This window comes from Thalassobaculum fulvum, from assembly GCF_014652915.1.
GTDB lineage: Bacteria > Pseudomonadota > Alphaproteobacteria > Thalassobaculales > Thalassobaculaceae > Thalassobaculum_A > Thalassobaculum_A fulvum.
In genome coordinates this window covers 169816-226683 of sequence record NZ_BMZS01000005.1, presented here as the reverse complement: position 1 = coordinate 226683, position 56868 = coordinate 169816, and the positions used below count along the sequence as shown (strand labels likewise).

Sequence of the window (56868 nt, the reverse complement as noted above, 5' to 3'; positions counted from 1 at the left end):
CGCCGACCCGCCGCTCCAGATCGTCGAGGTCCATGACGTACGTGGCCGGATCGATGTCCACCCACACCGGCCGGGCACCGCAGGCGCGAATGGCGGCAACGGTGGCGACTGCCGTATGGGACACCGTGGCGACCGCGTCGCCCGGGCCGATGCCCAGGGCGCGCAGGGCGAGGGTGATGGCGTCGGTGCCGCTGGCCACGCCGACGGCATGCTCCGGTCCGACGTAGCGCGCGAACGCCGCCTCGAAGGCATCCACTTCGGGGCCCAGGATATACATGCCCGATGACAGGACCCGATCGATCGCGGCATCGATGGCGGCCCGGTCCTCGTCGACCGAGGCCTTCGGGGACGTCTGCGGGATCGTCGTCCTGGGGGGAGTGATGATCGGTCCCCTTCTTCGGGAAGATCTGAACCGCGAGGTCCGGTCGGCCGGCCGTGCCGACGATTTTAGGGGCCGCTCCCCCGATTGCCAGGGAAAACCCCACCGGTTGGAACCCCGGCGTCTCCGTCGCGCGTGCCCCTCCGTCGCGCGTGCCCCGGGGCGGTGGCCTCGACGCCGGCCCAGATTGTCCGCCCCGCTCTGCCATGCTATCAACGGCGCGCCGAAAGATCGCAATACCAGATGGAACTCTGAAAGTGTCAGACCAAACCGTTTTGTTCCAGGATGGGGCGAGTTCTGCAGAAACCGGCGGCACAGAACTGGGAAAGGCCCTTCATTCTCTAACAGGACTGACTGAAGAAACTTGGTCGACCATAACACACACCGCAAGACAAGTTAATTTTACTTCCGGCCAAGTAATTTTCGACGAAGGAGACGTCTCCGACCTCCTCTATGTCATCGAACAGGGAACGGTCCTGGTGTTCCGGCCCGCCACCGGCGCTCAGGCGGAATACCGCGTCGCGGAGATCGGTCCCGGGCAGACGCTCGGCGAAATGGCGATGATCGACGGCGCCCCGCGTTCGTTGTCGGCGCGAGCCGAGACGGATTGCCGGCTCTCGGTCGTCGATCCCGACGATGTCCGCGCCCTGCCCGACGGCGATCGTCGACTTGCCGAGCTCAAGGGCAGCCTGAGCACCACCGTCGTTCGACGCATGCGCGAAAGCAACGACCGGTATGTGCAGGCGCTCGAAAGCGATCTCCGTCGCGCCCGCGAGCAGCAGCAGTTCGGCCGCTTCTTCATCTACATCCTGGCGATGATGACCATCGGCACCGTGGTCAACGACGTGATCGCCAGGCAGATCGTCGAGATCGACATCTACACCGTCAGCTTTGCCTGGCAGTACCTCGCGATCCTGCTGGTCCCCAGTTTCGCGATTATCCACCACATGGGCATCCCGTTTCGGGAACTGGGGGTGACCACGAGCGGCATCCGCCGGTCCCTGACCGAGGGGGCCGTGATGTCCCTGATCGGCCTGGCTCTGGTGCTTGGGCTCGGCGCGAGCCTGCGCGCGATGGACATTCTGCCGGGACGGCCGATGACGATCACGCTCGCCGACCTGACGGGCATCATTCCGTACGTCGTGCATTCCTTCCTGCAGGAACTCGTCGGGCGCGGCTTGCTGCTCTCGTCGTTCCGCCGGTTTCTCAACGATTCCCGTGGCATCTTCTCGAATGTCCTAGCCGCGGGGGGCTTCGCCATGTTCCATCTGCACTTCGGATTCGCGGCGGTGGGGCTGACCTTCGTGAGCAGTATCGTGTTCGGCGCCATCTATCTGCGGCACCGGAACCTGGCCGGCGTCAGCCTGCTGCACGCGGTTCTCGGGGTCGGCGCCTTCTATGCGGGACTGATGTGACGCCGGCTCGGCAGGACGCCTTCGACGTCGCGGTCGTCACCTCGGCAACCCTGCCGTGGCGCACCGGGCCGGCATTCCTCACCTTGTGGTACGCCTGCGGCCTCGCCGAGATGGGGTTGCGGACGTGCCTCGTGGTGCCGTGGCTCCCCCCCGCCCAGCAGGCCCTGATCTGGGAAGGCGAGCGCTTCGCCGAGCCGGCCGACCAGGCGCGCTGGCTGGCCGAGGAGGCGGACCGTCTCGGCTGTCCGCCGCTGCCCGAGGTGCGGTTCTATCCCGGCCGCTACTATCCCTCGCTGCGCAGCATCCTGCCGTTGCAGGACGTCTTCGGCTCGGTCCCGCCGGCCCGGGTGCTGGTGCTGGGCGAACCCGAGCACCTGTGTTGGAACGTCCGGACGCGGCGGCGCGCGCAGATCATGGCGGAGAAGGTGGTCGGCGTCGTGATGACCAACTACGACGCCTATGCCCGCAACAGCGGTTGGCCGGCAGCGCGCGCCTGGGCGTCGCTCCTGAACCGCATCAACCGCCATGCGATGCGTACGCGGACCGACCTGCTGGTTCCGCTGTCTCCCGCCATCGACCTGAGCGATCTCGGCCACCCCGTGGCCGCCGGCGCCCGCGTCACCGGTGTGCTTCCGGCCTACGCCGCGGTGCCGCCGGTGGCCGAGGGTTGCCGCGGCATCTATTTCCTCGGCCGTCTGGTGTGGGACAAGGGCTTGGCCTCGGTCATCGAGATCGCCTGTCGCACCGGATACCCCATCGACGTGTACGGCTACGGCCAGGACTCCGCCGCCATCGAAGCCGAGGCCGTGCGGCGCAACGCCCCGATCCGCTTCATGGGGCCGACCGCCAGTCCCTGGGAGTGGCTGCCCGACTACCGGGTCTACCTCAACCCGGCGGTCAGCGAGGTGCTGACCACCGCGGCGGCCGACGCCCTGGTCGCCGGCCGTCATGCGGTTCTGCCGCGCTGTCCGGCCAATCAGCCGTTTCTGCGCTACCGGAACGTTCACGCTTATGACACTCTCGACAGTGCCATCGCGGCGCTGAAGACGGCTATGATGACGAAACCTGCTTTGCCGCAGGACATTCGCCATGATTTCGACTGGCGCAATGCCTGCCGCAACTTGGCGGCATTGTGGGAACAGGCCGAAGGTCCTGGCCGACCGGTTTCACCTGTCCCGGCGAAACCATCGCATGACGACGGCGGCGGCTACGGGCGCGCGCCCAGTTGAAACGAGCCGACCGGGGGAGACGCATGGACCAGCCGAGCCAGCACTCCATAGTCTTCGTCAACCCGCCCTACGAGCGTATCGCGCCGGGTTACGAGTTCGTGCGGCACATCGCCGACAACTCGCCGTCGCTCGGCTTGCTCCATCTGGCCGCACAGGTCCGCCAGGACGGCTATCGGGCGAGCATCATCGAGTGCACCATCCAGGGCCTCGACGTGGCGGACACGATCGAGCGGATCGTGTCGATGCGGCCCGCCTATGTCGGTTTCACGCTGTTCACGGTGGGAGTCAGCAACGCGGCGGCGATTGCCCGGGGCGTCAAGCGGCGGTTACCGGAAACCAGGATCCTGGTCGGCGGTCCGCACGTCTCCTCGATGGGCCCCGAAACCATGTCGCGGTTCCCGGAGTTCGACCTGGCGGTCGTCGGCGAAGGCGAACTGACCCTGTCGCAGGTGCTCGCCTGTTACAGTTCCGGCGGCGACATCGGCAGCGTCAACGGCATCATCTACCGGGACGAAGACGGCAGGCCCCGGGGCACGGCGCCGGGCCCCGTCGAGAAGGACCTGGACCGGCTGCCGTTTCCGGCCTGGGACCTGCTGCCGGATTTCCCCCGTGCCTACCTGCCCATGGTCTACGAGTTTCCGCACGGCCCGGTCGCCTCGATCGCGGCCTCGCGCGGATGCCCCTTCAAGTGCCGGTTCTGCGACACGTCGACGTTCGGCGGCCGGATGAGACACTACTCTCCCGGCAAGGTCGTCGAGATGATGAGGCATCTGAAGGAACAGTACGGCGTCCGCCACATCATCTTCGTCGACGACCTGTTCCTGGCCAGCCGCAAACGGGCCACCGAGTTCTGCAATCTCCTGATCGAGGAGCGGCTGGGACTGACCTGGACCTGCCTGGCCCGGGCCGATTCCGTGCGCCCCGAACTGCTCGCCCTGATGAAGCGGGCCGGTTGCTGGGAGGTCATGTACGGGTTGGAATCCGGCTCGGACGAGATCCTGCAGAAAATGGAGAAATCGCTCGGGGTCGCGAAATCCAGGCAGGCGGTGGCCTGGTCGGCCGAAGCGGGAATACGCGTCAAGGGGCTGTTCATTCTGGGCTACCCCGGCGAAACGGAAGAGACGATCGCGCAGACCGAGGCGTTCATCTCCAGCATTCCCATGCAGGAGATGCAGTTGACCAAGTTCACCCCCTATCCCGGCTCGCCGATCTATATGGACCTATTCGGCACGCGCATCCGCGACGAGCACTGGGACAAGATGAACGGCATGGTCTTCATCTGGACGCCGGAGGGGATGACGGTCCGACAGCTGGATCGTCACTACAACCGGATATTGTTGTCGTTCTATCTGAAGCCGGCGTCTCTCAAGATGTTCGTACAGATGACGCTGCATTACCCGAACCACCTGGTTCGCGCCTCGAAGTTCGTCGCAGGCTGGATCCACGCCGAACTGCGGAGGCGATTTGCCGGCCTGGGTCGGCCTCGCGTATCGACCGTACAATAGCGGTTGCCGCCGGCTCCGGGGCCGCAACTCCGTCCGTCGGGGTTCTGAGCACACCGCGATGAAGGGGGCATCGCCGATGACCGTGGTATCCGCCGTGCCGGGACCTGGGCGGCTTTCCGGCAGGAAGCGGCTCGGCCTGCTGTTGATCAAGCCGTCGCACTACGACGACGACGGGTACGTGATCCAGTGGTGGCGGTCCTACGTGGTCAACAACGCCCTGGCGGTAATGGGCAGCGTCATCACCGATGCCGCGGAACGCCGCGCGGCCGGGCCGGACGTCGACATCGAACGACGGCTGATCGACGAGGTCTCCGAGGTCGTGCGCCCGGACAGGCTGATGCGCTGGCTCGCCGGCTTCGACCATGCGGCGGTCATGCTGGTGGCCGTCCAGACCAGCCAGTTTCCCCGCGCCCTCGACATCGCCCGCCCGTTCACCGCCGCCGGCTATCCGGTCGTCATCGGCGGCGTGCACGTCAGCGGCTCGCGGGCCATGGTGCCCGACTGGCAGCCGGCCTTCGCGGGCGCGGCCGAGGCCGGCGTCAGCCTGTTCGCCGGCGAGTTCGAGCCGCATGTGGACGAGCTGCTGACCGACGTCGTCGCAGGCACCGTCAAGCCGTTCTACGACCGTCTGGCCCGGCCCGCAGACCTCGGCACCGCGCCGCGACCGCGCGCCGAGCACGGCCTGGCGGCGCGGACCGTGGAGCGGCATTTCGGCCTCGAGACCGGACGGGGCTGCCCGTTCATCTGCAGCTTCTGCACGATCATCAACTTCCACGGCCGCGCCATGCGGCACCGCGACCCGTCGGCGATCGAAGCGTATCTGCGCGAGTGCCACGCCGGCGGCGGACGGCATTTCCTCGTGACCGACGACAACTTCGCGCGCAGCCCGGTCTGGCGCGAGATCACGGCGACGATGGAGCGCCTGCAACGCGAGTTGAACGTCGAGTGGGACATCGCCATCCAGGTGGACGCGCTCGCCTACCGCATCGACGGCTTCGTCGACGCCTGCAGGGCGGCGGGGATCAAGCGGGTGTTCATCGGCATCGAGTCGGTTCGCCCCGACAACCTGAAGGCGGCGGCCAAGGGGCAGAACAAGATGCACCTGATGCGCGACATGGCGATGGCCTGGCGGCGCGCCGGCATGCTGATCTACGGGGCGATGATCGTCGGCCTGCCGAACGACACGCCCGAGCGGGTCGCCGAGGATGTCCGCATCATCCAGGAGGAGATCCCGGTCGACATCCTGTCGGCGTTCCTGCTGACGCCGCATCCGGGTTCGGCCGACCACAAGAAGGCGGTCGCGGACGGCGTCGAGATGGACGAAGACCTGAACCGCTACGACACGGTGCACCCGGTCGTCGCCCACCCGCTGATGTCACGGGACCAGTGGGAGGCGCTGTACTGGGACACGTGGAAGCGCTTCTACACCATGCGCTACCTGAAGACCGTGATCGCCCGCGCCCTGCGCTACGGCGTGAACGTCGACGTGGTCCGCGGCACCTTCGTCTGCGCCTACTCCGCGTCCTGCCACGAGCGCGTGCATCCGCTCGACAGCGGCGGATTGCGGCTCCGCGACCGACGGTCCCGCCGTCCCGGCCTGCCCAAACCGGCCGCAATCCCGCACGCGATCAGGCAGATCGCCTGGAATACGGTCAACCTCTCCCGGATCGCCGGCCTGCTGGCCTATGGCTACGCGCTCGAGCTGTACCTGCGGTGGGAGCGCGCCCGCGGCCGGCTCGACCGTCACACCCACATCGAGCCGCTGCCTTCGGCCGCGGCGACGGCGCGGTTCCCCGACGCCCCGGTGGCCGCAGCGGAGTAGCACCCTGCGGGCGGCCGTCACTCCCGGTACAGATGCGCCCGGGTGAGCGGTAGCGTGTTGTTGTTGGTGCCGTTCGCGCCCTTCGAGACGAGGATCTGGAACAGCCGGTTGCCGCCCCATTCGAACGACGAGATCGCCAGGTTCCAGTACAGCCGCCACTGTCGGACGAAGACCTCGTCGAACATCGCGCGGATCTGGTCGACGTTGCGCTCGTAATTGTCCCGCCAGGCGCGCGTCGTCAGGATGTAGTGCTGGCGCAGGTTCTCGATGTCGCGGATCTCCAGGTCCCGCATCGACAGCGCCTGGATCACGTTGGACAGCACCGGGATGTGGCTGCCCGGGAACATGTACTTCATCGACCAGGGGTCGTCCGGCCACGGCCGGTCATTGCCGATGAAATGCAGCAGCGCCAGGCCTTGCGGCGCCAACAGTTCCTCGATCTTGCCGGCGCAGGTCGGGATGAACCGTTTGCCCACATGCTCCAGCATGCCGAGCGTCGCCACCCTGTCGAACTCGCCGTCGAGATCGCGGTAGTCCTGGTAGCGCACCTCGATGCGGTCCTGCAGTCCGTACTCGGCGATGCGCCGATTGGCGAAGTCGCACTGCTCCTGCGACCGGGTCACGCCGACGCCGGTGACGCCGTACGTCCGGGCGGCATGGATCAGGAAGCCGCCCCAGCCGCAGCCGAGATCGGCAACCCGCATGCCCTTTTCCAGCAGGAGCTTCCGGCAGACGAGCTCGTGCTTGTTGCGCTGCGCCGTGGCCAGGTCGTCATCGGGTGTCCTGTAATAGGCACAGGTGTACGTCATGCTTTCGTCGAGGCACAAGGCGTAGAAGTCGTTACCGACATCGTAATGGTGCGAAATATTGAGCTTGGATTGCCGCTTGGTGTTCTGGTGCAGAAGATAGAGCCCGAGAAACCGGACGGCTTCCTTCACCGACAGTTTCTGGTCGCCGAAGCCGGCGAGGTGGCCGAGGCGCAGCAGCTCCAGAAGGTCTCCGCCCACCTCGATTTCGCCGGCCATGTAGGACTCGCCGAAGCCCAGAAAGCCGTCGCCGAATGTCCGGCCGAGCGCGGCGCGGGTCCGAAAGGACACGACGAAGTCCGTCCCGTCCCCCACCTGGAAACCGTCGCCGTCCCAGAACTGTACCGCGAAGCTGGCACCGGGGTCGGCCTGGAGCATCTTCGCCGCGATGTCCTTCGCAGCCTGCTTCATGTCTTGTCGTCCCTCAGTTCGAATGGCTTCGGGCCACGCAGGGCGTCCCAGAAGGAAACGATGGTTCTGCGATAGTCGCTGTCCTTGGCCTTCAGCTCGGCGTGCAGGGCGGGGAGATTGTAGTAGGGAACCCCGGGATACATGTGGTGGGCGGTGTGGAAGCGCAGGCCGAGGGGCTGCAGCACCGCGTCGAGCGGCGTCTCGATCGTGAAGGTGTCCGTGATCTGGTCGCGGCTGTCGGATGCCTCGACATGGCAGCGCATGCTGTGTTCCAGGGGGATCCGCCAGGTCGTCAGGGCCCAGCCCCCCACCTGCACCGCATACATCAGCGGCAGGATCTCCGGCACCAGCACCGCGTACGTGGCGAACAGCAGCAGGGCGAAGCGGCTGTACCACCGGACCTCCGGCTTGTAGCGCTCGTCGATATCGGCGCCGATCGTGTAGCCGTAGCGTTGCAGATACCGGTCGAGGCGTTCCTCGATGGCCGTGCCGAAACTCGCGGCCACGGTATCGAAGAGGTTCAGCAGCGGCATCAGGAACGGGATGAAGCCCAGCACGAAGACCGCCAGCTTCCGGTTGCTGCGCAGCAGCAGGTATTGCGGATCGTTCCTGGTGCCGAACAGGCCGGTGCTGTGATGGGTCAGGTGCGGCTTGTAGAACCGGGCGGACGGCGAAAGGATGATGGCCCCGATGGTCAGGTTCCAGAAGACGTTGAAGATCTTCATCCTGGGGTCGCGCTGGCGGTGCGCGATGTCGTGCATGAAGGCACCGGCCCGGTAGATCGCGGCGCTGCAGATGACGAACGCCACGGCGAGGAGCGCGCCGCGCGCCTGCAGGCACCAGAGGAAGCTGGCGACGAACACCGCGGTCGACAGGAGGAGATCGCCGAAATAGATCGTCAGCCGGGTCTCGTAATAGGCCTTGTCGATCATCCGCCCTTCCCGGCCGCCCATTCGGCGAGCTGGTTCTCGATGAAGGACACGACGTGGCGGTGCGCCTCGTTGCCGTTCGCCTCGACCGGTGTCGGCAGGCCGATGGCGAAGCGCGCGGGCCGGGCCGGCACGATCCATCCGATGTCGCGGATCAGCCCGCCGGGTGTCCACGCGGTCGTCTCGAGGGCGATCGGCACCAGCGGCACCCCGGCTCGCCGCGCCAGCCGCATGCCCAGGGAATTGAAGCCGCGCGGATCGAACCGCGGTGCCCGATGCGCTTGCGGGAAGACGATCACCGAAATGCCGCGCTTCAGGCGTGCCGTGCCTTCGCGCAGCACCAGGTCGAGATCGGCGCGCGGGTCGGTGCGGCCGACGATGATCGGGTCGAAGGCGCGCAGCACCGGGCCGAGAATGGGATAGCGCGTCAGCCCTTCCTTGACGATGAAGGTGCAGGGCGCCGCGGCCTCCAGGATCGCCGGCAGGACCTGGGTTTCGAGCGGACTGACGTGGTTGGCCGCGAACACGAACGGACCCTGCCGCAAGCCGAGGCTTTCGGTGCCGGAGACGTCGAAGGTGACGCCGACCCGCTTCAGCGCCCGCAGCAGCGCATGGCTGCCGGCAACCAGGTCGGCGTTGTCAAGCCGGCCCCGCCGCGCCTTGCCGGCGGCCTTCGCCATGATCACGACAGCCTGGGTGTAGAACGCGGTGGAGGAAAGAATGCGCCGCAGTGCCGCCTCCGCTCAGGTCATGGCCGGCTGCGCGGGCACCATTCCGGCAGCGCGGGTGGTCCTGCTGAGGTGGCGGCCCCCCAGATACAGGCCTGCGACCGCCGGCATCAGCAGGATGTGATAGGTCGCGAACAGCCCCAGGCCCGGCAGGCCCTCGCTCTCGAGCACGACCATGACCGAAGCGCCGAGGATCAGCAGGATGGCGGCGCACATCCACAGCGACCCGCTGCCGTTCCGCAGCCCGACCAGGTGGAAGCAGAGCGTCAGCACCAGAACCGCGGAATAGGCGGCTACCACGATCAGGAAGTTGTCGGCGCCCCAGAGCTGCCAGAGCGTTACCGCCAAGCCGGCCGCACCCAGTGCCGTGACGATGCGGCACCAGCCCCCGTCGAGGAAGTGCCGGGCGGTCGATACCAGCATGGTGAAGCTGGCGACCGCGACAACCGCCCGCGTCGCGAACATGGCGACGGCATGTGCGTCGGGAACGACCCCCTCGAAAAAGCCGTGGTCGATCGCGCCCAGCATCGTCGATAGGCCGGTCAGGCCGAGCGTGACGCTCCACCACCAGGCCGCCGACCAGGGCGCCGTGTCGGACCGCACCGAGAGACCGGTGAGGAAGAAGATCTCGCAGGCGAGGATGACGTCGGTCAGTGCCGAGAGGGCGAGCGGGGTCAATGAATTTCTCCGGCGATCGTGCTCAGCCAGGCACCCGACGGACCACCGCACGATTTGCGCCGGAAAGCCGGTGCGACGATAGCACTCTACGGAAATAAACCTGGTCGTCGAGGGTCTTGTATCGACGTCAGAACTGGCGGATTCGCCACCCCGGCCGCAGCGGGACCTCGTCCTTCGCGAAAGGCTGTCAGTCGCAACCGAGAACCGCGCCAACCTGCGGACCCGGGGTGACGGGCCCACGTCGACGTGCGCGGCATGACCCGCTGCGTCCCCCCTGAACGAGACGTCTCTCGGCACGGCCGGCGTGCGGCGCGCGCCCGGTCGGGAGCGCGCCGTGCCGCTCCGGTGGAAATTCGGTTCACCATCGCGGAACCGGTGCGCTACTTCGGAGACAGCCGGGCCGAGTACCATGGTGCCCGCGAACCGAGGGATGCGCCCGTGGCCGACCGGAACGTTCATGTGGTAATCGTCTTCACCGACGCGGGCGGCGGCCACCGCGCCGTCGCCGAGGCCCTGGCCGAGATACTGGAGGGCGCCGGCGGCTATCGGGTTTCCCTGGTCAACGCATACCAGGAGGTCTTGCCGCATCTCGATCTGTTTGCCCGTTTCACACCCCTCAGCGTAGAGCAGGTCTACAACGAGCTGATCATGCGACGGGGCTGGACGGGCCTGTTCTGCCTCGGCTTCTATGCCCTGGCGGTGATGAACGTGCGCCTGCTGGCGGCGGCCGGTCGCCGCGCCTTCGCGGCCCTGTGGGAGCGCCGGCGTCCGGACCTGGTGATCTCGGTATTGCCGCTGATCAATCCGCTGATGATCGACAGCCTGAAGTCCTATCGCGACGGCGACGTACCCTTCGCGGTGCTGATGACCGACTGGGCCGAGCTGACGCGCTCGGTCTGGCTGCCCAGACGGCCGGACTATCACGTTATCTGCGGCACGGCGCCCGGCTATCGCCAGGCGGTGGCCAAGGGACATCCGCCGGAGCGCCTGCACCGCACCGCGGGCCTGCCGGTGCGCCCTGCCTTCGTCGACGGCGGGCCGGGGGACATTGCCGCGGCGCGCCGCCGCCTCGGCCTCCACCCGGATCGTCCGGTCGTCTGCGTGCTGTATGGCGGCCAGGGCAGCCGGCGGATGCTCGCGCTCGCCGAAGCGCTTCGTGGCAGCGACGTCCAAGCCATCTTCCTGTGCGGCCGCGACGAAGCGCTGGCGGACGCGCTGCGGGCGGCGAACCTGTCCTATCCCGCGGTGATCCGGGGATACACCCGCGAGGTAGCGGCGTATTTCGGGGTGAGCGACGTGTTCGTCGGCAAGCCCGGGCCGCAATCGATCAGCGAGGCGCTGGCGATGGGGCTGCCCCTCCTGGTCGACCGCTCCAAGGTCCTGCCGCAGGAGCGCGCGGTGCTGCGCTGGTTGGCGGAGAGCGGGGCCGGGCAGACCTTCGCAACGCCCCGACAGTTCCGCGATGCCTTGGCGACCTGCCTGGCCGCCGGCCCCCGCCCCCGGGCTGGCGCCCCCAATCCGTCCCCCAACGCCACCCCGAGCGAAATACCGTCCGTCGTCCGGGCGATTCTGGCGCGGGCCGGGTCCGCCGTCCCGACCGGATAGCCGTCTTCGTGCCGGTGTCGGCGGGGCTTCCGGTCCGGCGCGTCCCGGACTCCGGTCGTCGTTGCCGGAGAACCGGCATCTCACCGCCGCGACCACGGTGCCGTGGGGATCGGCGGCACCCCGCCCGCCCCGGCGCGCCGGACGCGCTGGTCGGCCCTCCGCGCCGATGCCGGAAGAGATCCTGCCTGCAAGTCGGTCGATTTGAATGGTGGGCGCGGCTGGGATTGAACCAGCGACCCCTACGATGTCAACGTAGTGCTCTCCCGCTGAGCTACGCGCCCGCCGGCGGCGCCTATCGGGAAATCCCGGGAAGTTGCCCGGGGACTGCGGCGCCGCAAGGACGCTCCTCATAATGCCCCCGGCGGCGCAATGCAAGCCCATGTCGCCGCGTCGCCGACGGTTTTTCGACGCGACCGCCGCGACCGCCGCGGCGGCCACCGGAACCGGTGACAGAACCGCGGGTTTGCTCTAAGTCAGAAGCCATGGACGAGGTTCTCGACCCTGGGCGAGAGACCGCCGGCGGCCTCCCAGATCCGGGGCCGTCCGTGCCGCCCGAGCCATTCGCCTGGATCGCCGGCCGGACGTCCAACCGCCAGCCGGTGGCGGCGCGCACCGATCCGCAGCCCCCGGCATTCGAGAGCCCGGTGACCGTCGTCAGGCCGCCGCGCCAGACCCTGCCGGTGGTGGTGTCGTCGCCGCACAGCGGCCAGCGCTACCCCGAGGACCTGCTGGCCCGGACCGGGCTCGACCGGCTCACCCTGCGCTCCAGCGAGGACACCTTCGTCGACGAGCTGTTCGGCGCCGCGCCGGAACTCGGGGCACCGCTGGTCAAGGCCGAGTTCCCGCGGGTCTACGTCGACGCCAACCGCGAGCCGTTCGAGCTCGACCCGGCGATGTTCCACGACCCGCTGCCGGACTACGTCACCACCCAGAACGCCCGGATCGCCGCCGGCCTCGGCACGATCGCCCGGGTCGTCTCGAACTCGGCCCCGGTCTACCGCGGCAAGCTCAGTTTCGCCGAGGCGCTCGGCCGCATCGAGACCTGCTGGAGGCCGTTCCACGCCGCCCTCGCCGAGACCATCGAGGCAACCCTCGACCGGTTCGGCTACTGCGTGCTGCTCGACGCCCACTCGATGCCCTCGAACGTGCTCACGCTGGGCGCCGATGGCCGCGCCCATCCGGTCGCCGACATGGTGCTGGGCGACTGCCACGGCGGCTCCTGCTCGACCGTGCTGGTGCAGCGCTGCGAGCGGGTGATGGCCCGCCAGGGCTACCGCGTGCACCGCAACACCCCCTATGCCGGCGGCTTCGTGACCCGGCACTATGGCCGCCCCGAGGCCGGGGTGCACGCCCTGCAGATCGAGGTCAAGCGCGGGCTGTACATGAACGAGCGCCGGTTCCAGCGCACCCCCGGCTTCGCCCGGGTCGCCGCCGACATGCGCCGGCTGATCGCCGTCGTCGGCGGCTTCGACCCGCACCGCCCGTGGGGCGACGCCGACTGACCGCCCGCCCTCGCCCCCTCGCCCGCGCCCCCTCGCCTGCGCCCGCGCAATGCGCGTCCGCTCGAAGAGTGGCACGCCGGTTGCTTCCCTTCGCGCAGGAGGTGACGCATGACCGCTCGCATACTGCCCCGCATCTTGCCCCGCATCCTGATGCTGCTGGCCCTGGCGGCCACCGGCATGCCCGTCGAGGCCGCCGCGGCGCGGGCCGATTCGACACCGACGCCTGCCGCCCACGAAGCCTGCATCGAGGCGACCCGGGCGGCCGAGCGCCGGCACCACATCGCGCCGCACCTGCTCGGCGCCATCTCGCTGGCCGAGACCGGCCGCTGGGACCAGGCGCACCGGGCAAGCTTTGCCTGGCCGTGGACGGTGATGGCCGAGGGCCGGGGGCGATACCTGCCGAGCAAGGCGGCGGCGATTGCCGAGGTCATGAAGCTGCAGGCGCGCGGCGTGAAGAACATCGACGTCGGCTGCATGCAGGTGAACCTGTACTACCACGCCGACGCGTTCGACGACCTGAACCAGGCCTTCGACCCGGAGACCAATGCCAACTACGCCGCCGCCTTCCTGCGCGACCTGAAGGACGAGGTCGGAACCTGGAAGGACGCGGTCGCGTACTACCACAGCCGCGACGACCGGCGCGGCGACGCCTATCAGGGCCGGGTCTACGACCTGTGGTACGGCCAGCGCACCAACCTGGTCACCGCCGCCGCCGGCTCCATCGTGCCGGTGACCCCGCAGGCCCGCGCCGCCGACCAGCACCGCGCCGAACTCGCCCGGGAACGGTCCAGGCGCGCCCAGCAGTACGAGATGATCAAGGCGGCCCGCGCCGCCAACACCGAATTCCTGCGCCGGCAGCGCGAGATCGTCAACGCCCGCACCGCCGCCGCCTTCGAGGCCCGCAAGGCCGAGGTCATGGCCGAGTGGGAGGAGCTGAAGCGCAAGCGCGCCGCCGCCCGGGCGGGCGGCTGACCCACCGAGCCGACGCGGCCGCTCAGGTGAACGGCGTCGCCACGTCGCCGAGCTGGACGAACACCGACTTGCGCTGGGTGTAGTGCTCGATCGCGGCGAGGCCGTTCTCGCGCCCCAGACCCGAGTGCTTGACGCCGCCGAACGGCATCTCGATCGGCGTCAGGTTGTAGTCGTTGATCCACACCGTGCCGGCCTCCAGCCGCGCCGCCACCCGGTGGGCGCGCGCCAGGTCGCGGGTGAACAGCCCGGCCGCCAGCCCGAACGGGGTGGCGTTGGCGCGGGCGACGGCCTCGTCCTCGTCGTCGAACACCATCAGGGTCATGACTGGGCCGAAGATCTCCTCGCGTGCGATGGCGAGTGTGTCATCCGGTGCCTCGAACACGGTCGGCGCCACGAACCAGCCGTCGGCACAGGCGCCGTCGGTGACCCGGGCGCCGCCGCACAGCAGGGTCGCGCCTTCCCTGATCCCGCTCTCGACGTAGCCGAGCACCTTCTCCATGTGCGGCTTCGAGATAAGCGAGCCGATCGTGGTCGCCGGGTCCATCGGATCACCGATCCGCATGCGCCCGATGCGCGGCATCATCGCGTCGACGAAGGCGTCTCGGATCCGCCGGTGCAGGAACACCCGGGTGCCGTTCGAGCAGATCTCGCCCTGGGTGTAGAAGTTGGCGTTCAGCGCCGCAGACACCGCGTTCTCGATGTCGGCATCCTCGAACACCAGCAGCGGCGACTTGCCGCCGAGCTCCATGGTGACGTGCTTGAGGGTAGCGGCGGCCGCAGCCATCGCCCGCTTGCCGGTCGGCACCGAGCCGGTCAGCGACACCTTGGCGACGTCCGGGTGTCCGACCAGCGCCGCCCCGGTCTCGGCCGCACCCTGGACGATGTTGAACACGCCCGCCGGCGCGCCGGCCTCGGCCAGCGCCTTCGCCAGCTCGAGCGCGGTCACCGGGGTCATCTCCGACGGCTTGAACACCATGGTGTTGCCGCAGGCCAGCGCCGGCGCGGCCTTCCAGCAGGCGATCTGGATCGGGTAGTTCCAGGCGCCGATGCCGGCGCACACGCCGAGTGGCTCGCGCCGCGTGTAGGCGAACGCGCCGCCGCCGGCACTGCCCCCACCGCCGCCACCCAAGTCGATGTGCTCGCCGGCGATCGCCGGCGCCAGGCCGGCGAAGAACTCCAGGCAGTCGGCGCCGGACGCCACGTCGACGGCCATCGCCTCGGAGACCGGCTTGCCGGTATCCAGCACCTCGAGATGCGCGATCGAGTCGTTGCGCTCGCGCAGGATCTGCGCCGCCCGGTGCAGGATCCGGCCGCGCTCGGTGCCGGTCATGCGCGACCAAGCCGGGAACGCAGCCCTGGCCGCCGCCACGGCGGCGTCGACGTCCTCCGGCCCGGCCTCCTGGACGGCCGCCAGCGGCTTGCCGGTCGCCGGGTTCTCGGTGGCGAAGGTACGGCCGGAACGGGCGTCGACCGGGCGGCCGTCGATCCACAGCGGGATGGGGTCGAGTGTCGTCATGACGGCGGTTCTACCGTTCGTGACGCATGGGGGAAAGGCCGACGGTTCCCTCGAGGCCAGGATGCGGTCAGGGTGGCACGCCCCCGACCACGAGCGGATGTGACCGGATTGACCCCGATCGAGCCTCCTCCCGTCTTCGACGGCGCGTTCCGCGACGGCCTGGAGACGCTGCTGCGCTGGCGCCGGGACGTCCGGCGGTTCCGGACCGACCCGGTCGCCCCCGGAACCGTCGACCGGCTGCTCGGTCTCGCCGATCTCGCGCCCTCGGTCGGCAACAGCCAGCCCTGGCGCTTCGTGGCGGTGGAATCGACCGCCGCCCGCGCCGCGGTCCGGGCCAACTTCACCGAGGCCAACGCCGACGCCCTGGGCGCGCAACCCGAGGAACGGCGGCATCTCTATGCGTCGCTGAAGCTGGCCGGCCTCGACCGGGCGCCGGTGCAGCTCGCGGTGTTCACCGACACCGGCACCGCCCAGGGCCACGGTCTCGGCCGCCGCACCATGCCGCAGACCCTGGAGCATTCCACGGTGATGGCGGTGCACACCCTGTGGCTGGCGGCCCGCGCAGACGGGATCGGCGTCGGCTGGGTGTCGATCCTCGACCCGGACCGGCTGCGCCGCGACCTCGCCGTACCCGAGGACTGGTCGCTCACCGCCTATCTGTGCCTCGGCCGGCCCGAGCAGGAGCACGTCGTACCGGAGCTCGAACGGGCCGGCTGGCAGGCCCGAACCGGGCATGGACGCGACCCGATCCGCCGCTGACGGAACAGCCCGCCTTGCCTTTCCGGTTTCAAACTGCATGCTCTAGCACAATCAAAAGAACATCGGAGAGGCTTCGAACATGCGCAACTCGCTCGGCGCGGCGCTGGCCGCCGCTATCCTCGCCGCCGGACCGGCAATGGCCGCGGATCCGGAATCCTGCGAGGACGTGACGTTCTCCGACGTCGGCTGGACCGACATCACCGCCACCACGGCCGCCGCCTCGGTGGTGCTGGACGCGCTCGACTACGATCCGGAGACCCAGATCCTGTCGGTGCCGGTGACCTATGCCAGCCTGAAGAACAAGGACGTCGACGTGTTCCTCGGGAACTGGATGCCGTCGATGGCCGCCGACCTGAAGCCGTATCTCGACGACGGCTCGGTCGAGAGCCTGCGGGCCAACCTGGAGGGCGCGAAGTACACCCTGGCGGTGCCGAGCTACGTGGCCGCGGCCGGCGTGAAGAGCTTCGCCGACCTGGCCGCCCACAAGGACAAGTTCGCCGGCAAACTGTACGGCATCGAGCCGGGCAACGACGGCAACCGGCTGATCCAGGACATGATCGACAAGGACGCCTTCGGCCTGAAGGGCTGGGAGGTCGTCGAGTCGTCCGAGCAGGGCATGCTGAGCCAGGTCGCCCGCGCGGTCCGCGCCAAGGAATGGATCGTGTTCCTGGGCTGGGCCCCGCATCCGATGAACAGCAACTTCGACATCGCCTACCTGGCCGGCGGCGACGACTACTTCGGCCCGGACTTCGGCGGCGCCACCGTCTACACCAACGTCCGCGCCGGCCTCACCAAGGAGTGCCCGAACCTCGGCAGGTTCCTGTCCAACCTGGTGTTCACCCTCGACATGGAGAACACCATCATGGGCTACATCCTGGACGACGGGATGAAGCCGGAGAAGGCGGCCGAGAAGTACCTGAAGGCCCACCCCGAGATGGTGATGTCCTGGATCGAGGGCGTGACCACCCAGGAGGGCGGCGACGCCAGGAAGGCGGTGAAGAAGGAGCTCGGCCTCTGAGGCTGGGCTCGAGCCGCCTGGGTCCCGGCTCTTCGCGGCGCCGCCGCTGCGGCCGGGACGAGGACGAGTGATACGATATCCTCTTCCCCTCATCCCGGACGGCCGCGCCCCGGCGCGGCCGATCCGGGACCCAAGCGCGGCTGACGGTGGGGGCTAGGGCATGGACCCGATCTCGGCGTTCTTCGAGGACAACAAGCTGGCGCTCGGGCGCGGCGTGAAGGTCTTCGTCGAGTGGCTGACCGACAATTTCTACAACCAGTTCCGGGCGTTCTCGGACGGGCTCGGCTGGGCCATCGAGGGCGTCATCTGGCTGCTGTCGGCGGTGCCGCCGGTGCTGCTGATCGCGCTGATCGCCGCACTCGCCTGGCGACTGCACCGGTCCAAGGCGCTGGTGGCGCTGGTGGTGGTCGGGCTGCTGCTGATCCTCAACCTCGGCTACTGGGAAGCCACGGTCGAGACCCTCGCCCTGGTGCTGTCCGCCACCCTGGTCTGCGTCGTGATCGGCGTGCCGATCGGCATCTACGCCGCCCACAACCGCTGGTTCTATTCCGCGATCCGGCCGGTGCTCGACCTGATGCAGACGATCCCGACATTCGTCTACCTGATCCCGACCCTGATGCTGTTCGGCCTCGGCGTGGTACCGGGCCTGATCTCGACGGTGGTGTTCGCGATCCCGGCGCCGATCCGGCTGACCGAGCTCGGCGTGCGCAACGTCCCGAAGCCGCTGATCGAGGCCGGCGAGGCGTTCGGCGCCACCCGCCGGCAGCTGCTGCTCAAGGTCGAGCTGCCGCACGCCATGCCGACCATCATGGCCGGCGTCACCCAGTGCATCATGCTGTCGCTGTCGATGGTGGTGATCGCCGCCCTGGTCGGCGCCAACGGCCTCGGCAAGCCGGTGGTGCGGGCGCTGAACACCGTGAACATCGCCCAGGGCTTCGAGGCGGGCCTCGCGATCGTGATCGTGGCGATCCTGATGGACCGGATCATGCGGCAGACCGAGCCCCCGGGCTCGGGAGGCGGGCACTGACCATGGACGCCATCACCTTCGACCACGTCGACGTGGTGTTCGGCACGCCGGCGACCCAGAAGTCGGCGCTTGCCCTGATCGACCAGGGTGCCGACCGCGCCCGGGTGCTGGCGGAGACCGGCGCGGTGGTCGGCGTGCGCGACGCCACGCTCGGCATCGAGCAGGGCGAGATCTGCGTGCTGATGGGGCTGTCCGGTTCCGGCAAGTCGTCGCTGCTGCGCTGCGTGAACGGCCTCAACAAGGTCAGCCGCGGCAAGGTGCTGATCGCCGATCGCGGCGATCAGGTCGACGTGGCGAGTTGCGACGCCGCCACCCTGCGCCGGCTGCGCACCGACCGGATCGCCATGGTGTTCCAGCAGTTCGCGCTGATGCCGTGGCGCACGATCCGCGAGAACGTCGGCCTCGGGCTGGAGCTGCGCGGCCTGGCGCGGGCCGAGCGGGAGCGGCTGGTCGACGAGAAGCTGGCGCTGGTCCGGCTCGACCAGTGGGCCGACAAACGCCCGCACGAGCTGTCGGGCGGCATGCAGCAGCGCGTCGGGCTGGCGCGGGCGCTGGCGACCGACGCCGACATCCTGCTGATGGACGAGCCGTTCTCGGCCCTCGATCCGCTGATCCGCGAGCACCTGCAGGACGAGCTGCTGGACCTGCAGCGGAGCCTGAAGAAGACCATCGTGTTCGTCAGCCACGACCTGGACGAGGCGCTGAAGATCGGCACCCACATCGCCATCATGGAGGGCGGCCGGATCGTCCAGTACGGGCGCCCGGAGGAGATCGTCACCCGGCCGGCCAACGACTACGTCCGGGCGTTCGTGGCCAACGTGAACCCGCTGAACGTGCTGTGCGCGGCGTCGCTGATGCGGCCGGCGGGCGACGGCGAGGCGGTCGAGCGCGACCGGGCGGTCGCCCCCGACACCCCGATGCGGGAGCTGGTGGCGCTGGCCCGCCGGCACGGCGGCCCGTTCCCGGTCCTGGGGGACGACGGCGCCCTGCTCGGCGTGGTAGGCGAGGCCGAGATCTACGACGGCCTGCTGCGCAGGCGCCAAGGGGACACGGTTCGGGACCAGCAGGCATGACCGCCGGTATCAGGGGTATCGTCTTCGACAAGGACGGCACCCTCATCCATTTCGAGCAGAGCTGGACGCCGGTCTATGTCGAGAGCGCCGAGGCCCTGGCGCGCCGGATCGGCCGGCCCGGAATGGCGGCCGCCTGGCTGCAGGCGACCGGCCGGGACCCGGTGAGCGGTCGCGTACTGCCCGGCACGGTCCTCGCCTCCGCCACCGTCGACGTGATCGCCGCGCGGTGGCGCGACCTCAGTCCGGAGCTTCCGGAGCTCGACGTACTGATCCCCTGGCTCGACGAGTTCTGGGAGCGCCGGGGGCTGGAACTGCTGGCCCCGGTCGGCGACCTGCCCGTCCTGTTCGACCGACTGCGCGGCGGCGGCCTGCGCCTCGGCGTGGCCACCAACGACGCCGAGAAGGCGGCGCACGCGACCGTCGGCCGCCTGGGCATCGCCGGGCATCTCGACTTCGTCGCCGGGTACGATTCCGGACACGGTGCCAAGCCGGAGCCGGGCATGATCCTGGCGTTCTGCGCCGCCATGGGCCTGGCGCCGGCGGACGTCGCGATGGTCGGCGACTCGCCGGCCGACCTGACCGCCGGGCGTGCCGCCGGCTGCGGCCGCGTGGTCGGCGTGCTGACGGGGACCTCGCCGGAGCAGGTCCTGGTGCCGCTGGCCGACGTCGTGCTGGCCGACGTGCACGCGCTACCCGCGTTGCTGGGCACCGACCCGGCCTGACCGGCTCCCCGCCCCTGCCCCTTGACGAAACCGGCCGTCCGGGTGCCATTGGCCGAAACCGACCGCCCCTGCCCCAACCCAGCCGATGTATGTCGACCGCAAACCTCACCTCGTGAACCGCGCAGCGCGGCCGGACCTGGCGCGCAGCGACCGCCGGGTGCACTACCTGCATGTCCCGAAATGCGGCGGCACGACCCTGCGCTACGTGCTGGAGGGATATGCGGCGATCCGCGGCCTGACCTCGGCCAACGAGGCCCGGCGGATCGGCGGCAAGTCGCCGGATCTCTCCGCTGCGCAGGTCGCGATGGGCCACGAGCGCCCGGCCGAAGGGCTGGCCCGCGGCGACACCTGTTATTTCACGGTATTGCGGGACCCGGTGCAGCGCCTGCGCAGCCTGGTGGCGATGATCGTCCGTCTGCAAAAGCGGCCACCCGAGACGGTGGTGGAAGAGCTCACGTGGACCCAGGCGAACTGGGCGGTGCATCTGCTGACCGGCGCCACCGGGCCGGACGGCGACCCGGTCTCGGAGGCCAAGCGACAGCTCGAGACCCGCATCCACCTGTTCGGTTTCCAGGAGCGGCTCGACGAGTTCATGGCGCTGCTGGCGGCGATGCTGGAGATCGACGGGGTGATCTACCCGGCCTTCCAGTTCACCCCCGAGAAGCGCCGCATCGACCAGCGGTTCGACGCCGAGCTCGAGGCCCGGTCCGAGGCCGACAGGGACTTGTTCGGGTTTGCCCAGGAACTGTACCGGGACCGCTTCGCGCCGCCGGCAGAAGCCGAGCAGCGCGACCGCCGGATCCCCGGGCGCTCCTACCTGCAGGTCCGGGCCGAGCCCGGCAGCCGCAACATCGACGTGTCGGAGGTGCGGTTCACCGCATGACGGCCGATCGCCGACAGCGAGCAGAGCCATGAGCGACCGATCTTCCGGACGGCCGGCCGACGGCGTGATCCTGGTCCTGCCGACCCTGGAATCGAATCTCGATCCGCACCGGTTGCACGAGGTCCACTACGACTGCTCGTACCGCGCCCTCGCCCCGTCCGGTCGGAAGGTCGCGGTCGTCGACCCCAGGAACGTCTCCGAATTCCAGTCGCTGCTGTCGTCGGACGATTACGGATTCGTGGTGACCGAACGCAGCCAGGCGCCGTCCTGGCCGATACCGGCGGAAGGCTCGCCGGCGTACGTGAGGGCGATCCGGAAGGTGTTCATCACCTTCGCCGGCAATCCGCCCTTCTACGAGGGGTCGTTCGGCTTCCATCAGGCCGCGTTCGAGCGGAAGGTCGCGGTCCTCCACGATCACGACTCGCTGCCCTATGCCGAGGCCATCAACGTCTCCGGTGCCCGGCTGGTCCCCGGGCGGCCGATGTATCACGACGTCGGGCTCAACGACGAAGCGAGCTGGCTCGCGCCGTCCCGCCGACTGCTGCCGATCCTGTTCGTCGGCAGCTACACCGATCCGGAGAGCTTCCGGGCTGCCTGGCGACACGGGTTCGCGACGTTTCCGAAACCGCTCGAGGCTATCGAGGCCGCGGCCGAGCTGCTGGCCGGCAGTCCGAGACTGCCGGTATGGCGGGCGCTGGAGCAGGCCGTCGCGTCGCTGGACATCCGGTTCGATCTCCGCAGCCGGGCCGGGCGGACCGCGCTGGAGATGCTCTCGCGATTCGCCAACCACCGGTCCCGGCAGGCCCTGCTCGACCGGGTCTCGCGCTATCCGTCACGGATCATCGCGACCGACCTGCCGCCGCTTCCGTCCCGCCACCCGGACTGCATCCTGTCGCCGGTCGTGAGTTTCCCCGACTTCCTGAACATGCTGAAGCAGACCGCGTGCCTGGTCACGACCAACCCGAACGGCATGACCGGGTCGGTCAGCGAGCGTGTTCCCAATGCCATGCGGCGCGGCGCGGTCGTCCTGCATGCCCCGAACAACAACCTTCGCCGCCTGGACGACGCCGGCATCGTCGTCCTCGGCGACAGCCTCGACGACCTCGACGCGTGCCTCGACTCCGCTGCCGCGCGTGACACCCGCTGGAACGCCCTCGGGGAGGCAGCCCGGAACTACGCCGAGCGGCATTTCCGCATGGACGACATGTACGATGCCCTGCTCGAGACCGCCGCCGACCCGGGCCGATGGCGCGATCGCAACCCGGACGCCCCGCCGGGAACGGACTGGCGATAGACCCGAGATCTCGCTATAGGAATCGCTCCAGACAACGGGCCATCCGCCGACGAGGAAGCATGTCCAAAGTCCTTCGCAACGGCCGATTGGACGCAACCTTCCGCGACGCCTTCCGATACCCGGCCGCCGCATGACCTCGGATCGTCTCCCGGTCTGCCGGCCGCTGCTGCCGGACCAGGCGGCCATCGCGCCGTACATCGCGGAAATCGATCGGACGCGGTGGTACTCGAACTACGGCCCGCTGTACGGCCGGTTCGCCGCCCGGCTCGGCCAGGAACGAGGAGTCTCGGCGGATCGGGTGGCGCTGGTCGCCAACGCGACGGTCGGCCTGACCCTGTCGCTGCGGGCGACCGGTGCGGCCGACGGCTACTGCCTGATCCCGGCCTGGACGTTCCCGGCGTCGCCGATGGCCGCCGCCGCCGCCGGCCTGGTTCCCTGGTTCGTCGACATCGATCCCGACACCTGGTCGCTGACCCCGGAGATCGCCGAGCGGGCGCTCGCCGGCGCACCGGGCCCGGTGGCGGCGGTGATGCCGGTCGCACCGTTCGGCGCGCCGCTCCCGACCGCGGCCTGGGACGCGTTCACGACCCGTACCGGAATCCCCGCCGTCATCGACGCGGCGGCCGGATTCGACTCGCTGGAGGTCGGCCGCACGCCGTGCGTGGTGAGCCTGCACGCCACCAAGGCGCTCGGCATCGGCGAAGGTGGTGCGGTGTTCAGCGCCGACGCCGGCCATATCGAGGCGATCCAGGGCCTCGCCAATTTCGGGCTGCGCGGGTCCCGGCTCGCGTCGGTGGTCGGAATGAACGGCAAGATAAGCGAATACGCCTGCGCCGTCGGCCTCGCCGCCCTCGACCAGTGGCCGCAGCGGCGCCGGCAGTACATCGAGCGCGCCGAGCGCTATCGCCGAGCGCTGGCCGACGAGGTGCGGTTCCAGCCGGCCTTCGGCAGCTTCGCCTCGGCGACCTGCGTCGTGTCCGCGGCCGAGACCGGCGCCGACACGCTGCAGCAGGCGCTGGCCGGCGACGGCATCGAGAGTCTGCGCTGGTGGCCGGCCGCCTGCCCGGATCACCCGGCGTTCGGCGACGCCGAGGCGGCCGAGATCCCGGCCGCCCGCTGGGCCGCCGACCACACGCTCGGGCTGCCGATGTCGGTAACCCTGTCGCTCGACGACGTCGACCGGGTGGCCGACGCGGTCAAACGTCATCTCCGCCGCAACGACCGGCGCTGAGCGCCAGCTCTCCCCGCAGGGCCTCGACCGGCTCGAGCGCGAGTCTCTCGAGCATGCTCGCGTAGGAGCCCGGCCAGTCGGGCAGGAACGACAGTTCGATCCCGGCCGCCGCGAATCGCGCCGGGTCGTACAGCGCCCGTCCGCCGGGAGCGTTCAGGTAGCGGTTCGCCCCGAGGCGCCGGCAGATCTCGGCGATGCGCGCCTCGCCGCGCAGTTCGGCCGGCAGGGCGAAGTCGCGGGACCGCAGTACCGTCGCCCCGAGCCCGAGCAGATCCCGCATCCGCAGCACCTGTTCCACGAGATGGTCGGCCACCCGCCCGCCCGGCCGGACCTCGCCGGCCAGCTCCATGGCTGCCGGCGCAGCCGGCGACCGCAGGGCCGGGAAGCGGCGGACCGCGGCATCCCACCAACCCTCCGCCCGGCCGTCGAACACCAGTTCGTCGATCGCGATGCTGCGGGGGCCCGGCCGGATCGGCAGCGTCAGCCAGGCGAACTCTCCGTTCGCACCATGCAGGCGGTTGCGGTGGACCCAGCCGCGCCGCGGGAACTGCACGCAATCGAAGGCGACGAAGACGTCGGCCTGCTGCAGCAGCCGGTAGTAGCCGAGATACGGCATGAAGTAGGGCTGCATCACGGCGACGGTGGTCATGGTCCGTCCCCGGCTCGATCCGCCGGGGCCGGCCCGAACCGGTAGGGCGGGAACCGCCCGTCCTCGCGCGAGACGCCGGCCCTGGCGCACAACGATGCGAACGCAGGCTCGTCGTAGATCTGGCGGACCGCACCCAACGGGACCGCGCGCGCCCCGAACCGCCGCTTGAAGACCGCCAGCCCGTCGTCGCGCCGGACGCCGCCGCCGAGGTTGAGGGTCTGCGCACCGAGTTCCGGCAACCGGGCGAAGGCGCTCTCCAGCAGGAGCGCCGCCATCCCCCGCCCCGCCTCGGTCGAAACGTTCAGGTGATACTCGGCCATCCCGGCATGGACCAGAAACAGCGACACGGCCTCGATCCGCCCGCCGACGGCGGCGCCGACCAGCATGGCACCGGGCATGGTCGCCCAGGTCTCGAGCGTTCGGGGGGTGAACAGGGCCGGCGCACCGACCCGCGCCATCGTCTCCGGGTAGAGGTCGACGAGCGCCGGCACGAGATCCCGGGGGTCGTGGCGCAACGCCGCGCCCCGGGCCAACGCGGCATCGATCTTGTCGCGCAGGTTGCGGGAGTGCGCCGACGGCGCGCCCTGTCCCAGGCGGGCCAGGAACACCTCGTTGTGGGCCGGCGCCTCCAGCTCCGGCATCGCCTCGACGAGCCCCGGCGCCAGCTGCAGGTAACCCGCGACGTATCCCCGCGCCGTGGCATGGCGGTGCCAGGTCGCGAGCAGCCCGGTATCCGGCTCGGACATCCACGCCCCGGTAAGCCCGTAGCCGGTCGCGATGTCGCGGGTGCCCTGCCACTCGCGTTCGATCGCGCAGAACACCAGGCGGGCCCCGGGACGGCCGACCTCGACCAGCATCGGCGCCGGGCCGGACTGCGCCAGTCCGAGCGCATATCCCGGCGTGAGGCCCGGCCCGCCGATCCCGGCGACGATCTGCGCCCACCGGTCGGGTTGGTCGAGGGTCACGGTGCTGACGCCGGTCGCACTCACGACAGCAGCGCCCCCGGCACCAGCGGAATGTCAGTCCGCAGCGCGACGACGCCGTCGCCGCAGGCGACCGCGTGCCACCCGCCCCCCATCGTCTCGACGACCGTTCCGGCGGGCAGGTCGGAACCGTTCCCCCCCGGCCGACGGGAATCGAGTATCTCGACCCTGCCGCCGTCCGCCGTGAAGGCGAAGGCCGGGGGCAGCGGCGGCCGCAGGGCGCGGCAGAGATCGTGCACGCCCCGGGCCGACACCGCCCAGTCGATCCTGCCGTCCTCCGGCCGCCGGCGGGGAGCGGACGATGCCTCTCCGGTCTGCGGGCGGGCCGGTGGCAGGCTGCCGGTCCGCACGACCGCCTCGAGCACCTCGTCGACGACGTCGGCCGAGACGGCGTCGAGCTTGGCGGTGAGGCCCCAGATGTCGTCCTCGGCGGCGATCGGCACCTCGATCTGGGCCAGGATCGGACCGGTATCGATCTTGGCGTCGATCCGATGCACCGTCACCCCGGTGACCCGCTCGCCGCGGATCAGGGCCCAGGCAACCGGGTGGACACCGCGATAGCGCGGCAGCAACGAGGAATGCACGTTGACGGCCCCGAGGCGGGGTGCCTCGAACACCCGCGGCTTGAGCAGGCCGAACCGGCAGGTCACCAGCAGGTCGACGCTGGACAGATCGCCGACGCGATCCTCCAGGTTCGCCGACGAGGCGGTCGGAATCCCGGCGCTATCCGCCAGGCCGGTCAGCTCCGTCAGGTCGGCTGCCGGCAGATCCGGCGGCCAGACGATCAGCACCGGCGGCCGGCCGCGTTCGATCGCGCGCCGCAGCACGCGGATGCCCTGCGGCTTTCCGCCGGCGAACACCCACCGGATCAATTGCCCTTCAGCCAAGCCAGGTCCCATTCGTTGTCGATCTCGAAGACGCCCTTCTTCGGATCGACGCCGACCCGTCGGTCGGGGTGCATCTTGCCACCCAGGTGAACCTGCGGGGCGGGCGGATTGAGATCCTCGACATGATACTCGAGCCAGAAGAAGAACCGGCCCATTTCCGGCCGGTACGGAACCGGCTGCTCCGCCTCGGCGACCCACTGCAGCAGCGACCAGCGGATCCGTCCGTCCAGGATCGCCGCCCAGACCGCCTCCGAGACGTGCAGGATCTGGTCGACCGGGCCGTCGTCGCCCCAGACGATCCGGAATCCGCTCTCGGGGTCGGCGACCAGGCAGAACGCGAACGGGCTGGCGCCTTCGACCGAGATCCGGAACCGTCCCGAAAAGTCGATCGCGTCGCGGACGATGTAGCGTTCGACCCGCTCGGTCAGCGCCCGCGTCCTTGCCTCGATGTCGTGGCGGGGCGCTGCCTCGATGAACGATCGGATGGCGTCGACCCGCGGCGCCATCACCCGGCCGACCCGGCGGATCTCGTCGAGGTAGTTGTCCCAGTCGATCGGCGGATGCCGCCGGTCGTGGCCGCTACGCGGCGACCAGGTGTCGGACGGCAGCATCGCGATCAGTTCCGGCGCGCGGCCGGCGTACTCGCGCGCCAGCAGGTCCTCGAACAGCTTCGGCGTCGCGCGGTTCGCCCAGTTCTTGTGGAAATGGGCCTCGTCGAGCCAGCAGAAGTCGCCGGCGAACGGCACGATGCGCTTCGGCTTGATCCAGTCCAGCATCCGCCGCTGGTCGGCCATGCCGACCTGCCGCTCGGCCGCGGCCGCGCGCATCTCCGCCTCGCTCATGCGGAAGCAGCCGGGGAACATCGTGACGCCCAGCGACTGGATGAACGCGATGTCGACCTTCGGCCAGCGCGCCGCGATCTGCCGGCACATCGGCAGGTCGGTCAGGTTGTCGTTCATGTTCAGGAGGATGCAGTCGTGATGCTCGATCACGAAGCCGGCATTCTCCCAGTCGTGCCAGCGGGTGTCGGCGGAAGGGACGTAGACCAGCGGCGTGTTGCCGCCGAGCAGGAAGGTCTGCCACGGATCCAGCCGCCGGATGTTGTAGAAGCCCATTTCGCGCAGCGCCCGCTCCGACGAATGGGCACGCAGCCGGGCCATGTTGGCGTAGCTCGGCAGCAGAATGGTGACGTCCCGCGGGAAGTGGTCCAGCGACGGGATGTGGAAATGGTCCTCGTGGGTGTGCGTGATGAACAGGTAGTCGACGTCGCGGACGACCTCTTCCGGGGGCACCACCGCCGCCGGGAACTTCCAGGTCGACATGTTGAAGACCGGCTGGTTCAGCATCCACGGATCGCACACCAGGGTGCCGAACTCGCCGGTGATCTTCAGGCAGGCGTGCGAGATGAACTGTACGACGAGGTCCCTGGGCATCGGACGATCGACTCCGTAGGCAGTTGGGTCAGGCGGTGTTCGGGGCACGAAAGACGTAGGTCGTGAACTCGTAGAGGCCATAGTCGGCCCGGAACCGGTAGTGGCGTGACAGCCGCCGTCCGACGAACTCGGCCATCCGGTCGTACGAGACATGGAACAGGTCGGCGCGCTCCCAGTCCACGTGCTTCGACATGACGTTGAAGGCGATGCCCAGCCGGCACCGATCGAAGGCACGCTCGACCAGCCGCGTGAAGAAATCCCACATCTCGGCATCCGCCAGGCCGACGCGTTCGGTGAACACGCCGTTCATCACGACGTAGTCGAACGTCGTGTCGAGCCCGTCGTCGGCCAGCAGGTCGAGGCACAGGAACCGCTGCTCCGGGAACTTGCGCCGGCAGAGCTCGACGAACGCCGGCGAGATGTCCAGCCCGGTGTACGCGATCCGGCGATCGTGGCGGCGGATGTGCTCGAGCAGGTGCCCGGCCCCGCAGCCCACGTCCAGAAGCGACGCGTCGTCCGGCCCGCCTGCGAGCAGGTCCAGCATGACCGCGTAGCGGGTCTCGGCATCCTGCGGGTTCGGCCAGTCGACGCCACGGTGCGAGTCGCCGTGCCGGTCCAGGCACGCCTCGTAGTGGCGCATGAGCTCGAGATATGCTGGACCGGCCGACACCGAATTCTCGCTCCGAAGACGTGCCGGCCCCTTGTAGGGCGGCGCCCGCGCGGCCGCAACACCGCCCCCGGCCGGCGCGAATCCCGGAACTGCGCCGGTCGGGCCGTCCGGAGGGCCGGCGTCCTATGCCCTGAGCGCCTCGTTCTCCGGGTCGTACGGGCTCTCCGGCACGATCCGCGCCGGCCGCAACTCACCCATCAGCCGCACCTGGCACTCGCGGCCGATTTCGGCGAACTCGGTCTTCACGTAGCCCAGCATCAGCGACTTCTTCACGAAATGGCCGTAGCCGCCGGCGGTGCCGCGGCCGACCACCTGGCCGTCCATGAACACCGGCTCGTTGCCGAAGCTGTCGGCGTCGGCGGCGTCGATCTCGATCGTGCAGTAGGTGTTCGGCACCCCGTCGGCCTGCTGGCGGACCAGCGCGTCGCGGCCGGTGAACTCGCCCTTGTTGAGCCGCACGAAGCGGTTCAGCCCGGCCTCCAGCACCGAGTTCTCGGCGTTCAGGTCGGTGCCCCACAGCCGGTAGCTCTTCTCCAGCCGCATCGAGTCCATCGCCCGCATGCCGACCAGGCCGATGTCGAACTCCCGACCGGCCGCCATCAGCGCCTCGTAGAGGTGCACCTGGTACTCGATCGGGTGGTGCAGTTCCCAGCCGAGCGAGCCGACGAAGTTGACGCGCAGGGCCCGGACGTTCGGGCAGTAGCCGACCGGGATCTCCTGCATGGTCAGCCACTTGAAGGCCTCGTTCGAGACGTCGGCGTCGGCCAGCTTCTGCAGCACCTTGCGGGCGTCCGGCCCGGCCAGCACCAGCACGCCGTACTGGTTGGTGACGTCCTTCAGGTACACCGAGCCGTCGCGCGGCAGGGTCTTCTGCAGGAAGTCGTAGTCGTAGTCGTGGCCGGCGCCGGGACCGACCAGGTAGAAGCGCTCGCCGTACAGGCCGTCGGCCATGCGGGTGATGGTGAACTCGGAGCGCACCGAGCCCGACGGGTTGAGCGCGTGGCTCAGGCTCATGCGGCCGACGCCCTTGGGGATGGCGTTGGCGACCATGCGGTCGAGCCACTCGCGCGCGCCAGGCCCCTCGACCTCGTACTTGGCGAACGACGACAGCTCGATCAGCCCGACCCGCTCGCGCATGGTCCGGACCTCGTTGCCGACGGGCTCGAACCAGTTCGAGCGGCGGAACGAGTAGACGTCCTGGCGCTCGACCCCGGCCGGCGCGAACCAGTTCGGCCGCTCCCAGCCGAAGCGCGCACCCCAGACCGCGCCCGCCTTGTCGAGCCGGTCGTAGATCGGCGGCGTCTTGGCCGGCCGGCCGGCCGGCCGCTCCTCCATCGGGAAGTGATTGACGAAGACGTGCTCGTACGCCTCCTCGTTCTTGATCTTCGCGAAATGCTTGGCGACCACGCCGAAGCGCCGCGGGTCGACGCCGATCATGTCGACCGACGGCTCGCCGTCGACGATCCAGTTGGCGAGCTGCCAGCCCGCGCCGCCGGCGGCGGTGACCCCGAAGCTGTGGCCCTCGGACAGCCACAGGTTCGGCAGCCCGTAGGCCGGCCCGACCATCGGGTTGCCGTCCGGGGTGTAGGAGATCGGGCCGTTGACGATGTCCTTGATGCCGGCGGTCTCGAACGACGGCACCCGGTTCATGCAGGCCTCGACATGCGGCATCAGCCGCTCCAGCTCGCCCGGGAACAGGTCCTTCTCGAAGGTCGGCGGCACGCCGTCGACGAAGCAGGCCGGCGCGTGCTTCTCGTACGGGCCGAGGATCCAGCCCATCCGCTCCTCGCGGAAATAGTACTGGTTGTCGGATTCGCGCAGTACCGGCAGCTCGGGATTGCCGGCCTCGCGGTAGGCCTTCAGCGTCGGGTCGACGTCGGTGACGATGTACTGGTGCTCGACCGGGATCGCCGGGATCTGCAGGCCGACCATCCGAGCGGTCTGGCGAGCGTAGTTGCCGGTCGCCGACACCACGTGCTCGCAGCGGATCGAGCCCTTGTCGGTGTGCACGACCCATTCGTTGTTGTCGCGCTCGATACCGGTCACGACGGTGTGCTGGTGAATGGTGCCGCCGTTCATGCGCGCGCCCTTGGCCAGCGCCATGGTCACGTCGACCGGCGCGATGTGGCCGTCGGTCGGGTGCCAGAGTGCGCCGATCAGCCCGTCGGCGTTGATCAGTGGCCACAGCTTCTTGATCTCGTCGACGCCGACCAGATGGCACTCGACGCCGATGGTCTCGGCGGTGCACTGGTAGTTGCGGTACTCGTCCATGCGGTCGCGGTTGGTCGCGAGGCGGAGGTTGCCGACGCCGTGGAAGCTCACGTCCTGGCCGGTCTCGGCCTCCAGCGTCTTGTACAATTCAACCGAGTACTGGTGCAGCTGGCCGACCGAGTAGCTCATGTTGAACAGCGGCAGAAGCCCGGCCGCGTGCCAGGTCGAGCCGGCGGTCAGTTCGGTGCGCTCCAGCAGCATCACGTCCGACCAGCCGCGCTTCGCGAGATGGTAGAGGGTGCTGACGCCGACGACGCCGCCACCGATCACCACGACCCGAGCCGTATCCTTCATTTTCCGTCTCCCCGACGCCGATGGCGGCGCGGCCCCGCGGCCGTCCGCGGACAGATTGACGAATTCGCGCGATGCCCCGTGCCGAAAGACGACGGCGGCGTGTCGCATTCAGCGCAAAGGCAATGGTTCGGCGGTGCCAAGCTTGTTGTGCGCCGCAACAGCCTGGGTTTACACCGCCAGTTGGGATGATCTAGGCTTTGCCAAAATCCTGGTCGGGCAATTGCCCGGCTGAACGAGGGTGGCCAGCGTCAGGGAGCGCGGAGCCACCGACAGAGGATGGTAATGGGGGACTATGGCGGACAATAAAACGCCGTTCGTCCAATTCTCGGAGGTCCAGAAGACCTACGACGGCGAGATCCTCGTCGTGAAGGACCTCAATCTCGACATCGAGGCCGGCGAATTCGTCACGATGCTCGGGCCGTCGGGATCCGGCAAGACCACCTGCCTGATGATGCTCGCCGGCTTCGAGACGCCCACCGAAGGGCGGATCATGCTGGGCAACCGCGAGCTCAACAACGTGCCGCCGCACAAGCGCGGGATCGGCATGGTGTTCCAGAACTACGCGCTGTTCCCGCACATGACCGTGGCCGAGAACCTCGCGTTCCCGCTCGAGGTCCGCAAGCTGTCGAAGTCCGAGATCGAGGGCAAGGTCCAACGGGCCCTCGACATGGTCGAGCTGACGAGCTTCGGGGGCCGGCGGCCGGGCCAGCTGTCCGGCGGCCAGCAGCAGCGCGTGGCACTGGCCCGGGCGCTGGTGTTCGAGCCCGATCTGGTGCTGATGGACGAGCCGCTGGGCGCGCTCGACAAGAATCTGCGCGAGCAGATGCAGTACGAGATCAAGCACATCCACGAGAAGCTCGGGATGACCGTGGTGTACGTCACCCACGACCAGTCCGAGGCGCTCACCATGTCGGACCGGATCGCGGTGTTCAACGACGGCCGGATCCAGCAGCTCGCGCCGCCGGCCGACCTCTACGAAAGGCCGGAGAATGCGTTCGTCGCCCAGTTCATCGGCGAGAACAACCGGCTGCTCGGCACGGTCGAGGAGGACGACGGCCGGAACTGCGCCGTCCGCGTCGACGGGCGAATGATCAGGGCGGTGAGCGTCAATCACGCCGGCCGCGGCTCGCCGACGACGCTGTCGCTGCGGCCGGAGCGCGTCACGCTCAATCCCGAAGACGGTTCGCTGCCGAACATCTTCGACGCGAAGGTCGAGGAGCTGATCTACCTGGGCGACCACATCCGCGCCCGCGTCAGCACCTGCGGCGACGACGAGTTCATCGTCAAGGTTCCGAACGCCCACGGGCACCAGACCCTCGCCGAGGGCGCGGAAGTCAGGGTCGGCTGGGCCATGGAAGACTGTCGAGCGCTCGACGCCTGACGCATCGAACGCCGGTCGCGCGCGCCCGGCGGCGTGGTGCGGCCTGCCGAGGGGCCCGGGACTGTCGCATCCCCCGATCGACGCCCGGGACCGCATGCAAGGGGGAACCGCCGGTTCGGCCGGCACAGATCAGGGAGACAAGACGCAATGAAACATCTGCTGAAGAGCGCGGGGGTCGCGGCTGTCGGCGTGGCCGCGCTCGGCTTCGCCGGGGCGGCGTCGGCCGACACCTTGACGGTCGTGTCGTGGGGCGGTGCCTACACCAAGAGCCAGATCGAGGCCTACCACAAGCCGTGGATGGCCAAGACCGGCGATACCATCAACTCGGAGGACTACAACGGCGGTCTGGCCGAGATCCGCGCCCAGGTCGAGGCCGGCAACGTGACCTGGGACCTGGTGGACGTCGAGCTGTCCGACGCGGTGCGCGGTTGCGACGAGGGCATCCTCGAGGTGCTGGACGCGGCCGACCTGCCGAAGGGCGATGACGGCACCGCGGCCGCCGACGACTTCATCCAGGGCGCGGTGAACGAGTGCGCCGTCGCCACCATCGTGTGGTCGACGGTCTATGCCTACGACAAGACCAAGTTCAAGGAAGGCCCGAAGACCATCGCCGACTTCTTCGACACGAAGAAGTTCCCCGGCAAGCGCGGCATGCGGAAGGTCCCCAAGGCGAACCTGGAATTCGCGCTGATGGCGGACGGCGTGCCGGCCAATCAGGTCTACGAGGTCCTGGCGACCCCGAAGGGCGTCGAGCGCGCCTTCAAGAAGCTCGACACCATCAAGAACGAGACGATCTGGTGGGAAGCCGGCGCCCAGCCGCCGCAGCTCCTGGCCGACGGTGAGGTCGTGATGACCACCGCCTACAACGGCCGCCTGTTCAACGCCATCGCCAACGAGAAGAAGCCGTTCGAGATCGTCTGGGACGGCCAGGTCTGGGACCTCGACCTGTGGGTGATCCCGCGCGGCGCCCCGAACAAGGACCGGGCGTGGGAGTTCATCAAGTTCTCGACCGACACCCAGCGCCTCGCCGATCAGGCCAAGTGGATCTCCTACGGCCCGGTGCGCCGGTCGTCGTTCCCGAAGGTGCAGCCGGACATGCAGCCGCACATGCCGACGGCGCCGAACAACTTCAAGAACCCGCTCCAGAACGACTTCGAGTTCTGGGCCGACTACGGTGACGAGTTGAACGAGCGTTTCAACGCCTGGCTCGCCAGCTGACGGATCGGGGCGGAGCGCGGTTGCGCGCTCCGCCCCACCTTCCTTTCGACCCATTGGTTCGTTCCTTTTTCGCTTCCGGAGCCCTGGACCAGTCATGGCGCAGATGACGGACACCGCCGGCCCGGTCATGACGACCGCGGACGGGACCCCGCTAAAGCAGGCCCTGGCCCGCGCCACCCGCCGCAGCAAGATCCGCGCCTTCCTGCTGGTCGCCCCGCTGCTGCTGTTCATCCTGGTCACCTTCATCATCCCGATCTTCGACATGCTGAGCCGCAGCGTGTCGAACCCGGAGGTCCAGGAGGCGATTCCCGAGACCGCGGCCCTGCTCGCCGATTGGGACGGCCAGGGGCTGCCGTCGGAGGACGTGTTCGCCAGCATGGCGAAGGAACTGTCCAAGAAGGAGAACCGCCGCGAGATCGGCCGGATGGCGGCGCGGCTGAACTTCGAGGACAGCGGCTTCCGGTCCCTGCTCAACAAGACCCAGCGCCGGATCGACCGGGTGAAGGAGGGGCCCTACAAGGACGCCCTGATCGCGATCGACAAGGACTGGGGCGAGACCAGGGTCTGGAAGATCATCCAGCTGATGTCGCCGCCGACCACGCTGAGCTATTATCTCAATGCCCTGGACCGCACCTACGACCAGGACGGCAACGTGGTCATGCAGCCGGACTGGAAGCAGATCTACGTCCAGCTGTTCCTCAAGACCATCTACGTCTCGCTCGGGGTCACGGTCGCCTGCCTGATCCTGGCCTATCCGATCTCGTACCTGCTGGCGACGCTGCCGCCCAGCAGGGGCAACCTGCTGCTGATCCTGGTGCTGCTGCCGTTCTGGACCTCGCTGCTGGTGCGCACGACCTCGTGGATCGTGCTGCTGCAGACCAACGGCGTGATCAACGACACCCTGGTCTGGCTCGGCGTGATCAGCGACGAGAACCGGATCACCATGATCTACAACATGACCGGCACGGTCATCGCCATGACGCACATCCTGATGCCGTTCATGGTGCTGCCGCTGTACTCGGTCATGAAGACGATCTCGCCGAGCTACCTGCGGGCGGCCCGGTCGCTCGGCGCCAACCCGCTGGTCGCGTTCGTGCGGGTGTACATGCCGCAGACCGTCCCGGGGGTCGGGGCCGGCTCGATCCTCGTGTTCATCCTGGCGATCGGCTACTACATCACCCCGGCCCTGGTCGGCGGCCAGGACGGCCAGCTGATCTCCAACTTCATCGCCTACCACATGCAGAAGTCGCTGAACTGGGGCCTCGCGGCCGCGCTCGGCACCATCCTGCTGGCCGGCGTGCTGGCCATGTACTGGCTGTACGACCGCATCGTCGGCATCGACAACATGAAGCTCGGGTGAGGGAAAGATGGCGCTGCCCAGCTACGCGGGACCGATCGAGCGGGTCTGGTACTACGCGTACCGCCTGATCTGCGCGGCGATCTTCTTCTTCCTGATCGTGCCGATCCTGGTGATCATCCCGCTCTCGTTCAACGCCGAGCCGTACTTCACCTTCACGCCGGAGATGCTGAGCTTCAAGGCGTCGGGCTACTCGCTGCGCTGGTACCAGGACATCGTCAACAACGAGCAGTGGCTGCACTCGATCAAGAACAGCTTCATCATCGGCATCGCCGCGACCCTGCTGGCGACCGCCTTCGGCACCGTCGCCGCGCTCGGGCTGTCGCGCGCCGACCTGCCGTTCAAGCGCCTGCTGATGGCGGTCCTGATCTCGCCGATGATCGTGCCGCTGATCATCTCGGCGGCCGCCATGTTCTTCTTCTACTCGGCGCCGTTCGGGTCGGACTTCGCGCTGACCCACACCTACGCCGGCGTGATCCTGGCGCACGCCGCGCTCGGCACGCCGTTCGTCGTCATCACCGTCACCGCGACCCTGGTCGGGTTCGACAAGAACCTGATCCGCGCCTCCAGCAGCCTCGGCGCCGACTCCGTCACCATTTTCTTCAAGGTGATCATGCCGCTGATCCTGCCAGGCGTGATCTCGGGGGCCCTGTTCGCCTTCGTGACCTCGTTCGACGAGGTGGTGGTGGTGCTGTTCATGGCCGGCTTCGAGCAGCGCACGATTCCGCGCCAGATGTGGGCCGGCATCCGCGAGCAGATCAGCCCGACGATCCTGGCGGTGGCGACGCTGCTGATCTGCCTGTCGACCGTGCTGCTGGCGACCATCGAGCTGCTGCGGCGGCGCAACGAGCGGCTGCGCGGCGTCACCTACTGACCATCCGCCTCCCCGGAGCGGCCGGGGGCGGACGATCCGCCCCTGGACAAACGTCGGTCGAGGCATCACCTTCGCTTTTGGGCACGGTGCCCGGAGGCCGAGATGTACCGCGACAATTCCCTGGTTCCGAAGGAAGCCATCCGGCTCGCCGCCCTGGGCCTGCTGGCCGAGGGCGATCGGGCGTACGGTGACTTGGCCCGCGAGGTCCGGGAGTTCGCCTCGCGGATCGTCGGGCCGTCGCTGGACCTGCTCGGCACCTCGATCGAGCTGCTGCGCTTCGAAGGACTGATCGAGCCGGTCGAAGGCCACGGCATGGAGGACAACGCGGTGCTGCGGCTGACCGCGTCGGGCCGCGCCGCGCTCACCGACTACCTCACCTCGACCATCCGGCCCGGCGTCTCCGACCTCAACAAGCTGGTCCTGGCGCTGAAGCTGCGGTTCGTCGACCTGCTGTCGGCGGAGGATCGGGAAGAGCAGATCGCCGCGCTCGAGATGATGTACGCCGGCGAGAAGGCCCGCCTCGAGGATCTCCGCGCCCGCACCGACCGTGACGCCGGGCTGCTGGCGGAGTGGCTGGACCTGGAGATCGCGCAGGTCGACCGCCGGATCGCCTGGTGCCGGGACCTGATCGCGTCCTGACCATGCTCGACGCGGCCGGGACGGCTCTGGCGCTCGGCCTGGGCGTCGCTTTGCTGGGGTCGACCGCCAGTGCCGCCGAGCCGGCGCTGGGAACGCCGCCGTCCTATGCGGCCGAGCACACCGTCACCGACGGCCCGAACCACGACGCCGTGGACCTGCGGATCTGGGTGCCGGACCTCGAGGCCGGCGACGTGCCGCAGGGCCTGACGGTGCTGAACGACCAGGTCTATGTCGGCACCTACCGCGAGGATCGGGCGGGGCCCGAGGATTGCCGGATCCACCGGTTCGACGCCCGGACCGGCGCCCTGACCGGCTCCGCCGACGTGCCGGCCGCCTGCAGCCATGCCGGCGGCCTCGCCGTCGCCGGCGGCCGGCTGTTCCTGGCCGACAGCTGGGCCCTGATCGAGATCGACCCGGACGCGCTGTTCGACCCGCAACGCCGGGCCAACGGGGTGTTGCGCCGGGTGTCGCTGCGGTTTCCGCTGCGCGGCTCGTTCGCGGCCGGCACCGCCGACGGGCTGTGGATCGGCGAGTACAAGCGCTCGAGCGGGGCCGGCATCCGGTTCGTCCCGCTGGCTGCGATCGACGCCGCCGACCCGGTGGCCGGTCTCGGCCCCGACGCGATCGCCCGGGAGATCCCGGCGCCGGTACGCGCGCAGGGGGCGACGATCGGCCCGGACGGGACGCTCTGGGTGTCGGCCTCGTCCAGCCAGTTTGGCCGCCTCTACCGGCTCGACCCGGCGACCGGCGCCGTGCTCGGCGAGTATCCCGCGCCGGTCGGCAGCGAGGATCTCGGCTTCGACTCTCAGGGCCGGCTTTGGACGGTGTCGGAGGCCGGCGCGGCGAAGTACCGGAACTGGCCGGCCTTCCACCCCTTCGTCATGCGGCTCCGGCCCGAAGCTCTCCGCTGACCCCCAGTTCCGCGGCGGCGCGGATGAAGCCCGCCAGCCAGCGCCCCATCGCCGCGTGGTCCAGCGGCCGGTCGAGGGACGCCTTGCCCTCGCTGTAGACCGCCTCGCCGACCCGGTCGCGTCGCATCTCCAGCAGCCGGTCCACGGTCGGCACGTTCATTTCCGGATGACCCTGCATGGTGACGATCCGGTCGCCGATCCGCAGCATGGCGTTCGGGCAGAACTCGCTCGCCGCCAGGACCACCGCGCCCTCGGGCGGACGGACCACCTGGTCCTGGTGGCTGACCACCACGTTCACCGCGTCCGGGCCGCCCTGCATCCACGGCTCGCGGACGGTCAGCGCGTGCCGGTGCACCCCCATGCCCCAGCCGCGCTCGGACTTGCGGACCTCGCCGCCGAGCGCCTGGGCGATCAGTTGGTGCCCGAAGCAGCCGCCGACCAGCACCTTGCCCGCCCCGGCCGCGCGCCGGACGAACTCCTCCGACGCCCGGATCCACTCCAGGTCCTCGTAGACCCCGTGCGGGCTGCCCGAGAAGATGTAGACGTCGTGGTCGTCGACCGAAGCCGGGAATTCGCCGTCGATCACCGAGGCGCCGGCGAACGCCGCCTCCGGCAGGTACGGGGACAGCAGCGCCCGGAAACTCTCGACATAGGGGCTGAACACGTCCTCGAGGGCCTCCGGCACCCGGCCGCAAACCATCACGCAGATCCGCATGCGTATGTTCCTCCTCAGAGCAGGTGCTGGCCGCCGGTCACGAAGATCTCGGTGCCGGTGACGTAGGCGCTGTCCTCTGAACACAGGTAGTAGATCGTCGAAGCAACATCCCTGGGCTCACCGAGCCGATGCAACGGAATTCGCGGGATCAGCACCTCGGTCTCCGGCGACAGCATCGCCGTCTCGATCTCGCCCGGGGCCACCGCGTTCACCCGCACGCCGAGTTCGGCGAACTCGTTCGCCATCTCCCGGGTCAGCGCCGACAGCGCCGCCTTCGAAGTCGAATACGCCGAGCCGGCGAACGGATGAATGGCATGGCCGGCGATCGAGGTGATGTTGACGATCGCGCCGCGGCCGCGGTGCAGGGCGGCGCCGAACCCGCGCGCCAGCTTCAGCGGGGCGAAGAAGTTCAGCTCGAACACCTGCCGCCAGGCGTCGAGATCGCCGTTCAGGCAGCCGAGCCGCTCCTTGTACGGTGTCTTGGGCGACCAGCCGGCGTTGTTGACCAGCGCATGCAGGGGACGGCCGTCCAGCCACCGGTTGGCCTCGCGCACGAACCGGTCGAGACTGCCCGGATCGGCCAGGTCGGCGGCGATGTGGTGGACCCGCGAATGGTCCATCCGACACTCGGGCGGCGGCGAATCCCGCGAGCAGCTGAGCACGTCCCAGCCGCGCTCCAGGAACAGCGCCACGGTCGAATGGCCGATTCCGCGGCTGGCGCCGGTAAGCAGCAGGAGCTTGTTGTCGTTTGGCATGGCGCGGACGATAGCCGAGGCGGGGCAACGGCGGAAGGCTGCGTCTGCGCCGCCGCCCCGTCCCGGCCAGGTCGGATCAGCGAACGCTCACCACCCGGAAGGTGCGCTGCTCGCCATCGTGCTCGGTGATCGAGACGTACTCGCCTTCGACGAAATGGTGCCGGTCGAAACGGAAGATCGGGTCGTCGTGATCGTCCACCTCGCCCGGATGGTCGTAGTGGAACATCCAGCGCTTGCCGCGCGTGTGGATCAGCAACCCCTGCTCGTCGGGCTCGCCGTTCCAGAAGCGGCGAACGGTGCAGGAATCCTTGACGTCCCGCCACCCCTCGTGATCGAGCGTCCCATCGCCGGTCAGCGGGGCGCGGAACTCGTAACCCCGGGCCGGGCTCCCCTCGGGAAACTCGGCATTCCGGGCAAGCTCAAGCCGGATGGTCCTCAACGGCATTCTTTCCTTCCTCCCTGACGGCTCAGCGGGCCAGCATCATCGCGACCGTCGAATCGGTCAGTGCATCGTCCGTCACGCCGCCCATCACGAATTCGCGGACCCGGCTGTGACTGTAGGCACCGAGCAGGATCATGTCGGCGCCGGCCGCCGACGCCTCGGCTTCGAGCGTGGCGGCCACCCCCTCGGACCCGACCTTCACGGTCCGGCCGGTCGCCGCGATTCCCCAGAGCGACATCGTACGCACCAGATCGTCCGGAGTCTCGGTGACATCGCCGTCGTCGACCACCACGACCGTGACCGCGTCCGCCGCCGCCAGCAACGGCATCGACATCGCAATCGCCCGCGCGGCCTCGGCCGACCCGTTCCAGCCCACGACGACCCGGCGGCCGACGTCGGCACCGCCCGCCGACCCGGCCAGCAGCACCGGCCGCCCGGAATCGAACATCGCGACCTCGACCAGACCGGCGCGCTCCTGGCCGTCCTCGGCCTTCGAGCGGGCGAACACGACGAGATCCGCCGTCCGGGACGGTCGTACCACGGCGCTCGGCAGCGATCCGGTCACCGACGAGAACGATGCCGACGGCTTCCCCGCCGCCTCGACCTCGGAAATGCCGGCGTCCTCGCGCCACGCCGAGTAGGTCGCCCGCGCCGCCCGGTCGCGATCCGCGGCCTGGGCCTCGGCCGCCTCGACGATGCTGTCGATCATCGACGCGTTGAAGCCCTCGCCCACCAGCGGAATCATGTCGCGGGGATCGCGCACGAACAGAATGGCGTCGATATGCGCACCGCGCCGCTTCGCGATCGCGGCGGCAAGATCCAGGGCCGGCCTGTCGCCGGCATCGCCGAGCAACGGAACCAGAAGTCTCTTCATCTCGGAACCTCCACAGTTCGACATGGGCGGTGCGCCCCGCGTCGGCAACAATAGGCCCCGGCATCACAGCCCGGGCATTGAGCCAAATCAACGGGTACCGACCGCCTCCAGGACCGCGTCGACCAGGTCCCCGATCGGCCGGCCGGCATCGAGACGCAGCCAGTCCGTCGGCGGGACCACGCTGTCGACCTGCAGGGCCACGACCTGGGACGTCGCGTCCGAGGCATCGCCCTTGCGCGCATCGACCCGCGCCTTCGCCTGTTCGGCCGGCAGCTCCAGCCAGACCCCGTGGAACGGCACGCCGGCTCGAGCGGCCGCCTCCGCTATGCCGCGCCGGTCGGCGGGGCGCCCGTACACGGTGTCGGCGATCACGGCGCTTCCGAACCCGGCGATCCGGCCGGCCCGGCGGTGGACCTCGGCCATGACCCGACGGCTGACCGACTGCTGGTACGCCGCCTGCGGCAGATGCTCGGTCTCGGGCACGCCGAAGCGTTGCTTGCGGATGACGTCGGAGCGCAGCACGGCGGCTCCGGGCGCCCGGCCGAGATGCGGCGCCAGGGCCCGTGCCAGCGTGGTCTTGCCGGTCCCGGAAATCCCGCCGATCGCGACGATTGCCGGCGGAACGTCGTCGAGGAACGCGGCGGCTTCCCGCAGGTAGCGCCGCGCCTCCTCGGCGCCGGCGCGGTCGAGGCCGTGCTGGGTCGCGGCGGTGGCGCCGACATGCGCGCGCACCGCGGCGCGCATCGACAGGAACAGCGGCAGCGGTTCGGCCGCGCCATCGTCCCGCGCTGCCGCGAGCCAGCCGTTCCACACCCGGTTGGCCCCTTCGGCGAGACCGCGATGCAGCAGGTCCATCAGCAGGAACGCCAGGTCGTAGGCGACGTCGACGGTCGCCAGTTCCTCGTCGAACTCCAGGGCGTCGAACAGCACCGGCTGGCCGTCCGGGCCGCGAAACACGTTGCGCAGGTGCAGGTCGCCGTGGCAGCGCCGGACGCGGCCGCGCCGGCCACGCTCGTCCAGCCGGTCGGCGAGGCGCGCCGCCAGGGCCTCGGTCCGCTCGATCAGCGCGCCGGCGGCCTCGGGCGCGAACACCGCCGGCACACCGGCCTGCAGGCCGGCCCGGTTGATCGCCAGCACATCGCCGACCAGCGTCGAGCCGGGCGTCCGCCGGCGTCTCGGCGCGTCGTCGTGCGCCCGCGCCACCGCCGAAGCCAGCCGGTCGAGGTCGGCTTCCGTCAGTTCCCCACGCTCGGCCAGCCGGTCGAACAGGCAGTCGCCGTCGAAGCGCTGCATGACCACGACCGGCTCGACCGGCCGCTCGCCTTCGCCGCGGGGCGCGTCCGGGTCGCGCAGGCGCCAGCGGCCGTCGCGCCCGACCGTGACCGCCCCGACGCCGAGGTAGAGTTCCGGGGCGGTCCGGCGGTTGATCTCGACCTCGCGCCGGCAGATCCGGCGGCGCTTGGCGACCGTCGACAGGTCCATGTAAGGCAGGGCGACCGGCTTCTTGATCTTGTAGGCTCGATCGCCGGCCAGCACCACGACCGCGCCGTGGGTCTCGATCGGCCCGGCCATCCGGTCCGCCGGGAGGCCGTGGGTCGCCGGGTCGGCAAGGAACGCCGTCAGCCGCTCCAGCCGTCCGCCGTCTCCGGCCGCCGGTCCAGTCCTGTCAGACGCTGCCATGACGACTACCCGGCCGACGGGCCGTCGACCGCTCCTCGGGCAAGTGGTCGGGCTCCTCGTGAATCAGGACCTCGACGCTGGGAAACGCTTCGCAGACCGCCGCCTCGACATCGTCGACGATGCGGTGGGCCTGGTCGACGGTGAGTCCGCCGTCGACCACCAGGATCATCTGCACGAAGGTGTCGGTGCCGGATCGGCGGGTCCGCAGGTCACGCACCCCGATCACCGCCGGGTGGTCGAGGGCAATCCGACGGATCCGCCCGCGCTCCTCGTCGGGCAGCTCGCGGTCCATCAGCAGGTCGATCGCACCGTAGCCGATCCGCCATGCGCTGCGGCCCATCCACGCGGCGATCACGCCGGCGATCAGCGGATCCAGCCAGATCCAGCCCCCCAGGCCGGCCGCCAAGAACGAGGCTATGACGCCGGCGTTCACCACCAGGTCGGCGCTGTAGTGGGCCCGGTCGGCGGCGATGGCCAGCGAGCCGGTGCGCCGGATCACCAGGCTCTGCACCGCGACCAGCGCCAGGCTCAGGACGATGGCGAACACCGAGGTTGCGATGCCGATCCACTCGTGCCGGATCGGTTCCGGATCGACCAGCCGACGCCCGCACTCGACCAGCACCAGTACCGCCGAACCGCCGATGAAGGCGGCCTGGCTGAGGGCGGCGAGCGACTCGGCCTTGCCATGGCCCCACCGGTGCTCCCGGTCCGCCGGCTTCGCCGCCTTCTGGACCGCCAGCAGGGTGACCAGCGACATCCCGACGTCGAGCAGCGAGTCGACCAGGCTGGACAGCATCGCCACCGAATCGGTGGTCCACCAGGCCCCGGTCTTGACCATGATCAGCACGGCGGCGACCGCCGTCGCCCCGACCGCCATGCGCCGGGTCAGACGCGCGATCCGCGGGGCGTCGGCGATCGGGTCCAGCGGTGCCGGCACCGCCTGCCTCAGGGGAACAGCCGCTGCATCACCCACGGTGCGCCGTCGCTCGGCCGGGAGTACAGGAAGCGGTCGTGCAGGCGGAACTCGCCGTCCTGCCAGAACTCGATCCGCAGCGGGGTCAGGCGGTAGCCGGACCAGTAGGGCGGGCGCGGGACGTCCTTGCCGTCGTACTCCGCCTCGAAGCGGGCCACCGCCGACAGCAGGGTCGGCCGGTCCGCCAACGGTCGCGACTGCTGCGAGGCCCAGGCCCCGACCCGGCTGCCGCGCGGACGGCTGGCGTAGTACTCGTCGGCCTCGGCATCGCTCACGCCGGCGACCGGCCCTTCGACGCGGACCTGCCGGCGCAACGACTTCCAGTGGAAGCACAGCGCCGCGAACGGGTTGACCTCGAGCTGCCGACCCTTCTGGCTCTCGGTGTTGGTGTAGAACGCGAAGCCGCGCGCATCGACGTCCTTCAGCAGCACGATACGGGCCGACGGCCGGCCGTCGCTGTCGGCGGTCGCCAGGGTCATCGCATTGGCATCGTTCGGCTCCGACGCCTCGGCATCGGCGAACCAGCTTCGGAACTGCTCGAACGGATCGTCGGTCTTAGGCTCGAACATCGCTTGTGCCCCTTCGTCCAATCCCACGCTGGAATTCTGCCATCGGCCTGCCATATCCGGGGAGCCCAGTAGCGCCTGCCGAAAGCTTCGGCAAGGAGGGAACCACACAGGCCTGACGACGTTGCGACGGAATAGTCGAGCTGCGGCGTTCGATCAGTGACCTGAATCAATGCGCCGCCACCACCGAGCGCGGTCAGATGCCTCCCAGCATCGCAAGAATCGTCTCGGTGGCCGGCCCGCAAGGGGATGAAGCGCGCCACCTGCGGCGTGCCAGCGGAGAAGGACGGGAAGACCATGATGCGTAAATTGGCTGTCGTCACCCTGCTCGCCGTCGGATTGGCGGCCTGCACCAACACCGGCGCCGGGCCGAAGCAGACCGGCGGGGCGATCCTGGGCGGCATCGGCGGCGCGGTCGCCGGGGCGCAGTTCGGCAAGGGCACCGGCCGGCTGGCCGCGGTCGCGGCCGGCACGATTCTCGGCGCGCTGATCGGCAGCGAGGTCGGCTCGTCGCTCGACAAGGCCGATCAGGCGGCCCTGGCGAGCACCACCCAGAGCACCCTGGAAACCGCGCCGACCGGCACCAGCTCCACATGGCGCAACCCGGATTCCGGGCACTACGGGACGGTCACCCCGACCAACACCTATCAGAGCAGCAGCGGCCAGTATTGTCGGGAATTCACCCAGACGGTTAACATCGGCGGTCGCAGCGAGGAGGCGTACGGGACCGCATGCCGGCAGCCGGATGGAACCTGGCAGATCGTGAAGTAGCCCCCGGACGGAGGTCCGGCCGGGCCTGCGCGGGCGCGGGCCATCGGCCGTGAGCGATCTTTACAAGACCCTGGGCGTCGCGCGGACGGCGACCCAGGCGGAGCTCAAGTCGGCCTACCGCAAGCTCGCCAAGAAATATCACCCGGACCTCAACCCGGGTGATGCCGACGTCGAGCGCCGGTTCAAGGAGGTCAACGCCGCCTACGACGTGCTGGGCGATGCCGACAAGCGCGCCCGGTACGACCGCGGCGAGCTGGACGCCGACGGCAAGGAGCGCGGCGGCGGATCCGGGTTCTGGCGGAACTGGAGCCGGCGCGGAACCGCCGGAGCCGGTGCCGCCGGGGCGGGAAGCCGCAGCCACTTCGAGTTCGGGGAGGACTTCGACAGCGAGAGCGACTCGATCGACGAGATCCTCAAGGCCTGGCGAAGCGCCAAGGCGCGGCAGGGAATGGGCGATGCCGGCGGGACGGCCGGCGGCGGCGCCAAGACCGGCCCCAAGCGGACGCCCCAGGACCTGCGGTACCGGCTCAAGGTGCCGTTCGTCGAGGCGGTCGCCGGCATCAAGAAGCGGGTGACGCTGTCGGACGGCAAGGTCGTCAACCTGACGATCCCGCCGGCGACCGAGGAAGGCACGGTGCTCAGGCTCAAGGGGCAGGGCCGGCCGGCGGCCGGCGGCAAACCGGCCGGCGACGCCTATCTGGAGCTGCAGGTCGAGCCGCACGCGTTCTTCCGTCGCGACGGCCGCGACATCCGCCTCGACCTGCCGGTGACCCTCAAGGAAGCGGTGCTGGGGGCCTCGATCACCGTCCCCACGGTGCACGGCAACGTGACCCTCAAGATCCCGAAGGGCGCGAACAGCGGCCAGGTCCTGCGACTGCGCGGAAAGGGCGTTCCGGCCACCGGAACGGAGCCGGTCGGGGACCAGTACGTGACGTTGTCGGTGGTGCTGCCGGCCGAGCCGGATCCGGCGCTCGACGCGTTCGTCGAGAACTGGAAACCGGGCGTATCCCATAACCCGCGTCACAAGATGGGCGTCTGAGCGCCCCCGCGCCGGAGTCTTACGGCCTGGGAGCCTGGGGCGTCCCCGGCGCCAAGGCGATCACCTCGGAATCGGGTCCGCCACGACCGGTATCCTCCAGCGCCTCCGCAAGGGTCAGGCCGAGCGCCCGCTCCTCCGCCTGGAACAGGTCGCCGAGCCGCTCGGCAAGCCGGCCGCTGGCCGCGTCGAGCCGCCGCGCCGCCCGCCGGTCGGCCGCCGACCCGGCGGGACTGCCGTCCAGGCCGAGGGTCAAGCCGAGGTCGCGGGCCAGCTGCGCCAGGGTCACGACGTGCAGGTCGCGGGCCAGCGCGTAGCCGCCCTCGTCGGTCGCGACCAGGTAGCCGTGCACCCTCAGCGTTTCCATCAGCGAGTCCCGCTCGTCGATCGGCAGCGCCCGGGCGAGGGTCTCCGGCGTTGTGGCACCGCCGGTCCGGGCCCGCTCGGCCAGCACGGCGAGCAGAACGCAGGCGGCCTCCAGGCGGCGCGGCGGATCGAGCCGCAGGTCGATGCGCCGCACCCGCGACGCCCGCCACTCGGTGAACGACGCCGCGAACACCGCGCCGATCAGCACCACCGTCCACGACAGGTACATCCAGATCAGGAAGATCGGGAAGGTGGCGAGCGCCCCGTAGATCGTCTGGTAGCTCGGGAAGCTCACCAGATAGACCCGGAAGGCCCATTTCAGCACCTCGAGCGCGACCCCGGCCACCGCGCCGCCGACCAGCGCGTCGCGCAGCAGCACCGGCCGCGCCGGCACCAGCATGAACAGCACCGTGAAGGCCACCGTCTGCAGCCCCGCCGCCATGATCCGGCCGCCGACGAAGCCGAGCCCCGGGCTGTCGATCGCGATCGGCACGTAGGCGGCGCCCTGGTCCGCCAACTCGCCGATCCAGTCGAACGCCCCGGTGGTGAGCGAGAAGCTGGCGCCCAGCAGCACCGGGCCGAGGGTCAGGACCGTCCAGAAGATCAGCAGGCGGGTGATGACCGGCCGGTCGCGCTCGACCCGCCAGATCGTGTTGAAGACCGACTCGACGGTCGACAGCAGCAGCACCGCAGAGACCGCCAGCGCCACCACGCCGACCGCCGTCAGGTTGCTGGCGTTGCGGATGAACTCGGTCAGGTGCTCGCGGACGACCAGCCCGACCTCCGGCACCAGGTTCTCGAACAGCAGGATCTCGATCCGGTCCTTGACCGCCTGGAACGCCGGGAACGCCGAGAAGATCGCGAACGCGATGGTCAGCAGCGGCACCAGCGCCAGCAGGGTGGTGTAGGTCAGGGCGCCGGCCGCCTGCAGCCCACGGTCCCGGTAGAACCGCCGCACGGCGTAGAGCACGTAGGCGGCAGTGCCGCGCGCAGCCGGTATCAGGCGCACGCGGACCGCCCCTCGCAACGCTGTCGGCCAGTCGTTCATGCCGGAACCATAGCACGCCCCCCGCATCGCTCCGACCGTCGCCGCAGCCCGACCGCCACGCGCGCCGTCATCCGGAACCGCCCGGCTCGCCGGCCGTCGAACGCCGTCGCGCCGGGCGCCGGCATTTCATTCCAATGACAATCGCGTTGCAATCGACCCGAATGTTCTTAGAGTCGAAACGGTTCTGAAACTGCGCGGGTTCAGTGCCGGAGAGCTGGGAACCGTTGCGTTTGGCCTTTCGGCGACCGTCGTTGGGAGAGGCGAATCTGAAGGAAGGCAGTCCCCACATGCTTCCGGTACCGATCGCCGGCGACACGCCACCCTCGCCCGGCACGGTGTTCTGGATCACCGGGCTGTCGGGCGCCGGCAAGAGCACCGTCGCCGCCGCGTTGCGTGTGGAGCTGGCCGCGGCGGGCCGGTCGCACGTCCATCTCGACGGCGATGCGCTACGGGCGATCTTCGCCGACATGAATCGCCACGACCGGGCCTCGCGGATCGCCCTCGCCCGCCGCTACGCCGGACTCTGCAAGCTGATCTCGGACCAGGGGCACGACGTCGTCTGCTCGACGATTTCGCTGTTCCACGAGATCCACGATTGGAACCGGGCCAATCTCGCCCGCTACCTCGAGGTGTTCCTGGACGTCGACCACGAGACCCTGCGCAGCCGCGATCCGAAGGGCATCTACCGCGGGGCGCGGAGCGGCGCGATCAAGGACGTCGCCGGGCTCGACCTGGCGGTCGAGTTCCCGAAGGCGCCGGACCTCACCCTGCGAAACGACGGCCGGGAGTCCCCGCAGCAGCTGGCGCGCACGATCCTGGCGGCGACCGGCGGCCGGGCCGCCCCAGCCCGCGCACCGGAGCGCGTCCGATGATCGTGCAGGTCAGCCGCAGCAATCTGTTCGGGACGAAGTCCGAGACGCTGGAGCGGCTGGTTCCCCACCAGGGCCAGTTCCGGATTCCGGAGTTCCTCTACTTCAGTACCGCCGAGTGGGCCCACGACGCCGCCCGCCTGGTCGAGGCGATCGCCTCGCGGTTCGGCACCCGACCGGTCGCGGTCCGCTCCAGCGCGCAGGTCGAGGACTCCCAGGCCTCCTCGATGGCCGGCAAGTTCACCAGCATCCTGGGGGTCGCGGCCCACGACGGCGCCGCGATCCGTGCGGCGGTGGCGTCGGTCATCGGCTCGTACGGGCCGGAAGCCGGCGACGACCAGGTGCTGATCCAGGAAATGGTCGCCGACGTCGCGATCAGCGGCGTCGCCATGACGCACGGCCTGGACGACGGCAGCCCCTACTACACCATCGAGTACGACGACGAGACCGGCGCGACCGATTCCGTGACCGCCGGCCTGACCATCAACAAGTCCCTGCGCCTGCACCGCGACGTCGGCGAGGCCCACCTGATGTCGCCCAGGATGCGGCAGGTGCTGCGCCTGATCCGCACGCTCGAAGGCATCGTCGGCCGGGTCCCGCTCGACATCGAGTTCGCGCTGGGGCGCGACGACAAGGTCTATCTGTTCCAGGTCCGGCAGATCGCCGCCCAGTCCAGTTGGACCCCCGGGCTGGGCCAGCGCATCGACGACGCGCTGCACGGCATCGAGCACTTTCTGACCGACCGCCTGGGGCCGCGCGACGGCGTCCTCGGCCGGCGCGGCATCCTCGGCACGATGACCGACTGGAACCCGGCCGAGATGATCGGCTCGGCCCCCCGCCGGTTGGCGTATTCGCTGTACCGCCGCCTGATCACCGACGACGTGTGGGCGATCGCCCGCGAGGCCATGGGCTACCGGCCGATGGTCGGCGAGGCGCTGATGGTCGGCCTGGCCGGCCGCCCGTACATCGACGTCCGCAACTCCCTGAACTCGTTCCTGCCCGCCACCCTGCCGGAACCGGAGGCCGAGCGCCTGGTCGATGCCGCGCTCGACCGCCTGGCGGCGCGGCCGGAGCTGCACGACAAGGTCGAGTTCGAGGTCATGCCCACCGGCATCGACTTCCGGACCGAGCGCTTCCTCGAGACGGAGTACGGCGACGTCCTCGGCGCCGACGACCGCCGCTCGATCCTCGCCGCGTATCGCGACCTGATGAACCGGGTCGTCGCCGACGGCACCGCCCCGACCCTGCAGGACGCCGAGCGCCGGATCGCGCAGCTGGCGGCCAGGCAGCAGGCCCGCGGCCCGGTGCTCGACCTGCCGGCGGTCTCCCCGCTGCAGAGCCTCGCCCGGGCCCGGCGCACCGTCGAGGAGGCCCGGCACCTCGGCACCCCGGCGTTCAGCATCCTGGCGCGCCATGCGTTCCTCGCCGAGGCGCTGCTGCGGTCTCTGGTGGAGCGCGGCGCCCTGACGGAGCAGCGCTTCGCAGCGTTCAAGACCTCGGTCAAGACCGTGGCCGGCGACTTCACGGAGGCGATGCGCCGGGTGGTGACCGGAACCATGCCGGAAGCCGACTTCATGGCGCGGTTCGGCCATCTCCGCCCGGGGACCTACGACGTGCTGTCGCCGCGCTACGACCAGCGCGAGGACCTGTTCGCCGGCGCCCGGCTGCCGGAGACCGGCGGCCCGCACGAGTTCTCGCCGACCGCCGCGGAGCGGGCGGCCATCGATCGCCTGATCGCCGAGGCCGGCCTCGGGCTCGCGGGCGCCGATGCGCTTCTGTCCTACGCCCGCCGGGCCATCGCCGGCCGCGAGCTCGGCAAGTTCGTGTTCTCGCGCAACGTCTCCGACGCCCTGGAGATGCTGGCGGCCTGGGCCGAGGCCCGCGGGCTCGGCCGCGACGAGCTCAGCCATCTGGACATCGGTCCGGTGCTGGCGCAGGTCGCCGGGGAAGCGATCGAGCGCGACGGGTTCTCGCTTCACGACCGGATCGCGCAGGAGCGCCGCAGCCACCAGTGCGCGGCCTCGCTGCACCTCAGCTTTATCCTGCGCTCCGTCGACGAGCTGTACATCGCCCCGCAGCAGCGGGCCGAGCCCAACTACGTCACCAAGGGCCGGGCCGGCGGCCCGCTTCGGCTGCTCGACCCGCAGAGCCGGGCGTCGGCGGATCTCGAGGGCGCCGTCGTCTGCATCGAGAGCGCCGACCCCGGGTTCGACTGGATCTTCACCCACGGGATCGCCGGGCTGGTCACGAAGTACGGCGGCGCCAACTCGCACATGGCGATCCGCTGCGCCGAGTTCGGGATCCCGGCGATCATCGGCTGCGGCGAGGTCCTGTTCGACCAGATCGCGCGGGCGCACAGCGTCGAGATCGATGCGGCCAACCGCCACTTCGTGCTGCACTGACCCCTCGCCCCATGCGGATCGGCCTCACCCAGCGCATCGCCTACGACCCGAACTACGGCGAACGGCGCGACGCCCTGGCGACCGACTGGCACCGGTTCCTGCTGCACGTCCGGCCGGACGCGGTGATCCTGCCGATCGCCAACCGGTCGGACCACGTCGCGCGCCTGTTCGACACCGTCGGCCTCGACATCCTGGTGCTGACCGGCGGCAACGATCTCGGTGCCGAACCCGAGCGCGACCTCACCGAGCGGGCCTGCCTGCAGGAGGCGGCGCGACGGGGGCTGCCGGCGATCGGCGTCTGCCGCGGCTTCCAGATGATGGTCGACCGTGACGGCGGCCGCCTCGCGTCGGTCGAGCGGTCGGCCCATGTCGCCAGCCGTCACCCGGTCCGCTGCCTGCGGGACACCGCGTGGGGCTGGGCCGCCGGGCGGTCGCTGGACGTCAATTCCTTCCACGGCTTCGGGGTGCCGGCGGACGGTCTGCCCGGGACCTGGACCGCGCTCGCCCTGGCGGCCGACGATACCGTCGAAGCCGCCTGCACGAACGACGGGCGCTGCATCGGCGTGATGTGGCATCCTGAGCGCGAGCCCGACCCCGACCCGTTCGACGTCGCGCTGTTCCGCGAATGCCTGACCCGAGGATTGATGCCGTGACCGATTCCCGCCGCGTCCTGATATTGGCAGCCGGCCGCGGCCGGCGTATGCGCGAGGCGACCGCAGACCGGCCGAAATGCCTGGTGGAACTCGCCGGCCGGCCGCTGCTGGAGTGGCAGCGGGCGGCCTTCCGGCAGGCCGGCATCGAGACCGTCGCGGCGGTCGGCGGCTACCGCGCCGACCGGCTGGCCCAGGAGATCGAGGTGCCGTTCGTCAACCAGGCCTGGGAGACCACCAACATGGTGCGCTCGCTGACCTGCGCCGCCGCCTGGCTCGAGAGCGGCGACACCCTGGTCTCCTACTCGGACATCGCGTTCAACGCCTCCGCGGTCGAACGGCTGGCCGCCGCGACGGGGGACATCGCGATCACCTACGACCGGCAGTGGGCGCCGCTCTGGGCCGGCCGGTTCGAGGCGCCGCTCGACGACGCGGAGACCTTCCGGATCGACGGCGGGCTGGTCACCGAGATCGGCGGACGTCCGCAGAGCCCGGAGGAGATCCAGGGACAGTTCATGGGCCTGCTCCGGTTCTCGGCCGACGGCTGGCGCCGGATCGGCAGGTTCCTCGACGGCCTCGAGCCGGCGGCAGTCGATCGGCTGGACATGACCGGCCTGCTCGCCCGCCTGATCGCCGCCGGCGAATCCGTCGAGGGCGTGGCGGTGGACGGCGGCTGGGTCGAGGTGGATTCCGAGTCGGATCTCGCCTACTACGAAAGCATGATCCGGGCGCAGGCGCCGCGCTGGACCCACGACTGGCGGTAACGAGAAAATGACATCTGCAGGCATGGCCCACGGCGACTTCTCGACGCTCGCCTCGACCTATGCGTCGCATCGGCCCGGCTACGGACCGGATGCCATCAGGCTGGTTCTCGGCGCCATGACGCGACCGGCCGCCGACCTCGACGCGATCGACGTCGGCGCCGGCACCGGGATATGGACGCGCCAGCTGCAGGCCGCGGGATTCCGCCGGGTGACGGCCGTCGAGCCCAATGACGCCATGCGGCAGGCCGGCGAGGAGACCTCGGCCGGACTGCCGATCGCGTGGCGCAAGGGCTCGGCCGAGATCACCGGAATCCCCGACGGCTCGGCCGACCTGCTGACGATGGCGTCGTCGTTCCACTGGGCCGATTTTCCGGTGGCGCTCGCCGAGTTCCGGCGGGTGCTGCGCCCGCACGGCTGGTTCGCCGCCCTGTGGAACACCCGCTACCTGGACCGCAGCCCGCTGCTGCTCGAGATCGAGGCCGAGCTGAGACGGCTGGTGCCGGACATGAAGCGGGTGTCGTCCGGCAGCTCGGAGTTCACCAGCGGCTTGGTCGAGCGGTTCATGGACGCGGACGGCTGGGGCGACCCGATCTACGCCGAGTGCTACCACACCGAACAGATGTCCCGGGAACGCTACATCGGCGCCTGGCGCTCGGTGAACGACGTGCAGGTTCAGGCCGGGCCGGAACGGTTCGCCGCCTTCCTCGGCTTCATCGAGCGGCGGCTGGCCGACGTCCCGACGCTGGATTGCCAGTACCGGACCCGGATGTGGCTGGTGCAGCGGCGCTGATCCCGACCGCCCCGCCGGCCGCCGATGCCCGCCGCTTCGACCGACCCGCCCCTGAGGCACCCCTACCTGGAGCACGCGGCACCCGGGATCGACCGGCAGGACCAGCGGGCCGCCTACTTCGAGCAGATCGGCGAATGGCCGCACGCGTTGAGCGCCTATCTGGCGATGCAACGCGCCGACGGCACCCGCTCCGAGAAGCGGGCCCGCCGGATCGAGCGACTGCGCGAGCGGTGGCGCGAGGCCGACGGCGATACCGAAGCCGTCGGGGAGCTGCGCGACCACGACTTCAAGCGGCTACTGCAGACGGCCCGCGAGGCCGCCCGCGCGGGCGAGCCCGACCTGCTGCGCGACGCCGTCGTTCTGCGCGAGGCCCATCGCCGGAACCCGGACGACCGGCGTGTCCAGCACATGCTGTCGATCAACTACCTAGGCTGGCTGGCCGAGAGCGGCGGCGGACCGGAGATCGCCGTCGGCGACTACGTCGCGATCGACGACGCCGAGGAGCTGGCGGCCCGGGTCGACCGCCTGGTCGAGCCGCGACGGCGCGTCCCGCACTGGCTCGTCGTCTGTCCGAGCGGGTCCGGCACCTGGCAGCTCAGGGACTATCTGCAGCATCTCGGCGAGGCCGGCCGGGCGCGATTCCTGGTCGACGCCCACCAGCTGCAGAAGCAGCGCCTGCGGCCCGTCGAACAGGCCGTCCTCAATCAGGGCTGGCTCGCCTTCGCCCATCTGAGCCGGTTCACCGACATGCGCTTCGTGGTGGCCGGCAACCTCCACGACCCGGTGCAGGCGCTGGTCTACAGCACCGTGCGGAAGGAGTGGCGACGGTACTTCCGCCGCCTCGGCGAGGAGGTCTATCCGCCCCCCGCCCTGATCACCGCGCAAGCGATCGAGACGATACGGGAAATGGCCCAGGCCGCCGTCGACCGGGCTCCCGTCAACGACCTCGAGGCGTACTTCGAGGCCAACTACGAGCGCCCGTTCGGCTTCCCGCTCGACGCCTTCCAGATCCAGCATCGCCGGCGCGGCTACTTCGTCGGCTTCCACCGCAACCTGACATTCGTGCTGACCCGGCTGGCCGACCTCGAGACCGTGTTCGCACCGATGCTCGACCGCGTTCTCGGCATCGAGACGGCGGACCGCCGGCCGGTCGCCGACTTCCGGGTCACCAGCCCGCCCGCCGTTAGCCGGCACCTGCGCGACATCGCCGGCAGGATCGCGGTGCCGCGCGGCCTGGTCGAGCGCTCGCTGAACACCGGGTTCATGGAGCGCTACTTCCTGCGGGACCAGCTCGACGCCATGCGTCGACGCTGGGGGCTGACCGCTTAGCGGCCGGGGACCGGCGTCCCGGCATTCGCGGCCGCCGCCCTCACGCCGGGGCGCACCAGGCCGCCCGGGCCTGCTCGATCTCCGCGGGGGTGAAGGCGGCGCGCGTCCACTCGTTCCGGTACACGGCCTCGAACAGCTCCGGCGGAAGCCGCAGCCGGGCCCGCGCTTCCTGGTATATCGGCATGTCGCGCGTGCGGGTGCGTCGAACCCTCTCGTCGGTCATCGGCAGCAGGTCGACCGCTTCGCCCAGCAACCGGGCGGACGCCTCGGGAAAGCAGGCCTCCATCTTCTCGGTTCGCAGGATCAGGAAGTCGCACTGCCCTTGCGAGACGATGGCGTAGCCCGGCTGCAGGTCGACGCCGCCGGCCAGGATCGAGTATCCGGACGCTTTCGCGATCTGGTTGGCGAAGAAGTCCTCCCCCGCCCCACTGCGGACGACCCGGTAAAAGCCCGCGGCAATCCTGTCCCAGGTGGCATCATCCAGCGCCCTCACCTCTTCGGCTCCGAGTTGCGCGTACTCCCCGACCCTCATTTCGCTGTACATGTAGGAGGAAAAGAGCCGCGCGATCGGCTCTCGGATCATCGTCACGACCTTTATCCGCCGGCTCAGCCGGCCGGACATTCCGAGGATGTGCTTGATGGCGCACGAGCGGTGAATCTTTCCCGCCTCCCGTCGCACGTTGCTGGAATAGAACCTGTGATGAGCCAGAATAACGTCGCTTCGATTGAACCTGTTCTTTCGGTCGGCCAGGGTCTCGTTGACCTGGTCCGAGCCTGAGTTGCTTATCGAGTAGATCAGAACGATGTCGCCCGGCACGTCGTTGAGGACCCGGACAAGAATGTCGTCGATCGTCTCGTACTCCGCCTGCGGCAGCGGAAACGACAGGTTCGCGAGCAGGAAGTCGAGCGCGACCAGCTTCTCGGCGTCGACGTCGTCGAACGGCCGGTCGGCACGCGAGCCCTCGCCCTGCATCAACTGATCGATCGCCGCCCGATAGAGCGACGGGAAGCGGTCGGAACAGATCGCCTCGCACAGCCGGCGGCCCGACAGCCGGTCGCCGGCAGCATCGTCGCGCTGCGAATGCACGTGCTGGACCGCCAGGGCCAGCCGGTTCACCAGCTTGTGGTCGTCGGGATAGGCCAGCACCGCTTCGCTGAGCGGCACCAGCGAATCCCGGTAGCGCCCGGCCTTGAACAGGGCCACGCCGGCATTGGCCTTCACGTCCGCCGGCGTGTCCGGCCGGCCGACCAGCGACATGTACACCGCCGCGGCTTCCGGCCACCGTCCGGCCCGTGTGAACGAGCGCGCCCGACGGAGGCGTCGGGCGAGGTGGTCGTCCTCGATCGGCCGGCGCCCGTCATCGTCAACCTCGCTCATTCCACCCCGTCTCCCCACCACGCCTGTGCGGCCAGCCGTTCGCAGCCAGCCGTTCGACGCCCCGGCCCGAATGCGACGACAGGCCCCGCCGCCCGGGCCTCCCCCGGTCGGTCTGCCGTCCCCTCGGGCCGTCACGCCCGGCGCCAGCAAACCACATGTCGAATCGGCCGGTCCACAACCGCGCTTTTCCGGCCCCCCCGGGACATCGAACGGCAGGGTGGACGGACCGACCTCGTCCGGACCGCTGGTTCCCGTCCCGCCACGCCCGCGGTTCGTCCCGGTCGGCTTGCCCGGCCCCGGCGTTCGTGTAGGATGCGGCACTTATTGAACAATTGGGCGCGCAGAGGACAGGATGGCCGACGATCCCCGCATCATGGTGGGCAAACGGGGTCTTATCATGGGGGTGGCCAACGACCGGTCCATCGCCTGGGGAATCGCCAAGGCCGCCGCCGACCAGGGCGCGCAGCTGGCCTTCACCTACCAGGGCGAGGCGCTGGAGAAGCGGGTCCGCCCGCTGGCCGAGCAGGTCGGCTCGTCGCTGGTCGAGCCGTGCGACGTGACCGAAGATGGCAGCATCGACCGGGTGTTCCAGAAGCTCGGCGATGCCTGGGGCGGGCTGGACTTCGTGGTGCACGCCATCGCCTACTCCGACAAGGAGGAGCTGAAGGGCAAGTACGTCGCCACCTCGCGCGACAACTTCCTGCGCACCCTCGACATCTCCTGCTACTCGTTCACCGCCGTCGCCAAGCGCGCCGCCGACCTGATGCCGAACGGCGGCAGCCTGCTGACCCTGACCTACTACGGCGCCGAGCGGGTGATGCCGCACTACAACGTCATGGGCGTGGCCAAGGCGGCGCTGGAGGCCAGCGTGCGCTACCTCGCGGTCGACCTGGGCGGCCAGGGGGTGCGGGTGAACGGCCTGTCGGCCGGCCCGATGAAGACGCTGGCGGCCTCCGGGATCGGCGACTTCCGCTACATCCTGAAGTGGAACCAGTACAACTCGCCGCTGCGCCGCAACGTCACCCTGGAGGATGTCGGCGGCGCCGGGCTGTACCTGGTGTCCGACCTGTCGACCGGCGTCACCGGCGAGGTCCACCACGTCGACTGCGGCTACAACATCGTCGGCATGAAGGCGGTCGACGCCCCCGACATCTCGGTCGTCTGACCCCTCGGGAGACGCCGCCATGGCGAGCAACGGATTCGGCCAGGCGTTCCGGGTCACCACCTGGGGCGAAAGCCACGGCCCGGCGATCGGCTGCGTGATCGACGGGGCGCCGCCGCGCATCCCGCTCGGCGAGGCCGACATCCAGCACGACCTGGACCGCCGTCGACCGGGGCAGTCGCGCCACACCACCCAGCGCCGCGAGCCGGACCAGGTGAAGATCCTGTCCGGCGTGTTCGAGGGCGAGACCACCGGCACGCCGATCGCGCTGGTGATCGAGAACCAGGACCAGCGCTCCAAGGACTACGGCGAGATCAAGGACCGCTACCGGCCCGGCCATGCCGACTACACCTACGACGCCAAGTACGGCATCCGCGACTACCGCGGCGGCGGCCGCTCGTCGGCGCGCGAGACCGCGATGCGGGTGGCGGCCGGCGCGGTCGCCAAGAAGGTCCTGGCGCGTCGGCTCGGCAACGCCTTCGGGGTGCGCGGCGCCCTGGTGCAGGTCGGCCCGCACCGCATCGACCGGTCGCGCTGGGACTGGGACGAGGTCGACCGCAACGCCTTCTTCTCGCCGGATGCCCAGGCCGCCGCCACCTGGGACGGCTACCTGGACGAAGTCCGCAAGTCCGGCTCCTCGGCCGGCGCGGTGATCGAGGTGGTCGCCAGCGGCATTCCCGCCGGCCTCGGCGAGCCGGTGTACGGCAAGCTCGACACCGACCTCGCCGCCGCGATGATGAGCATCAACGCGGTCAAGGGCGTCGAGATCGGCGACGGCTTCGCGGCCGCCGGGATCCCCGGCCACGAGGCCGCCGACGAGATGCGCATGGATGGCGACCGGCCGGTGTTCCTGTCGAACCACGCCGGCGGCATCCTTGGCGGCATTTCCACCGGCCAGGACGTGGTGGTGCGGTTCGCGGTCAAGCCGACCAGTTCGATCCTGACGCCGCGGCGCTCGATCGACCGCTTCGGCGCCGAGGTCGACGTGCTGACCAAGGGCCGTCACGATCCCTGCGTCGGCATCCGCGCGGTGCCGGTCGGCGAGGCGATGATGGCCTGCGTGCTGCTCGACCACCTGATGCGCCACGAGGCGCAGTGCGGGCCGCTCGGCAGCGGCGGCTGACGCGCCGTCCCCTTGCGGCCACGGCCCCGGGGACCGCGGTCCGGCCGCTATAACCGTCATGCCGGTTGGCCCGACCGGGGGTCGGGGCCGCCGACGCGCCCCGG

Annotated in this window: 52 protein-coding genes and 1 tRNA gene (1 of these 53 only partly in view); 31 read left to right on the top strand and 22 right to left on the bottom strand. The window is 69.8% G+C overall.

Features of this window, described 5'->3' with window-relative positions; all coding sequences use genetic code 11:
• Positions 1 to 313, bottom strand: the start of a protein-coding gene (locus tag IE246_RS12725) for a DegT/DnrJ/EryC1/StrS family aminotransferase (protein WP_308434490.1). It extends 746 nt beyond the left edge of the window; 313 of the gene's 1059 nt are visible here — the first part of the coding sequence; the start codon lies at positions 311 to 313; its stop codon lies off the left edge, out of view.
• A 272-nt stretch (positions 314 to 585) separates the two neighbouring features.
• On the opposite strand from IE246_RS12725, the gene IE246_RS12720 reads away from it, so the two are divergent.
• The 4 genes from IE246_RS12720 to IE246_RS12705 all read left to right on the top strand — a co-directional run bounded on the left by IE246_RS12720 (position 586) and on the right by IE246_RS12705 (position 6350).
• A complete protein-coding gene (locus tag IE246_RS12720) occupies positions 586 to 1794 on the top strand; it encodes a cyclic nucleotide-binding domain-containing protein (protein ID WP_229837103.1) in 1209 nt (402 codons plus the stop codon).
• Complete coding sequence (locus IE246_RS12715; protein WP_189990100.1) at positions 1791 to 3023, top strand: hexosyltransferase; 1233 nt, start codon at positions 1791 to 1793, stop codon at positions 3021 to 3023. The genes IE246_RS12720 and IE246_RS12715 overlap by 4 nt, the downstream gene beginning before the upstream one ends.
• A gap of 23 nt (positions 3024 to 3046) precedes the next feature.
• Entirely contained in the window at positions 3047 to 4528 is a 1482-nt protein-coding gene (locus IE246_RS12710; protein ID WP_189990098.1) for a B12-binding domain-containing radical SAM protein, read from the top strand.
• Between the two features lie 76 nt (positions 4529 to 4604).
• Positions 4605 to 6350, top strand: a complete 1746-nt coding sequence (locus IE246_RS12705; RefSeq protein ID WP_189990095.1) for a B12-binding domain-containing radical SAM protein — start codon at positions 4605 to 4607, stop codon at positions 6348 to 6350.
• 17 nt (positions 6351 to 6367) lie between these two features.
• Here the strand turns inward: IE246_RS12705 and IE246_RS12700 are convergent, their stop codons facing one another.
• From IE246_RS12700 to IE246_RS12685, 4 genes are all read right to left on the bottom strand, one after another.
• The gene (locus IE246_RS12700; RefSeq protein ID WP_189990092.1) at positions 6368 to 7567 is read right to left on the bottom strand and encodes an SAM-dependent methyltransferase; all 1200 of its coding nucleotides are present in this window, start codon (positions 7565 to 7567) and stop codon (positions 6368 to 6370) included.
• Complete coding sequence (locus IE246_RS12695) at positions 7564 to 8499, bottom strand: fatty acid desaturase family protein (RefSeq protein WP_189990088.1); 936 nt, start codon at positions 8497 to 8499, stop codon at positions 7564 to 7566. Before IE246_RS12695 ends, IE246_RS12700 begins: the two co-directional genes overlap by 4 nt.
• Positions 8496 to 9176 carry a lysophospholipid acyltransferase family protein gene (locus IE246_RS12690; RefSeq protein ID WP_189990085.1) on the bottom strand — a complete coding sequence of 227 codons (681 nt, stop codon included), beginning with the start codon at positions 9174 to 9176 and terminating at the stop codon, positions 8496 to 8498. The genes IE246_RS12695 and IE246_RS12690 overlap by 4 nt, the downstream gene beginning before the upstream one ends.
• 63 nt (positions 9177 to 9239) lie before the next feature.
• Positions 9240 to 9902 (bottom strand): DUF6962 family protein, encoded by a 663-nt coding sequence (locus IE246_RS12685; protein ID WP_189990082.1) that lies wholly within the window; start codon positions 9900 to 9902, stop codon positions 9240 to 9242.
• Positions 9903 to 10340: 438 nt separating this feature from the next.
• On the opposite strand from IE246_RS12685, the gene IE246_RS12680 reads away from it, so the two are divergent.
• Positions 10341 to 11507 carry an MGDG synthase family glycosyltransferase gene (locus tag IE246_RS12680; RefSeq protein ID WP_189990081.1) on the top strand — a complete coding sequence of 389 codons (1167 nt, stop codon included), beginning with the start codon at positions 10341 to 10343 and terminating at the stop codon, positions 11505 to 11507.
• 206 nt (positions 11508 to 11713) lie between these two features.
• Here IE246_RS12680 and IE246_RS12675 read toward each other — a convergent pair.
• A tRNA-Val gene (locus IE246_RS12675) sits at positions 11714 to 11788 on the bottom strand.
• Between the two features lie 264 nt (positions 11789 to 12052).
• Here IE246_RS12675 and IE246_RS12670 point away from each other — a divergent pair.
• Both IE246_RS12670 and IE246_RS12665 read left to right on the top strand, forming a co-directional pair.
• Positions 12053 to 13009, top strand: a complete 957-nt coding sequence (locus tag IE246_RS12670) for an N-formylglutamate amidohydrolase (protein WP_229837027.1) — start codon at positions 12053 to 12055, stop codon at positions 13007 to 13009.
• Between the two features lie 108 nt (positions 13010 to 13117).
• A complete protein-coding gene (locus IE246_RS12665) occupies positions 13118 to 13981 on the top strand; it encodes a transglycosylase SLT domain-containing protein (protein WP_229837024.1) in 864 nt (287 codons plus the stop codon).
• A 22-nt stretch (positions 13982 to 14003) separates the two neighbouring features.
• Here IE246_RS12665 and betB read toward each other — a convergent pair whose 3' ends face one another.
• Entirely contained in the window at positions 14004 to 15497 is a 1494-nt protein-coding gene (gene betB, locus IE246_RS12660) for a betaine-aldehyde dehydrogenase (RefSeq protein ID WP_189990076.1), read from the bottom strand.
• A gap of 99 nt (positions 15498 to 15596) precedes the next feature.
• Between betB and bluB the strand changes: the two genes are divergently transcribed.
• From bluB to IE246_RS12620, 8 genes are all read left to right on the top strand, one after another.
• The gene (gene bluB / locus IE246_RS12655; protein ID WP_229837022.1) at positions 15597 to 16256 is read left to right on the top strand and encodes a 5,6-dimethylbenzimidazole synthase; all 660 of its coding nucleotides are present in this window, start codon (positions 15597 to 15599) and stop codon (positions 16254 to 16256) included.
• 79 nt (positions 16257 to 16335) lie between these two features.
• On the top strand, positions 16336 to 17274 hold the full coding sequence (locus IE246_RS12650) for a choline ABC transporter substrate-binding protein (protein WP_189990073.1): 939 nt from the start codon (positions 16336 to 16338) through the stop codon (positions 17272 to 17274).
• Positions 17275 to 17434: 160 nt separating this feature from the next.
• The gene (choW, locus tag IE246_RS12645) at positions 17435 to 18301 is read left to right on the top strand and encodes a choline ABC transporter permease subunit (protein ID WP_189990071.1); all 867 of its coding nucleotides are present in this window, start codon (positions 17435 to 17437) and stop codon (positions 18299 to 18301) included.
• A 2-nt stretch (positions 18302 to 18303) separates the two neighbouring features.
• A complete protein-coding gene (gene choV, locus IE246_RS12640) occupies positions 18304 to 19374 on the top strand; it encodes a choline ABC transporter ATP-binding protein (protein ID WP_189990069.1) in 1071 nt (356 codons plus the stop codon).
• Positions 19371 to 20096, top strand: coding sequence for an HAD family hydrolase (locus tag IE246_RS12635; protein WP_189990066.1), 726 nt, complete (start codon positions 19371 to 19373; stop codon positions 20094 to 20096). The genes choV and IE246_RS12635 overlap by 4 nt, the downstream gene beginning before the upstream one ends.
• Positions 20097 to 20208: 112 nt before the next feature.
• Positions 20209 to 20979 (top strand): sulfotransferase family protein, encoded by a 771-nt coding sequence (locus tag IE246_RS12630; protein WP_189990062.1) that lies wholly within the window; start codon positions 20209 to 20211, stop codon positions 20977 to 20979.
• A gap of 28 nt (positions 20980 to 21007) precedes the next feature.
• On the top strand, positions 21008 to 22273 hold the full coding sequence (locus IE246_RS12625; protein WP_189990059.1) for a glycosyltransferase: 1266 nt from the start codon (positions 21008 to 21010) through the stop codon (positions 22271 to 22273).
• Between the two features lie 130 nt (positions 22274 to 22403).
• The gene (locus IE246_RS12620) at positions 22404 to 23504 is read left to right on the top strand and encodes a DegT/DnrJ/EryC1/StrS family aminotransferase (RefSeq protein WP_189990056.1); all 1101 of its coding nucleotides are present in this window, start codon (positions 22404 to 22406) and stop codon (positions 23502 to 23504) included.
• On the opposite strand, the gene IE246_RS12615 is transcribed toward IE246_RS12620, so the two are convergent.
• From IE246_RS12615 to IE246_RS12590, 6 genes are all read right to left on the bottom strand, one after another.
• A complete protein-coding gene (locus tag IE246_RS12615; RefSeq protein ID WP_189990053.1) occupies positions 23470 to 24153 on the bottom strand; it encodes a WbqC family protein in 684 nt (227 codons plus the stop codon). The genes IE246_RS12620 and IE246_RS12615 overlap by 35 nt on opposite strands.
• On the bottom strand, positions 24150 to 25142 hold the full coding sequence (locus tag IE246_RS12610; RefSeq protein ID WP_189990051.1) for a GNAT family N-acetyltransferase: 993 nt from the start codon (positions 25140 to 25142) through the stop codon (positions 24150 to 24152). The genes IE246_RS12615 and IE246_RS12610 overlap by 4 nt, the downstream gene beginning before the upstream one ends.
• Positions 25139 to 26008: a methionyl-tRNA formyltransferase gene (locus IE246_RS12605; protein ID WP_189990048.1), complete on the bottom strand. Its 870-nt coding sequence runs from the start codon at positions 26006 to 26008 to the stop codon at positions 25139 to 25141. Before IE246_RS12605 ends, IE246_RS12610 begins: the two co-directional genes overlap by 4 nt.
• Positions 26005 to 27456 (bottom strand): MBL fold metallo-hydrolase, encoded by a 1452-nt coding sequence (locus IE246_RS12600; protein WP_189990047.1) that lies wholly within the window; start codon positions 27454 to 27456, stop codon positions 26005 to 26007. Before IE246_RS12600 ends, IE246_RS12605 begins: the two co-directional genes overlap by 4 nt.
• Before the next feature lie 28 nt (positions 27457 to 27484).
• The gene (locus tag IE246_RS12595; RefSeq protein ID WP_229837020.1) at positions 27485 to 28126 is read right to left on the bottom strand and encodes a class I SAM-dependent methyltransferase; all 642 of its coding nucleotides are present in this window, start codon (positions 28124 to 28126) and stop codon (positions 27485 to 27487) included.
• Positions 28127 to 28249: 123 nt separating this feature from the next.
• Positions 28250 to 30691, bottom strand: a complete 2442-nt coding sequence (locus IE246_RS12590; RefSeq protein ID WP_189990044.1) for a GcvT family protein — start codon at positions 30689 to 30691, stop codon at positions 28250 to 28252.
• 292 nt (positions 30692 to 30983) lie between these two features.
• On the opposite strand from IE246_RS12590, the gene IE246_RS12585 reads away from it, so the two are divergent.
• The 6 genes from IE246_RS12585 (at position 30984) to IE246_RS12560 (ending at position 37071) form a co-directional block, all read left to right on the top strand.
• Positions 30984 to 32072 (top strand): ABC transporter ATP-binding protein, encoded by a 1089-nt coding sequence (locus tag IE246_RS12585; protein WP_189990041.1) that lies wholly within the window; start codon positions 30984 to 30986, stop codon positions 32070 to 32072.
• 147 nt (positions 32073 to 32219) lie between these two features.
• Positions 32220 to 33290, top strand: coding sequence for an ABC transporter substrate-binding protein (locus IE246_RS12580; RefSeq protein ID WP_189990038.1), 1071 nt, complete (start codon positions 32220 to 32222; stop codon positions 33288 to 33290).
• A gap of 94 nt (positions 33291 to 33384) precedes the next feature.
• Complete coding sequence (locus IE246_RS12575) at positions 33385 to 34650, top strand: ABC transporter permease (protein WP_189990034.1); 1266 nt, start codon at positions 33385 to 33387, stop codon at positions 34648 to 34650.
• A 7-nt stretch (positions 34651 to 34657) separates the two neighbouring features.
• Positions 34658 to 35521: an ABC transporter permease gene (locus tag IE246_RS12570; RefSeq protein WP_189990031.1), complete on the top strand. Its 864-nt coding sequence runs from the start codon at positions 34658 to 34660 to the stop codon at positions 35519 to 35521.
• Positions 35522 to 35623: 102 nt separating this feature from the next.
• Complete coding sequence (locus tag IE246_RS12565; RefSeq protein WP_189990029.1) at positions 35624 to 36160, top strand: hypothetical protein; 537 nt, start codon at positions 35624 to 35626, stop codon at positions 36158 to 36160.
• On the top strand, positions 36136 to 37071 hold the full coding sequence (locus IE246_RS12560) for an NHL repeat-containing protein (protein ID WP_189990026.1): 936 nt from the start codon (positions 36136 to 36138) through the stop codon (positions 37069 to 37071). The genes IE246_RS12565 and IE246_RS12560 overlap by 25 nt, the downstream gene beginning before the upstream one ends.
• On the opposite strand, the gene IE246_RS12555 is transcribed toward IE246_RS12560, so the two are convergent.
• The 7 genes from IE246_RS12555 to pdxH all read right to left on the bottom strand — a co-directional run bounded on the left by IE246_RS12555 (position 37040) and on the right by pdxH (position 43079).
• Positions 37040 to 37786, bottom strand: coding sequence for a glutamine amidotransferase-related protein (locus tag IE246_RS12555; protein ID WP_189990022.1), 747 nt, complete (start codon positions 37784 to 37786; stop codon positions 37040 to 37042). The genes IE246_RS12560 and IE246_RS12555 overlap by 32 nt on opposite strands.
• Before the next feature lie 14 nt (positions 37787 to 37800).
• Positions 37801 to 38541: an SDR family NAD(P)-dependent oxidoreductase gene (locus IE246_RS12550; RefSeq protein ID WP_189990019.1), complete on the bottom strand. Its 741-nt coding sequence runs from the start codon at positions 38539 to 38541 to the stop codon at positions 37801 to 37803.
• A gap of 76 nt (positions 38542 to 38617) precedes the next feature.
• Complete coding sequence (locus IE246_RS12545; protein WP_189990017.1) at positions 38618 to 38986, bottom strand: hypothetical protein; 369 nt, start codon at positions 38984 to 38986, stop codon at positions 38618 to 38620.
• 22 nt (positions 38987 to 39008) lie between these two features.
• The gene (locus IE246_RS12540) at positions 39009 to 39857 is read right to left on the bottom strand and encodes a putative universal stress family protein (protein WP_189990015.1); all 849 of its coding nucleotides are present in this window, start codon (positions 39855 to 39857) and stop codon (positions 39009 to 39011) included.
• 87 nt (positions 39858 to 39944) lie between these two features.
• Positions 39945 to 41537, bottom strand: coding sequence for a bifunctional aminoglycoside phosphotransferase/ATP-binding protein (locus tag IE246_RS12535; protein WP_189990012.1), 1593 nt, complete (start codon positions 41535 to 41537; stop codon positions 39945 to 39947).
• The gene (locus IE246_RS12530) at positions 41524 to 42474 is read right to left on the bottom strand and encodes a cation diffusion facilitator family transporter (protein WP_229837018.1); all 951 of its coding nucleotides are present in this window, start codon (positions 42472 to 42474) and stop codon (positions 41524 to 41526) included. The genes IE246_RS12535 and IE246_RS12530 overlap by 14 nt, the downstream gene beginning before the upstream one ends.
• An 8-nt stretch (positions 42475 to 42482) precedes the next feature.
• Entirely contained in the window at positions 42483 to 43079 is a 597-nt protein-coding gene (gene pdxH / locus IE246_RS12525; RefSeq protein WP_189990009.1) for a pyridoxamine 5'-phosphate oxidase, read from the bottom strand.
• A gap of 246 nt (positions 43080 to 43325) precedes the next feature.
• On the opposite strand from pdxH, the gene IE246_RS12520 reads away from it, so the two are divergent.
• Positions 43326 to 43847: an RT0821/Lpp0805 family surface protein gene (locus IE246_RS12520; protein WP_229837016.1), complete on the top strand. Its 522-nt coding sequence runs from the start codon at positions 43326 to 43328 to the stop codon at positions 43845 to 43847.
• A 49-nt stretch (positions 43848 to 43896) separates the two neighbouring features.
• Positions 43897 to 44886 carry a DnaJ C-terminal domain-containing protein gene (locus IE246_RS12515; protein ID WP_189990007.1) on the top strand — a complete coding sequence of 330 codons (990 nt, stop codon included), beginning with the start codon at positions 43897 to 43899 and terminating at the stop codon, positions 44884 to 44886.
• A gap of 19 nt (positions 44887 to 44905) precedes the next feature.
• Here the strand turns inward: IE246_RS12515 and IE246_RS12510 are convergent, their stop codons facing one another.
• A complete protein-coding gene (locus tag IE246_RS12510; RefSeq protein ID WP_189990004.1) occupies positions 44906 to 46258 on the bottom strand; it encodes a YihY family inner membrane protein in 1353 nt (450 codons plus the stop codon).
• A gap of 326 nt (positions 46259 to 46584) precedes the next feature.
• Between IE246_RS12510 and IE246_RS12505 the strand changes: the two genes are divergently transcribed.
• Genes IE246_RS12505 through IE246_RS12480 form a run of 6 tightly spaced genes read left to right on the top strand, consistent with a single transcriptional unit; the run spans position 46585 to position 53101 of the window.
• The gene (locus tag IE246_RS12505; protein WP_189990001.1) at positions 46585 to 47169 is read left to right on the top strand and encodes an adenylyl-sulfate kinase; all 585 of its coding nucleotides are present in this window, start codon (positions 46585 to 46587) and stop codon (positions 47167 to 47169) included.
• Positions 47166 to 49568 (top strand): PEP-utilizing enzyme, encoded by a 2403-nt coding sequence (locus IE246_RS12500; RefSeq protein ID WP_189989998.1) that lies wholly within the window; start codon positions 47166 to 47168, stop codon positions 49566 to 49568. Before IE246_RS12505 ends, IE246_RS12500 begins: the two co-directional genes overlap by 4 nt.
• A gap of 11 nt (positions 49569 to 49579) precedes the next feature.
• Positions 49580 to 50221 carry a gamma-glutamyl-gamma-aminobutyrate hydrolase family protein gene (locus tag IE246_RS12495; RefSeq protein ID WP_189989995.1) on the top strand — a complete coding sequence of 214 codons (642 nt, stop codon included), beginning with the start codon at positions 49580 to 49582 and terminating at the stop codon, positions 50219 to 50221.
• Positions 50218 to 50982: a phosphocholine cytidylyltransferase family protein gene (locus IE246_RS12490; protein ID WP_189989992.1), complete on the top strand. Its 765-nt coding sequence runs from the start codon at positions 50218 to 50220 to the stop codon at positions 50980 to 50982. The genes IE246_RS12495 and IE246_RS12490 overlap by 4 nt, the downstream gene beginning before the upstream one ends.
• A 7-nt stretch (positions 50983 to 50989) precedes the next feature.
• Positions 50990 to 51772, top strand: a complete 783-nt coding sequence (locus IE246_RS12485) for a class I SAM-dependent methyltransferase (protein WP_229837009.1) — start codon at positions 50990 to 50992, stop codon at positions 51770 to 51772.
• A gap of 24 nt (positions 51773 to 51796) precedes the next feature.
• Entirely contained in the window at positions 51797 to 53101 is a 1305-nt protein-coding gene (locus IE246_RS12480) for a hypothetical protein (RefSeq protein ID WP_189989990.1), read from the top strand.
• A 40-nt stretch (positions 53102 to 53141) separates the two neighbouring features.
• Here IE246_RS12480 and IE246_RS12475 read toward each other — a convergent pair whose 3' ends face one another.
• A complete protein-coding gene (locus tag IE246_RS12475; RefSeq protein ID WP_189989987.1) occupies positions 53142 to 54479 on the bottom strand; it encodes a hypothetical protein in 1338 nt (445 codons plus the stop codon).
• Between the two features lie 352 nt (positions 54480 to 54831).
• On the opposite strand from IE246_RS12475, the gene fabI reads away from it, so the two are divergent.
• Entirely contained in the window at positions 54832 to 55644 is an 813-nt protein-coding gene (gene fabI, locus IE246_RS12470; protein WP_189989985.1) for an enoyl-ACP reductase FabI, read from the top strand.
• 19 nt (positions 55645 to 55663) lie between these two features.
• The gene (aroC, locus tag IE246_RS12465; protein ID WP_189989982.1) at positions 55664 to 56764 is read left to right on the top strand and encodes a chorismate synthase; all 1101 of its coding nucleotides are present in this window, start codon (positions 55664 to 55666) and stop codon (positions 56762 to 56764) included.
• Positions 56765 to 56868 lie beyond the last annotated feature (104 nt).

Excerpts from the sequence above, each read along its gene's own strand:
- IE246_RS12720 (WP_229837103.1), top strand. The coding sequence starts at position 586 with ATGCTATCAACGGCGCGCCGAAAGATCGCAATACCAGATGGAACTCTG.
- IE246_RS12710 (WP_189990098.1), top strand. The coding sequence starts at position 3,047 with ATGGACCAGCCGAGCCAGCACTCCATAGTCTTCGTCAACCCGCCCTAC.
- IE246_RS12705 (WP_189990095.1), top strand. The coding sequence starts at position 4,605 with ATGACCGTGGTATCCGCCGTGCCGGGACCTGGGCGGCTTTCCGGCAGG.
- IE246_RS12700 (WP_189990092.1), bottom strand. The coding sequence starts at position 7,567 with ATGAAGCAGGCTGCGAAGGACATCGCGGCGAAGATGCTCCAGGCCGAC.
- IE246_RS12695 (WP_189990088.1), bottom strand. The coding sequence starts at position 8,499 with ATGATCGACAAGGCCTATTACGAGACCCGGCTGACGATCTATTTCGGC.
- IE246_RS12690 (WP_189990085.1), bottom strand. The coding sequence starts at position 9,176 with ATGGCGAAGGCCGCCGGCAAGGCGCGGCGGGGCCGGCTTGACAACGCC.
- IE246_RS12665 (WP_229837024.1), top strand. The coding sequence starts at position 13,118 with ATGACCGCTCGCATACTGCCCCGCATCTTGCCCCGCATCCTGATGCTG.
- betB (WP_189990076.1), bottom strand. The coding sequence starts at position 15,497 with ATGACGACACTCGACCCCATCCCGCTGTGGATCGACGGCCGCCCGGTC.
- IE246_RS12650 (WP_189990073.1), top strand. The coding sequence starts at position 16,336 with ATGCGCAACTCGCTCGGCGCGGCGCTGGCCGCCGCTATCCTCGCCGCC.
- choW (WP_189990071.1), top strand. The coding sequence starts at position 17,435 with ATGGACCCGATCTCGGCGTTCTTCGAGGACAACAAGCTGGCGCTCGGG.
- choV (WP_189990069.1), top strand. The coding sequence starts at position 18,304 with ATGGACGCCATCACCTTCGACCACGTCGACGTGGTGTTCGGCACGCCG.
- IE246_RS12635 (WP_189990066.1), top strand. The coding sequence starts at position 19,371 with ATGACCGCCGGTATCAGGGGTATCGTCTTCGACAAGGACGGCACCCTC.
- IE246_RS12625 (WP_189990059.1), top strand. The coding sequence starts at position 21,008 with ATGAGCGACCGATCTTCCGGACGGCCGGCCGACGGCGTGATCCTGGTC.
- IE246_RS12620 (WP_189990056.1), top strand. The coding sequence starts at position 22,404 with ATGACCTCGGATCGTCTCCCGGTCTGCCGGCCGCTGCTGCCGGACCAG.
- IE246_RS12615 (WP_189990053.1), bottom strand. The coding sequence starts at position 24,153 with ATGACCACCGTCGCCGTGATGCAGCCCTACTTCATGCCGTATCTCGGC.
- IE246_RS12600 (WP_189990047.1), bottom strand. The coding sequence starts at position 27,456 with ATGCCCAGGGACCTCGTCGTACAGTTCATCTCGCACGCCTGCCTGAAG.
- IE246_RS12590 (WP_189990044.1), bottom strand. The coding sequence starts at position 30,691 with ATGAAGGATACGGCTCGGGTCGTGGTGATCGGTGGCGGCGTCGTCGGC.
- IE246_RS12585 (WP_189990041.1), top strand. The coding sequence starts at position 30,984 with ATGGCGGACAATAAAACGCCGTTCGTCCAATTCTCGGAGGTCCAGAAG.
- IE246_RS12580 (WP_189990038.1), top strand. The coding sequence starts at position 32,220 with ATGAAACATCTGCTGAAGAGCGCGGGGGTCGCGGCTGTCGGCGTGGCC.
- IE246_RS12575 (WP_189990034.1), top strand. The coding sequence starts at position 33,385 with ATGGCGCAGATGACGGACACCGCCGGCCCGGTCATGACGACCGCGGAC.
- IE246_RS12570 (WP_189990031.1), top strand. The coding sequence starts at position 34,658 with ATGGCGCTGCCCAGCTACGCGGGACCGATCGAGCGGGTCTGGTACTAC.
- IE246_RS12565 (WP_189990029.1), top strand. The coding sequence starts at position 35,624 with ATGTACCGCGACAATTCCCTGGTTCCGAAGGAAGCCATCCGGCTCGCC.
- IE246_RS12555 (WP_189990022.1), bottom strand. The coding sequence starts at position 37,786 with ATGCGGATCTGCGTGATGGTTTGCGGCCGGGTGCCGGAGGCCCTCGAG.
- IE246_RS12550 (WP_189990019.1), bottom strand. The coding sequence starts at position 38,541 with ATGCCAAACGACAACAAGCTCCTGCTGCTTACCGGCGCCAGCCGCGGA.
- IE246_RS12545 (WP_189990017.1), bottom strand. The coding sequence starts at position 38,986 with ATGCCGTTGAGGACCATCCGGCTTGAGCTTGCCCGGAATGCCGAGTTT.
- IE246_RS12540 (WP_189990015.1), bottom strand. The coding sequence starts at position 39,857 with ATGAAGAGACTTCTGGTTCCGTTGCTCGGCGATGCCGGCGACAGGCCG.
- IE246_RS12535 (WP_189990012.1), bottom strand. The coding sequence starts at position 41,537 with ATGGCAGCGTCTGACAGGACTGGACCGGCGGCCGGAGACGGCGGACGG.
- pdxH (WP_189990009.1), bottom strand. The coding sequence starts at position 43,079 with ATGTTCGAGCCTAAGACCGACGATCCGTTCGAGCAGTTCCGAAGCTGG.
- IE246_RS12520 (WP_229837016.1), top strand. The coding sequence starts at position 43,326 with ATGAAGCGCGCCACCTGCGGCGTGCCAGCGGAGAAGGACGGGAAGACC.
- IE246_RS12505 (WP_189990001.1), top strand. The coding sequence starts at position 46,585 with ATGCTTCCGGTACCGATCGCCGGCGACACGCCACCCTCGCCCGGCACG.
- IE246_RS12500 (WP_189989998.1), top strand. The coding sequence starts at position 47,166 with ATGATCGTGCAGGTCAGCCGCAGCAATCTGTTCGGGACGAAGTCCGAG.
- IE246_RS12495 (WP_189989995.1), top strand. The coding sequence starts at position 49,580 with ATGCGGATCGGCCTCACCCAGCGCATCGCCTACGACCCGAACTACGGC.
- IE246_RS12485 (WP_229837009.1), top strand. The coding sequence starts at position 50,990 with ATGACATCTGCAGGCATGGCCCACGGCGACTTCTCGACGCTCGCCTCG.
- IE246_RS12480 (WP_189989990.1), top strand. The coding sequence starts at position 51,797 with ATGCCCGCCGCTTCGACCGACCCGCCCCTGAGGCACCCCTACCTGGAG.
- IE246_RS12475 (WP_189989987.1), bottom strand. The coding sequence starts at position 54,479 with ATGAGCGAGGTTGACGATGACGGGCGCCGGCCGATCGAGGACGACCAC.
- fabI (WP_189989985.1), top strand. The coding sequence starts at position 54,832 with ATGGCCGACGATCCCCGCATCATGGTGGGCAAACGGGGTCTTATCATG.
- aroC (WP_189989982.1), top strand. The coding sequence starts at position 55,664 with ATGGCGAGCAACGGATTCGGCCAGGCGTTCCGGGTCACCACCTGGGGC.